This window comes from Streptomyces coacervatus (assembly GCF_029223485.1).
Classification (GTDB): Bacteria; Actinomycetota; Actinomycetes; order Streptomycetales; family Streptomycetaceae; genus Streptomyces; species Streptomyces coacervatus.
Genome location: NZ_JARHTP010000018.1, coordinates 221,320 through 262,063 on the forward strand (window position 1 = coordinate 221,320; position 40,744 = coordinate 262,063).

General features: G+C 68.5%; 44 protein-coding genes and 1 pseudogene (1 of these 45 cut by a window edge). 26 read left to right on the forward strand and 19 right to left on the reverse strand.

The window, feature by feature from the left end:
* Window positions 1-356, reverse strand: the 5' portion of a protein-coding gene (locus tag P2Q00_RS37050) for a cutinase family protein (protein ID WP_275778465.1). It extends 433 nt beyond the left edge of the window; 356 of the gene's 789 nt are visible here — the first part of the coding sequence; its start codon is at window positions 354-356; its stop codon lies beyond the left edge, outside the window.
* A 142-nt stretch (window positions 357-498) separates the two neighbouring features.
* Window positions 499-1,302: a TrmB family transcriptional regulator gene (locus tag P2Q00_RS37055; RefSeq protein ID WP_275778466.1), complete on the reverse strand. Its 804-nt coding sequence runs from the start codon at window positions 1,300-1,302 to the stop codon at window positions 499-501.
* Between the two features lie 275 nt (window positions 1,303-1,577).
* On the opposite strand from P2Q00_RS37055, the gene P2Q00_RS37060 reads away from it, so the two are divergent.
* Complete coding sequence (locus P2Q00_RS37060; RefSeq protein ID WP_425579552.1) at window positions 1,578-2,831, forward strand: S53 family peptidase; 1,254 nt, start codon at window positions 1,578-1,580, stop codon at window positions 2,829-2,831.
* An 80-nt stretch (window positions 2,832-2,911) separates the two neighbouring features.
* Here P2Q00_RS37060 and P2Q00_RS37065 read toward each other — a convergent pair whose 3' ends face one another.
* Window positions 2,912-3,631: a DUF4232 domain-containing protein gene (locus tag P2Q00_RS37065; protein WP_275778470.1), complete on the reverse strand. Its 720-nt coding sequence runs from the start codon at window positions 3,629-3,631 to the stop codon at window positions 2,912-2,914.
* 187 nt (window positions 3,632-3,818) lie between these two features.
* Here P2Q00_RS37065 and P2Q00_RS37070 point away from each other — a divergent pair, with 187 nt between their 5' ends.
* Complete coding sequence (locus P2Q00_RS37070; RefSeq protein ID WP_275778472.1) at window positions 3,819-5,129, forward strand: transcriptional regulator; 1,311 nt, start codon at window positions 3,819-3,821, stop codon at window positions 5,127-5,129.
* A 172-nt stretch (window positions 5,130-5,301) separates the two neighbouring features.
* Entirely contained in the window at window positions 5,302-6,654 is a 1,353-nt protein-coding gene (locus tag P2Q00_RS37075) for a S53 family peptidase (protein WP_275778474.1), read from the forward strand.
* Between the two features lie 109 nt (window positions 6,655-6,763).
* Here the strand turns inward: P2Q00_RS37075 and P2Q00_RS37080 are convergent, their stop codons facing one another.
* Both P2Q00_RS37080 and P2Q00_RS37085 read right to left on the reverse strand, forming a co-directional pair.
* Window positions 6,764-7,048, reverse strand: coding sequence for a hypothetical protein (locus tag P2Q00_RS37080; protein WP_275778476.1), 285 nt, complete (start codon window positions 7,046-7,048; stop codon window positions 6,764-6,766).
* 192 nt (window positions 7,049-7,240) lie between these two features.
* A complete protein-coding gene (locus tag P2Q00_RS37085) occupies window positions 7,241-8,830 on the reverse strand; it encodes a helix-turn-helix domain-containing protein (RefSeq protein WP_275778478.1) in 1,590 nt (529 codons plus the stop codon).
* Between the two features lie 314 nt (window positions 8,831-9,144).
* On the opposite strand from P2Q00_RS37085, the gene P2Q00_RS37090 reads away from it, so the two are divergent.
* Window positions 9,145-9,702 carry a hypothetical protein gene (locus P2Q00_RS37090; RefSeq protein WP_275778480.1) on the forward strand — a complete coding sequence of 186 codons (558 nt, stop codon included), beginning with the start codon at window positions 9,145-9,147 and terminating at the stop codon, window positions 9,700-9,702.
* A gap of 101 nt (window positions 9,703-9,803) precedes the next feature.
* Here P2Q00_RS37090 and P2Q00_RS37095 read toward each other — a convergent pair whose 3' ends face one another.
* From P2Q00_RS37095 to P2Q00_RS37105, 3 genes are all read right to left on the reverse strand, one after another.
* Window positions 9,804-10,151, reverse strand: a complete 348-nt coding sequence (locus tag P2Q00_RS37095; protein WP_275778482.1) for a hypothetical protein — start codon at window positions 10,149-10,151, stop codon at window positions 9,804-9,806.
* Between the two features lie 74 nt (window positions 10,152-10,225).
* Complete coding sequence (locus P2Q00_RS37100) at window positions 10,226-10,870, reverse strand: response regulator transcription factor (protein WP_275778484.1); 645 nt, start codon at window positions 10,868-10,870, stop codon at window positions 10,226-10,228.
* Window positions 10,858-12,108, reverse strand: coding sequence for a sensor histidine kinase (locus P2Q00_RS37105; protein WP_275778486.1), 1,251 nt, complete (start codon window positions 12,106-12,108; stop codon window positions 10,858-10,860). Before P2Q00_RS37105 ends, P2Q00_RS37100 begins: the two co-directional genes overlap by 13 nt.
* 170 nt (window positions 12,109-12,278) lie before the next feature.
* On the opposite strand from P2Q00_RS37105, the gene P2Q00_RS37110 reads away from it, so the two are divergent.
* Window positions 12,279-12,740, forward strand: a complete 462-nt coding sequence (locus P2Q00_RS37110) for a hypothetical protein (RefSeq protein ID WP_338059379.1) — start codon at window positions 12,279-12,281, stop codon at window positions 12,738-12,740.
* A gap of 34 nt (window positions 12,741-12,774) precedes the next feature.
* On the opposite strand, the gene P2Q00_RS37115 is transcribed toward P2Q00_RS37110, so the two are convergent.
* Both P2Q00_RS37115 and P2Q00_RS37120 read right to left on the reverse strand, forming a co-directional pair.
* On the reverse strand, window positions 12,775-13,593 hold the full coding sequence (locus P2Q00_RS37115) for a COG4705 family protein (RefSeq protein WP_275778488.1): 819 nt from the start codon (window positions 13,591-13,593) through the stop codon (window positions 12,775-12,777).
* A 133-nt stretch (window positions 13,594-13,726) separates the two neighbouring features.
* A complete protein-coding gene (locus P2Q00_RS37120; RefSeq protein WP_275778489.1) occupies window positions 13,727-14,104 on the reverse strand; it encodes a DUF952 domain-containing protein in 378 nt (125 codons plus the stop codon).
* A 132-nt stretch (window positions 14,105-14,236) separates the two neighbouring features.
* On the opposite strand from P2Q00_RS37120, the gene P2Q00_RS37125 reads away from it, so the two are divergent.
* Complete coding sequence (locus P2Q00_RS37125; protein WP_030379203.1) at window positions 14,237-14,440, forward strand: cold-shock protein; 204 nt, start codon at window positions 14,237-14,239, stop codon at window positions 14,438-14,440.
* Window positions 14,441-14,653: 213 nt separating this feature from the next.
* Window positions 14,654-16,129: a DEAD/DEAH box helicase gene (locus P2Q00_RS37130; RefSeq protein ID WP_275778490.1), complete on the forward strand. Its 1,476-nt coding sequence runs from the start codon at window positions 14,654-14,656 to the stop codon at window positions 16,127-16,129.
* A 34-nt stretch (window positions 16,130-16,163) separates the two neighbouring features.
* Here the strand turns inward: P2Q00_RS37130 and P2Q00_RS37135 are convergent, their stop codons facing one another.
* Window positions 16,164-17,303 carry a sugar ABC transporter substrate-binding protein gene (locus P2Q00_RS37135; protein ID WP_275778491.1) on the reverse strand — a complete coding sequence of 380 codons (1,140 nt, stop codon included), beginning with the start codon at window positions 17,301-17,303 and terminating at the stop codon, window positions 16,164-16,166.
* Window positions 17,304-17,518: 215 nt separating this feature from the next.
* Here P2Q00_RS37135 and P2Q00_RS37140 point away from each other — a divergent pair, with 215 nt between their 5' ends.
* From P2Q00_RS37140 to P2Q00_RS37160, 5 genes are all read left to right on the forward strand, one after another.
* Window positions 17,519-17,797 (forward strand): ribbon-helix-helix domain-containing protein, encoded by a 279-nt coding sequence (locus tag P2Q00_RS37140; RefSeq protein ID WP_275778492.1) that lies wholly within the window; start codon window positions 17,519-17,521, stop codon window positions 17,795-17,797.
* Window positions 17,794-18,219 carry a PIN domain-containing protein gene (locus tag P2Q00_RS37145; protein WP_275778494.1) on the forward strand — a complete coding sequence of 142 codons (426 nt, stop codon included), beginning with the start codon at window positions 17,794-17,796 and terminating at the stop codon, window positions 18,217-18,219. The genes P2Q00_RS37140 and P2Q00_RS37145 overlap by 4 nt, the downstream gene beginning before the upstream one ends.
* Before the next feature lie 942 nt (window positions 18,220-19,161).
* Window positions 19,162-19,323, forward strand: a complete 162-nt coding sequence (locus P2Q00_RS37150) for a hypothetical protein (RefSeq protein WP_275778496.1) — start codon at window positions 19,162-19,164, stop codon at window positions 19,321-19,323.
* A 269-nt stretch (window positions 19,324-19,592) separates the two neighbouring features.
* Window positions 19,593-20,114: a hypothetical protein gene (locus P2Q00_RS37155; protein ID WP_275778498.1), complete on the forward strand. Its 522-nt coding sequence runs from the start codon at window positions 19,593-19,595 to the stop codon at window positions 20,112-20,114.
* Window positions 20,115-20,354: 240 nt separating this feature from the next.
* On the forward strand, window positions 20,355-20,756 hold the full coding sequence (locus P2Q00_RS37160) for a hypothetical protein (RefSeq protein WP_275778500.1): 402 nt from the start codon (window positions 20,355-20,357) through the stop codon (window positions 20,754-20,756).
* A 966-nt stretch (window positions 20,757-21,722) separates the two neighbouring features.
* On the opposite strand, the gene P2Q00_RS37165 is transcribed toward P2Q00_RS37160, so the two are convergent.
* The gene (locus P2Q00_RS37165) at window positions 21,723-22,166 is read right to left on the reverse strand and encodes an ATP-binding protein (protein ID WP_275778502.1); all 444 of its coding nucleotides are present in this window, start codon (window positions 22,164-22,166) and stop codon (window positions 21,723-21,725) included.
* 234 nt (window positions 22,167-22,400) lie between these two features.
* Here P2Q00_RS37165 and P2Q00_RS37170 point away from each other — a divergent pair, with 234 nt between their 5' ends.
* The 10 genes from P2Q00_RS37170 to P2Q00_RS37220 all read left to right on the forward strand — a co-directional run bounded on the left by P2Q00_RS37170 (window position 22,401) and on the right by P2Q00_RS37220 (window position 29,935).
* On the forward strand, window positions 22,401-23,252 hold the full coding sequence (locus P2Q00_RS37170; protein WP_275778503.1) for a helix-turn-helix domain-containing protein: 852 nt from the start codon (window positions 22,401-22,403) through the stop codon (window positions 23,250-23,252).
* Window positions 23,253-23,262: 10 nt separating this feature from the next.
* Window positions 23,263-23,445 carry a DUF397 domain-containing protein gene (locus tag P2Q00_RS37175; protein ID WP_275778504.1) on the forward strand — a complete coding sequence of 61 codons (183 nt, stop codon included), beginning with the start codon at window positions 23,263-23,265 and terminating at the stop codon, window positions 23,443-23,445.
* 172 nt (window positions 23,446-23,617) lie between these two features.
* A complete protein-coding gene (locus tag P2Q00_RS37180; protein ID WP_275778506.1) occupies window positions 23,618-23,824 on the forward strand; it encodes a hypothetical protein in 207 nt (68 codons plus the stop codon).
* Window positions 23,808-24,329 (forward strand): DUF6879 family protein, encoded by a 522-nt coding sequence (locus P2Q00_RS37185; protein WP_275778508.1) that lies wholly within the window; start codon window positions 23,808-23,810, stop codon window positions 24,327-24,329. Before P2Q00_RS37180 ends, P2Q00_RS37185 begins: the two co-directional genes overlap by 17 nt.
* Complete coding sequence (locus tag P2Q00_RS37190) at window positions 24,319-25,152, forward strand: helix-turn-helix domain-containing protein (protein WP_275778510.1); 834 nt, start codon at window positions 24,319-24,321, stop codon at window positions 25,150-25,152. The genes P2Q00_RS37185 and P2Q00_RS37190 overlap by 11 nt, the downstream gene beginning before the upstream one ends.
* Before the next feature lie 553 nt (window positions 25,153-25,705).
* On the forward strand, window positions 25,706-25,930 hold the full coding sequence (locus P2Q00_RS37195) for a DUF397 domain-containing protein (RefSeq protein ID WP_275778512.1): 225 nt from the start codon (window positions 25,706-25,708) through the stop codon (window positions 25,928-25,930).
* Window positions 25,931-26,021: 91 nt separating this feature from the next.
* Window positions 26,022-26,489 carry a hypothetical protein gene (locus P2Q00_RS37200; protein WP_275778513.1) on the forward strand — a complete coding sequence of 156 codons (468 nt, stop codon included), beginning with the start codon at window positions 26,022-26,024 and terminating at the stop codon, window positions 26,487-26,489.
* Between the two features lie 450 nt (window positions 26,490-26,939).
* On the forward strand, window positions 26,940-28,112 hold the full coding sequence (locus tag P2Q00_RS37210) for a serine hydrolase domain-containing protein (RefSeq protein WP_275778515.1): 1,173 nt from the start codon (window positions 26,940-26,942) through the stop codon (window positions 28,110-28,112).
* Between the two features lie 430 nt (window positions 28,113-28,542).
* Entirely contained in the window at window positions 28,543-29,085 is a 543-nt protein-coding gene (locus P2Q00_RS37215) for a hypothetical protein (protein ID WP_275778516.1), read from the forward strand.
* Between the two features lie 550 nt (window positions 29,086-29,635).
* Window positions 29,636-29,935 carry a zinc-ribbon domain-containing protein gene (locus P2Q00_RS37220; protein WP_275778560.1) on the forward strand — a complete coding sequence of 100 codons (300 nt, stop codon included), beginning with the start codon at window positions 29,636-29,638 and terminating at the stop codon, window positions 29,933-29,935.
* Between the two features lie 68 nt (window positions 29,936-30,003).
* On the opposite strand, the gene P2Q00_RS37225 is transcribed toward P2Q00_RS37220, so the two are convergent.
* Window positions 30,004-31,353, reverse strand: a complete 1,350-nt coding sequence (locus tag P2Q00_RS37225; protein WP_275778517.1) for a COG1361 family protein — start codon at window positions 31,351-31,353, stop codon at window positions 30,004-30,006.
* A gap of 125 nt (window positions 31,354-31,478) precedes the next feature.
* Window positions 31,479-33,134, reverse strand: coding sequence for an MFS transporter (locus P2Q00_RS37230; protein WP_275778519.1), 1,656 nt, complete (start codon window positions 33,132-33,134; stop codon window positions 31,479-31,481).
* Window positions 33,135-33,331: 197 nt separating this feature from the next.
* Here P2Q00_RS37230 and P2Q00_RS37235 point away from each other — a divergent pair, with 197 nt between their 5' ends.
* On the forward strand, window positions 33,332-34,405 hold the full coding sequence (locus P2Q00_RS37235) for a chitinase (RefSeq protein WP_275778521.1): 1,074 nt from the start codon (window positions 33,332-33,334) through the stop codon (window positions 34,403-34,405).
* A gap of 11 nt (window positions 34,406-34,416) precedes the next feature.
* On the opposite strand, the gene P2Q00_RS37240 is transcribed toward P2Q00_RS37235, so the two are convergent.
* Window positions 34,417-35,637, reverse strand: coding sequence for a sensor histidine kinase (locus P2Q00_RS37240; RefSeq protein WP_275778523.1), 1,221 nt, complete (start codon window positions 35,635-35,637; stop codon window positions 34,417-34,419).
* 87 nt (window positions 35,638-35,724) lie between these two features.
* On the opposite strand from P2Q00_RS37240, the gene P2Q00_RS37245 reads away from it, so the two are divergent.
* Together P2Q00_RS37245 and P2Q00_RS37250 are read left to right on the forward strand one after the other, a co-directional pair.
* Window positions 35,725-36,093, forward strand: coding sequence for a DUF4333 domain-containing protein (locus tag P2Q00_RS37245; RefSeq protein ID WP_275778524.1), 369 nt, complete (start codon window positions 35,725-35,727; stop codon window positions 36,091-36,093).
* A 154-nt stretch (window positions 36,094-36,247) separates the two neighbouring features.
* Entirely contained in the window at window positions 36,248-37,198 is a 951-nt protein-coding gene (locus tag P2Q00_RS37250; protein WP_275778525.1) for an SCO2400 family protein, read from the forward strand.
* A gap of 53 nt (window positions 37,199-37,251) precedes the next feature.
* Here the strand turns inward: P2Q00_RS37250 and P2Q00_RS37255 are convergent, their stop codons facing one another.
* Entirely contained in the window at window positions 37,252-37,962 is a 711-nt protein-coding gene (locus P2Q00_RS37255; RefSeq protein WP_275778526.1) for a DUF4328 domain-containing protein, read from the reverse strand.
* Between the two features lie 75 nt (window positions 37,963-38,037).
* Entirely contained in the window at window positions 38,038-38,742 is a 705-nt protein-coding gene (locus tag P2Q00_RS37260) for a TetR/AcrR family transcriptional regulator (protein ID WP_275778528.1), read from the reverse strand.
* Window positions 38,743-38,891: 149 nt separating this feature from the next.
* Here P2Q00_RS37260 and P2Q00_RS37265 point away from each other — a divergent pair, with 149 nt between their 5' ends.
* Window positions 38,892-39,737, forward strand: a complete 846-nt coding sequence (locus P2Q00_RS37265) for a patatin-like phospholipase family protein (protein WP_275778530.1) — start codon at window positions 38,892-38,894, stop codon at window positions 39,735-39,737.
* Window positions 39,738-39,852: 115 nt separating this feature from the next.
* Here P2Q00_RS37265 and P2Q00_RS37270 read toward each other — a convergent pair whose 3' ends face one another.
* Both P2Q00_RS37270 and P2Q00_RS37275 read right to left on the reverse strand, forming a co-directional pair.
* Window positions 39,853-40,524 carry a nucleotidyl transferase AbiEii/AbiGii toxin family protein gene (locus P2Q00_RS37270; RefSeq protein WP_275778532.1) on the reverse strand — a complete coding sequence of 224 codons (672 nt, stop codon included), beginning with the start codon at window positions 40,522-40,524 and terminating at the stop codon, window positions 39,853-39,855.
* 88 nt (window positions 40,525-40,612) lie between these two features.
* Window positions 40,613-40,744 (reverse strand): annotated as a pseudogene (locus P2Q00_RS37275) (IS481 family transposase); the annotation flags it as partial.

A 40,744-nucleotide genomic window follows, 5' to 3' on the forward strand; every position in this document is an offset into this window, starting at 1 on the left:
GCCGCCTGCAGTCCCTTCTCGTAGCCGATCTGCACACTGGCGTCGTACGTCGGCGCCGTGAGGGCGTCGAGGTGCGGCGTCGTGCCGTCGATGAGCGGGCCGTGGGTGCCGATGATCGGGCCCGCGGTGGCCGGGTAGCACACCTTGATTGCGGAGCCGGGAGGCAGAGCCCTGTTCGCGTCGTCGTAGGAGCTTGTGGTGGTGGGGCAGCCATCCTGGTCCGTCGTGGCGCCGGTACCGCCGATCTCGATGTAGTAGTGCTCCGCGTCGGCGGCGTGCGCGGCGGCGGGAAACGCCACGGCGGTGCCGGCGGTCAGCGCCGCCGTCATGGCCGCGGCCCGAACAACCCGTGCCATCCTGCTCGTTTGCGACATTGCCTGATCTCCCCCTGAGGTCGTGGACGTGCTCGGGAACGAACACTCCAGACGCTAGGAACGGGTGATCACATCGCGTTGACATGTCGATGACTGTGCAGGTGGCAGCCGTCCGGACAGGCGATCACGGCCCGGGCACGGCGTCCTTCCACACGGTGTGGAAGGCCAGCCGCAGACAGCCCGCCAGTGCCGGGTGCTCGATGAAGAGCGTGGTGGTGGTGCCGGCGCCGGCCACCGGGTCGGGCATGTCACACAGGACGAGCGAGGCGTCGGCGATGACGAGTTTCAGGGGCAGTTCGGGGGCGAAACGGGCCTCCTCGCCCGCGGCGGCGAAGCGCCGTACGTGCTCGACCGTCTCGGGGTCGTCCAGGGCGTCGTCGAGGTAGATCGCCCGGACGGTGCCGCCCGCCTCGCGGATCCGGTCGACCACCGCCAGGCCCTCCGTGTTCTCGGCGGGTGCGACGAACGGCGGTTTGCAGAAGGTGAGAAGTTCGTGCTGCGCCTGCCGCTGGATGTCGGCGAAGCGCTCGGCGATCGCCTTCGGGTCGCGCAGGATCTCGATGTAGTCCAGCGGATCGGTGTGCGCCCGTCCCTGGGACCACAGCGGCTGCAGGAGACCGGCCAGCCCCTGCGAGACCTGCTCCAGCCGGTCGAGGGACTCGCGTTGCAGCGCCATCAGCCGGGCCAGGGCCAACTCGGGTGTGACGGCGGAGTACGTGGCCACCCGCCCGGGGTGGGTGGTGGCCAGCTGCCGCCGGACCAGGGCGTCCAGTACGTCGTACACGCGTTGGCGCGGCACGTCCGCTTCGCGGGCCACCTCGGCGGCCGTGTAGGAACCACGCCTGACGAGCGTCAGGTAGACCCGTGCCTCATACCGGGCCAGGCCCAGTGACATCAGGTCGTTGATGGTTCCGGTTTCAAGCTCCATGGCTGCACAAGGTACCTGTCGACTCTGAGGAGTTGGGCGGCAAGGTTTTACCAACTCGCGCTGTTCTCTTCGGCAAACGGTCAATAACCTCGTCTACAGCCACCACTGACCGGGGTGGCAGCACCAACAGGATGCCCGAAAACCCGCTTCACCCGGCACCCCCAATGGAAACCGCTTGTCATGCACGTGACATCACTGCACGTGACATCACTGCGCGTGACATGCCTTCCAGCCGCCGACGTGGAGCAACCCATCCCCCCACGGAGGGCAGTTCATTGAGTTCCCATCGCAGAAGGAAACTGATACGCCGCGGTGCCCCGGCACTGCTGTCGGCAGCGGCTCTGATCACCGGCGGCCTGGCCGTCGCCGCGCAGTCCTCGGCCTTCGCGACGACGACCACCACCGCGTCTTCCCCGGACTCCACGGTGCACACGCACCGGCTCTGTTCGCAGCCGAGCAAGCCCGGCTACATGGCGTGTCAGGCGGAGGTCCGCACCGACCTCAAGTCGCAGAAGTCCCTCGGCCACAAGGACACCCCCAAGGGGTTCGGCCCGGCCGACCTGCAGGCCGCGTACAACCTGCCCAAGGACAGCGGCAAGGACGCCACCGTCGCCATCGTCGACGCCAACGACGACCCGAACGCCGAGAAGGACCTGGCGGCCTACCGGTCCCAGTACGGCCTGCCGGAGTGCTCCACCGCCAACGGCTGCTTCAAGAAGATCGACCAGGACGGCGGCACCAACTACCCGGCGCCCGACGCCGGTTGGGCCGGGGAGATCTCCCTCGACGTCGACATGGTCAGCGCGGCCTGCCCGCAGTGCAAGATCCTGCTCGTCGAGGCCAAGTCCGCCAACATGGACGACCTCGGCGCGGCCGTGAACCAGGCCGTCAAGCAGGGCGCCAAGTACGTCTCCAACAGCTACGGCGGCGGCGAGGAAGCCGCCGACACGACCTCGGACGACAAGTACTTCAAGCACCCCGGCGTCGCCATCACCGTCAGCTCCGGCGACAGCGGTTACGGCGTCGAGTACCCGGCCTCCTCGCAGTACGTCACCGCCGTCGGCGGCACCTCGCTCAAGAAGGACAGCAGCACCCGCGGCTACTCCGAGTCCGTCTGGGGCACTTCCGCGGGCGGCGACGGAGCCGGCTCGGGCTGCTCGGCGTACGACGCCAAGCCGTCCTGGCAGAAGGACAGCGGCTGCGCCAAGCGCGCCGTCGCCGATGTCGCGGCCGTCGCCGACCCGGCCACCGGTCTCGCCGTCTACGACACCTACCAGGCGAGCGGGTGGAACGTGTACGGCGGCACCAGCGCCTCCGCGCCGTTCATCGCCGGCGTGTACGCCCTCGCGGGCACCCCGGGCTCGGGTGACGTTCCGGCCTCGTACCCCTACGCCCACGCGGACAAGCTGAACGACGTCACCGACGGTGCCAACGGGTCCTGCAGCGACTACCTGTGCAAGGCGGGCAAGGGTTACGACGGCCCGACGGGCCTGGGTACCCCGAACGGTGTCGCGGCCTTCACCAAGTAGAACCAAGTAGGCCGGACAGCACGGCACACACAGCACTTCGCCCCGTCGGTGATCCGGCGGGGCGAAGTGCTGTGCGGGCGTCACCAGTTGACGGCGTCGTCCATCGACTGCTGCCAGTACGTGACCTTGAGCGAGTCGTCGACGTAGACGCCCTTCGCGGGCAGCGACGGGTGAGCACCCTTGCCGACGCTCCCGCTCATGGAGCGGCCGTAGAAGTAGACGGTCAGGGACTTCGAGGTGTAGCCGTTCTTGCCGCTGCCGTCGGTGGCGGACAGGTTCACGGAGGCGTAGCCGGACTGGCCCGGCTCCAGCGTGACGACTGCCTGCGGCTGCGAGTCCTCGATGACCGGAGGCACGGACTGGGCCTCGCCGAACTGGACGGCCGGGTAGCCGTAGAGGAAGCAGGTCCTGGAACCGGTGTTGGTCACCGTGAGCAGCATGTGGTTCACGGGGCGGGTCAGCGGCGCCGCGACCGTCCTGGTGTTGGAACCCTCGCAGGTGACCGGCTTGGTGGAGGAAGTGGTCCCGCCGGGCGCCTTCGACGCGGAGATGTGCGTGGCCGGAGTGGCCTTCGAGACGGATGAGCCCGAGCCCCCGGCGGACGTAGAAGAGGCGGACGTGGAAGAGGCGGACGGCGAAGGGGCGGACGAAGAGGAGTTCGCGGTCGGCGTGGTGGCCGCGGAGGCACCCTCGTTCTTCACTCCCGTGCCGTTGTTGCACGCGGTCAGGGAGAGCGCGGCGAGAACGACGGTCGCGGCGGCGCCGGCGAGACGGGTGCGGGAAGTGCGGAGGTTGGACATGTTGCTGTGCCCCTTCGATGTTCGGGTGGCGGTGGTGATTGGATGACCGAAGCTTGTGAGGTGATCCGTCCCAACCGCCACGCCCGGCGGGGTGTTGGGGACGCTGGAACACCGAAACGCGTTCTGACCAGGGGGAACGAAGTGGTCCTGGAACGCGGGACTGGAACACGAGGGGATGGGGAAACGGGTGCCAGGGGCAACAGGGGCCGACGGGACGGAGGCGTTCGCGCAGCTGCTGCGGGAGCTCAAGGACCGCTCCGGACTGAGCTACGGGACGCTCGCCAAGCGACTGCACATGAGCACGTCGACGCTGCACCGCTACTGCAACGGCACGGCGGTGCCCGTCGAGTACGCACCGGTGGAGCGCCTGGCAAGGGTCTGCCGGGCGGCGCCGGAGGAGCTGGTGGAGCTGCACCGGCGCTGGATCCTGGCGGACGCGGCACGCGGGAGCCGGGCGGAACAGGTCGCGGTGGATCCGGGGCTGCCGTCATCGCCCGCACCGGACGCGGGCGATGACGAAGACGACAAGGGCACCGAACAGCCCGAGGGAACCGATGAGCCCGTCGTCACCGACGTGCCGCGCGAGCCCGCGTCGCCGTCCCGTCGTCGCCGTACCGTCCTGATCGCCGCCGTCGCGGTGGCCGCCGTGCTGGGGGCCGTCGCGCTCAGCATGCCGTTCAGCGGCGGGCACGACACGGGGGGCGACCGGGCCGCCGGTGACAGCGCCCTCATCACCGGTACACCGGACGCCGGGAACCCGTCCCTCTCCCCGTCCCCGAGCGCGACGGGACACAAGCCGTCCGCATCGGCCTCCAGGGGCGCCACCGAGTCGCCGGCCCCTTCGCAGAGCGGCGGCAGGCAGGGCGGGGGCCGGCAGGCCGACGGCGGCGCCTCCACCGCCGTCCCGCTCACCGTCGGCACCCGTCCCTACGTCTACGACCAGCCGTGCAGCCAGCACTTCCTCGTCGACAGCGGACCCGACCAGGTCGGCCCGCCGGCGAGCGAGCCGGACGCCCCGCGCTGGGCCGCCGCCTACGGGGCGGTGTCCGCGGGGGAGCAGGAGGTCGCCCTCACCGTCCAGGGCACCGGCGCGGAGACCGTCGTCCTGGAGGCGTTGCACGTGCGCGTCCTCAGCGCGAGCGCGCCACCCGCCTGGAACAAGTACGCAATGGGCGACGGCTGCGGCGGCGGAGTCGAGACCAAGGCATTCGACGTCGACCTCGACAACGGCAGCAGTCCCGCGGTCACCGTCAAGGGGGGCCAGCGCGACTTCCCGTACAAGGTGAGCGAGTCCGACCCGGAGGTCTTCTACGTCGTGGCCCACACCAAGGCCCACGACATCCGCTGGGACCTCACCCTGGACTGGTCCAGCGGCAGCCGCCGGGGCACGGTCCACATCGACAACGCCGGCACCCCGTTCCGCACCGCCTCCGACGTGGGCCGCCCGTCCTACGTCTACCCGCTGGGCGGCAGCGAGTGGATCAAAGAGGAAAGCTGACCTCAATCGGGAGGTAAAGGGTTCGACATCGTCCCTTCAACGGTCTTGAACTGTGCATGACTCTCCGATGGGATGCGCGAAGACCACCTCGAGATCACTTCGTGAGACCGAGACCACTTCGCGAACCGAGTTCGCGACTCCACTTCGTGAGACTCCGAACCCAGGGGGATCCATGCACATAGCCCGTATCGGGCTGGGCGTTGCGGCTGCCACGTCCGTCGCCGCCCTCGCGGTCACCGCACTGGCGACCGCCGCGCCCGCCGCCGTACCGCACACCCTGGCGGTACCGGCCGTCGCCGGGCACAACCTGGTCCACGGTGTGAGCAGCCCGCTGACCAGCGAGCAGTGCCAGGCCAAGTGGCACATCAACTGCTACACCCCGCTGCAGTACCGCAAGGCGTACGACCTCAACCCGCTGTACAAGAAGGGCATTACGGGCAAGGGGCGCACGATCGTCATCGTCGACTCCTACGGCTCCCCGACGGTCCAGCACGACCTCGACGTCTACAGCCACCAGTTCGGTCTGCCCAGCACCAAGGTGAAGGTCGTCAAGTGGGGGCACGTCCCCGCCTTCGACCCGAAGAACTCCGACATGACCGGCTGGGCCGGCGAGACCACCCTCGACGTCGAGATGGCGCACGCGGTCGCCCCCGCCGCCAAGATCGTCGTAGTGGAGACGGCGGTCTCCGAGACCGAGGGCACCACCGGTCTGCCGGAGATGATGGACGCCGAGAAGCACCTGATCGACCAGGGCGTCGGCGATGTCATCAGCCAGAGCTTCGGCGCCACGGAGAACACCTTCCCCGGTTTCGCCGGCGGCGACTTCTCCAGCATCAAGAAGCTGCGGTACGCCTTCCAGGACGCGAACCGCAAGCATGTGACCGTGCTGGCGGCCTCCGGTGACGGCGGTGCGACCGACCTCAAGCTGGACGGCAAGACGTACTACAAGAAGCGCGTCAACTCCTGGCCGTCCTCGGACCCGCTGGTCACCTCGATCGGCGGCACCCAGCTGCACCTGGACGACAAGGGCGACCGCGTCAAGCCGGACAGCGTCTACAACGACTACGGCTCCGGTGGCGGCGGCCAGTCCCACGTCTTCACCCGCCCGTCCTTCCAGGACGGCGTGAAGAGCAAGGTCGGCACCCGTCGCGGCACCCCGGACATCTCGATGACCGCGGCCGTCAACGGCGGCGCCTGGGTGTACTCCAGCTACGACCCGACCGCCGTCGGCTGGGACGTCAGCGGCGGCACCAGCGAGGCCACCCCGCTCTTCTCGGGCATCGTCGCGCTCGCCGACCAGGCGGCCGGCCACCGGGTGGGCAACATCCAGCAGGCCCTGTACGGCCTCTACGCCCACCACGCGGCGACCAACGGCATCGTCGACGTCAACGACGGCACCGACAACAGCTACCAGGGCGTGACCGGCTACAAGGCGGTCAACGGCTATGACCTCGCCACCGGCGTGGGCACCGTGGACGCCCTGAAGTTCGTCCCGGCCCTCGCAAAGGCGAGCCACCGCGGCTGACGGCTCCGACACCAGCACACGGACGGCCCGGGTTGCTTACCCGGGCCGTCTGCGTGGGTTGACCTCGGTCCGCAAGGGCCGGCCGAGCGCCTCGCCGAGTTCCTGCACATCAGCGGCATGATCGGCGATGCTGCTGCGGCTCTTCGACCGTCACGCCACGATGACCGACCCATGACCCGGCCGCCGCAACCATGGCCTTGAGCCATACCGCATCGGGCCTGCGGTCGGCGAACACGCGGTACATACGCAGCGTGGCGGCGGCGAAGGCATCGACGGCCTTCGGGGCCGCCATCACCCATGCCGTACTCCGGGATGCCCACGCCTCGGCGGCTTCGGGACTGTGTCCCGCCGCCAGGAGCTGGACGACGAGCAGCGCCGGGTCGATGAACCCCACGGCGGCCTCCGGGCCGGTTGCGAACCGCCTTCACGAAGAACGAGCCCTTTTCGCAGTCCACCAGGGCTGTCAGATCCGAGCTGAACCCGCGCGCGGTTCGCTGTAGGCCGGCCAACTCCCCTGTGTGCGGGCGGATCAGCGTCCGGACACCTCGGAGGGTACGGGCCACCTGACGGTGGCGCGCGTCCCGCCTCAACCCACCACCTGCCCTGCGGGGCCTGTACCGACTGGGGGCGATGCCGAGGTGGCGACAGACGGCGAGGCGGGTGGCGCCGAACTCGTCGGCGGTCTGAGCCCGGTCTGAGCCGGCGCCGGTTTCCGCGCCATGAGGTCCAGGACCCGTTGCGCGAACCACAGGTCGTGGACGGCGCTCGGGGGCCGCAGCACAGAACGTTGGAGCAGTGCTTCGCTGCGGGTCAGGCGTTTGCGGACGGCGGAGGCCGAGAGGGACAGTGCCGCCGCGGTCGGGGCGATGCGTGCGTCGAGGCGCAGCCAGATGGTGAGTGTGTCGGGGACGGAGGCCGGGATTCCGGGCGCGTGCAGGGGCCGGAACTGGCCTTCCGCCCACGCGGCGACATGCGGTAGCCGGAGGAGTTCGTCCAGGGAAGGGGCCCGTGCGGCGTCCTGTTGTGGACTGGCGGGCCGTCCTGGCGCGAGCGCGCGGAGAGCGAGGGCCAGGGCCGCTTGATCGGCGAGTCGGTCCAGGTCCACGTCCAGAAGTCTCTGGATGCAGGTGAGGCGTGCGGTCAGTGTGTTGCGGTGGATCCTCAGGTGGGCGGTCGCGCGCGAGGAGAAGTTGAGCCATGACGCCGCCGTGGCCAGTAATTCCTTGCCGTCGGGGTCATGATGCCGTCTGGCGCGGTGGGCGTGGATCGGGGCGAGGAAGCCCTCGGCCCAGGTGGCTGCGTCCGGCCCGATGGTGAGTGCCAGGTCGGGGTTGCCGGCGAACGAGGCCTGCCGTTCTGTGCGGTGGCGTGCGGCGGCGAGGGCGTGGAAGGCCTGGGCGTAGCCGGTGGCGGTGTCGCGCAGCGGCACCTCGTCGCTCACGCCGATCCAGCACTTGGCTGTCAGCGAAGGGGACCTGGTCCAACTCGGCGCAGGACCAGAAGGACCGGAAGGGCCGGAAGGACCAGAGGGCGCGTCGGAGCCTGCGGGCACGAGGACGAACATGTGGTCGGCGTAGACGGGACAGGGAACGACCCATGCGCGCTCGTCCTCCTCGGTCAGCTCGTCCGCCACCTGGTTCCGTATGCCGGGCGGCCCTTCGATGACGTACACCCGGACCATCGCGGGCAGCGCGGGGTGCAGTACCCCCGCGATCTGGCGCGCGGCGGTGGCCCGACCGTTCATCAGGAGGTGCAGTACTGCTTCCCGGATTCGGGCGTCGGCGAGCTGTAATCGGCGCTGCTGCTGCCAGGTGTGCTCCGTCATCCAGCTCAGGCTCAGGGCGGAGGTGGCATCCGCGAGCAGGAGCGGCACGTCAGGTGTCGTCGGCTTGGAGAACACGGCGGCGAGAAGCGGCATACAGACGCCCCGCGGGCCGTCGAGGGGAAGGATGATGCAGTTGAGGCCGTCCTGGTCGATGGTCACGGACCTCAGCCCCCGGTCGGTGAGCTCTCGCACCGCGCGCCGAACGAGATCCCCTTCCGCATCGCCGAGAGGCGTTCGCAGCGGCGAGGTCACGGCACCCGAGGAGTCCACGAGAAGCACGTCGGCTTCGGCGCGGGTGCCAAGCCAGCCGAGCAGCGGCGAGACTCCGCCTCTGCGAGCGACGCGCTGCATGTTCAGCACGTCATCGGCCCGTCGAATCCGGCCGGCCGTCACCGTGTCCGCAAGCGCATCCCCCCGGTGCACGCCTCTCCCCCTGACAGACAGCCGGAATCCGTTCGCCCCGGGAGATTATCCAGACCTTGGCAGGTGCACAACAGATTCACTGTGCGTTTCTGCACCGGAACGACCGATTCACAGTGCATCGAGGTCCTTCTTACCTTCTGCCCGCGAAGTACGTTCTGCAACGCACACACGGCAAGCCACCCCCCTACCTGCGCGGATGTCCGCCGTTGAGCGGATGTCCGCCATGAGGAGACCCGCCACACATGCTCAAGCTCAAAAACGCCCGACGTGCCGTCGCCATGACGGCCGCCACCCTCACCGCCGTCGGGGGCGCCACCATAGGCGCCGCCGGCAGTGCCGGCGCCACCCCGGCGCATGCCGCTGACTGCGCATGGCGCCAGGTCGGCGCCAACAACACCAACATCACCATCAATGGTGAGAGGGTGGGTTACCTGTACCAGGAGTACGACGGCTGCTACCACGTGCGGGCCCACTGGGTGTGGGACTCGTACTACCGCACCCATGCCCACAACCACACCACTGGTGCCTGGGTCCAGGTCGCCATCTTCGACGGCTTCGCAGGGCAGGAGTACGACAGCCCGATCTCGGGTTCCACCGGTCCGTCAGAGGTCGCCATCAATGGTGGCAACGGCATCTACTACCACGGTGCCGGCCGTTGGACCGCGGGAGTCACCATCCACACCACGTGGAGCACCAGCCCCGCTGACGGGTGGACCTACGCAGCGACCGCGACCCACAACTACCACACGGGCGACAACGACGGCTCCCCCTATGAGAACGGGACCACCAGCCACAGCTGATCCCGCGCACCTCAGCCGCCCCGGGGCGCAATCCGTCCCGGGGCGGGCGTCGGTGGAGGCGGCTTGCCGCCCGGTCGCGGGGGCGTCCTGCTGCGTCGAGGTCAGTCGCGCGTCGCGTCCAGGACGTCGACCGTGATCCGGAAGAGCAGGGTCACCAGCACCAGGAGCACTCCGGCGACCGCCACCACGCGCAGCGGCAGGCTGTCGGGGACGCCTCCGGCCAGCATCAGGACGCACAGCCCCAGGTCGCCCAGTACGACGACCGCGACGGACAGCAGATAGACGCGCACCCGGCCCTTGGTCCAGAACCGTACGCCGTTCGCCGGATCGTCACGGCGTAACCGGCGCGGCCGGCTGCGCAGCCGCTCCAGATGCCGGGATTCGAAGACCAGCGCCAGCAGCAGGACCGGCAGTACCTGGGCCACTGTTGCATATAAGTCGCGTGGCATGTACGCGACCTTATCCACGGTGGCGCCCGCGCACCGGGGCCTCCTCACAAGCTCCACATGCGCCCCGCAAGGGCTCACGCCACCCCGAGAAAGTGCAGCACCGCAAGGACCCGGCGGTGGTCCGCGTCCGCCTTCGGCAGGTCGAGCTTGGCGAAGATGCTGTTGATGTGCTTGGCCACCGCGCTCTCGCTGACGACGAGCTTCTCGGCTATGCCGGCGTTGGAGCGGCCGCCCGCCATCAGTTCCAGGACCTCGCGTTCCCGGGGGGTGAGGCGGTCCAGCGGGTCGCTGTGGCGGCGTACCAGAAGCTGGGAGACGACCTCGGGGTCCAGGGCGGTGCCGCCCTCGGCCACCCGGCGCAGGGTGGCCGCGAACTCCTCGACGTCCGCGACCCGTTGCTTGAGCAGATAGCCGATGCCCGAGGTGTTGGCCGACAGCAGGTCGGTCGCGTAGCGCTCCTCCACGTACTGGGACAGGAGCAGTACGGCGGTCTTCGGCCACTGGTTCTTGACGACCAGCGCGGCCCGTACGCCCTCGTCCGTGAAGCCGGGCGGCATACGGACGTCCACCACCGCGATGTCCGGCCGGTGCTCCTCCACTGCCGTCAACAGGGCCTCCGCGTCGCCCACTTCGGCGACCACCTCGAACCCGGCCATCTCCAGGACCCTGACCACGCCGATACGCAGCAGTACGGAATCCTCGGCGATCACGGCACGCACGGCAGCTCCACGGTGATGACGGTAGGCCCCCCGGCGGGGCTGTCGACCGACAGCGTGCCATCGACCGAGGCGACCCGCTTGGCCAGCCCCGAAAGGCCGCTGCCGGCGCCGGGCCGGGCACCGCCCACACCGTCGTCCCGGATGACGACGAGCAGAATCGTCCCGGCGCGCTCCACCGTGACCTCGGCTTCGGACGCCTCCGCGTGCTTCACCACGTTCGTGAGCGCTTCGGAGACGACGAAGTAGGCCACGGACTCGACGGTGGGCGACAGCCGCCCCGTCAGGTGCACCGACACCCGGACCGGGATCGGCGTCCGGGCGGCGAGGCCGGAGAGTGCGGCGTCGAGGCCGCGGTCCTCCAGGACGGCCGGATGCAACCCCCGTACGAGACTGCTCAGTTCCTCGATCGCCTCCTTCGCCTCCCGGTGCGCCTCGTCGATCACTCGGCGGGCGTCCTCGGGCAGGTCGCCGAGCGTGGCCTTGGCGATCCCCAGATTGACGGCCAGGGAGACCAGTCGCTGCTGGGCGCCGTCGTGCAAGTCCCGCTCGATGCGCCGCCGTTCGGCGTCCACGACGTCCACGAGTCCGGCCCGGCTCTCGGTCAGCACCTCGACCCGGCGCTCCAACTGCTCGGCACGGCTTGGTCCGAGCAGGACGGCCGCGATACGGGTGTCCAGCCGGGTGAGGGCGCCGGACAGCCACGCCGCCAGGTAGAGCAGGGCGATTCCGGCAGCCGTGAGGTACGCCGCCCAGGTCGAGTACTCGGGGTGATCGGCGCGGTAGTCCAGCGATACGAGCCAGATCCACACGTAGGCGAGTGCGGCGGCGGCCGCGGCGGCCCAGGTCAGCAGCACCAAGATCGCCGCAAGGGACACGAGCGGCCCGTCCAGGAGGTGGTACAGGAGCTGCCGCCGCCCGACCGGGGACCGCAACCACGCGCGCAACCGGGGCGGCCGTCCCTCATAGGGCGATGGGATGTCCACGCCCAGCCGGGTGCGGAAGCGGGCGTGCTGCGCCTCGGTCAGCAGCGGCCCGGCGAGCACGACGGCGGTGAGCGGCACGACCAGCGCGATCAGGACGGCCCCCGCCGATTCCGGGACGAAGAAGATCCACGGCAGGGCGATGACGAGCAGGACGCCGAACTGGATCAGCAGGCCCGTGGCGAGGAAGGCGACCTGTCGTCCGCTTCCTCGGAACTGCCGCAGGACCAGGGCCCGCAGGCGGGTGGCGGTGTGCATTGCTCAAACGCTACGTGCCCAGGTCAGGGGCGGTCCATGGTGCGAATGCCCGGCTGGGGGTGCAACTAGTACCACCCCCGGAACGGACAGCTGCGTTACTGACTGTGACCGCCGTTTCGCGAAGGCTTGAGGCCGTGGAGGAGAGCCGGAAACGCGAGGAGTGCGAACCGATGAGCATGCTGATCGTCCGTCAGGAACAGTCCGTCCGTGAGGTGCAGCGGGCCACTCCCCGCGCAGCCGTACGACGGCTCCGCCGCCGGTACCACACGGAACACGTCCTCGTAGGCTGCGGCCTGGCCCTGCTGCCCTGGCTGGTCGTGCTGGCGAACGGCCTGCCCGGTACCGCCGAGGCCGCGCACTGGAACACCGCCTGGGTCGGCCTGGACACCCTGGAGGCGCTGGGCCTGATCGCCACCGGCCTGCTGGCCGCCCGAGGCCACCGCCTGCACGCGCTCACGGCCTCCGCCACCGCGACGCTGCTGCTGGTCGACGCCTGGTTCGACACGATGACGGCGGCCACGAGCGGGGACCGGATCTCCGCGGTGGCGATGGCGCTCGGCGCGGAGCTGCCGCTGGCGACGGTGTGCGCGGCGCTGGCGGTACGGGGGCTTGCCCGCCATGCGGCGGCCTGACCGGTCGTCGGCAGAGCGGCTCGGGGCGTGGCCGTCAGCCGTCGCTGCGGACGTCCACGTCCGCACGCGAGACCGCCAGATAGCCGACGAAACCGAGGATGGCCACCGTCCAGGACAGCGTGACCGGACCCAGACCCAGGTTCAGGCCGCCCCGCTGGTGGCTCATGGCCATCCAGTCGGCGACGGAGGCGCCGAGCGGGCGGGTGATGACGTACGCCGACCAGAAGGCGGCGACCGCGTTCAGGCTGCCCCAGCGGTGCGCGACGGCCGGGACGGCGATGGCGGCGGCGTACACGACGGCCGAACCGAGGTAGCCGAGGCCGATCGTGGCGGTGAGGTCGCCGGCCGCGGTGCCGAGGGCGAAGGTGGCGAGGACGGCCGCCCAGTAGAAGGCCTCGCGGCGGCGGGTGTGGATGCTGTGGATGGAGAGCGTGCCCTCGCTGCGGTACCAGAGGAAGAAGACGGCGGCGAGCGCGACCATGAAGAACGGGGTCGAGATCAGGTACGGCACGCCGAGGCCGACATGCAGCACGTCGGCGGCCATCGTGCCGAACACGCTCACCACCACGATCGCCGTCCAGTAGATCCAGGCGACGTACCGGCGCACGGCGAACTGCACCGCCAGGGCGGCCACGAAGCCGACGCCGCCGATCCCGACCGCGGGGATCGGGCCGAGCAGATGGGCCAGCCAGTCGGAGGCCGTCTCGCCCATGCCGGTGGTCAGCACCTTGATGATCCAGAAGTAGACGGTCACCTCCGGCACCTTGCTCGCCGCGTGCCGCACACGGCGCGCGTGCTGCGCGGACTGTGCGGGCTCCGTGGGCCGGTTGGGGGTGAGGTGATCTGTCGTCATGGCAGGCACGATGACACGGTGGACGGCCGTCGCCACAGGCCCCTTTGCCAGAGTTTTGGCGCCCCTGGGGGTTGAGTTGCCCGAGCCCCGTCCGGGCCTGAACGCAACCTGAACAGGACGGCAGATGCGCTGTTCAGGGGCGCACGGCAGGTGGTAGGTCCGCCAGCCCCGTCGCCCGACCGTCCTCGTCCCACCGGACCACGAGGACGCGCTCCACGGCCTCCCGGTCGAGGGGCCCGAACACATGCGGGAACAGGACGTCGTCGGAGACTCCCGGCGGCGGCGCGGGATCCGCCGCCTCCCATACGCACTCCGCGGTCAGCCGCGCCTCGTCGAGCACCAGCACGAACAGCGGCCGGGTGGCGCTGCCGTAGAACGCATTGACGATCTTGAGCGTGGTCGCCTCGTCGGGGGAGCAGTGGACGAAGCCGTCCTCGGCGAGGGAGGCGGGGGCGTACGGCCGGTCGGGACTTGCGTTCCACTCGGCGCTCGGCACGACGTGATAGATCATGGGCCGGTTATACACCGGCGCCGCACCACCACCTGTGCTACGGTGCCAAATGGCAGTTTTGGTACCAGAGGCTTTTGAGTGCTCTTCGGCCTTCCGTCGACGAGCACTCTTTTTTGTTGAGGGAGATCAGGTATGGCATCCGGCACCGTGAAGTGGTTCAACTCGGAAAAGGGCTTCGGCTTCATCGAGCAGGATGGTGGCGGCGCCGACGTGTTCGCCCACTACTCGAACATCGCCACGTCCGGCTTCCGTGAGCTTCAGGAGGGCCAGAAGGTGACCTTCGACGTCACGCAGGGCCAGAAGGGCCCGCAGGCCGAGAACATCGTTCCCGCCTGAAGCTGACGCCGACGCGTTCGCACCACGTGGCTGGGGCCCGCACTCTTTGGGTGCGGGCCCCGGCTCGTTGCGTTTTCCCGCATTCCACCTGATTCCCCCCTTCCCTTTCTTCTTCCGTTCCTTCAGTTTCTTCGGCTCCTTCTTGCGAATCCTCATACGGCCCGTCCGGTGGGAGGCATTCCTCGATACGTGCCGCATCGAGGAGGGTTCCGCATGAACCGCACGCCCCGCACGAACGCGCGTACGAACACGCGTACGAGCAACACGCCCAAGAGATCCCCCCGTTCCCGTACGGGCGGCCGGGGCCGCCCCGCCGCGTCCGGCGGCGAGTTCGCACTGCCGGTCACCGTCACCCCCGCGCTGCCGCCCGTCGAGGCGTTCGCCGAGCTCGGCATGCCCGCGCGCCTGCTGGCCACGCTCGGCGCGGAGGGCGTGACCGCACCGTTCCCGATCCAGGGCGCGACGCTGCCGAACTCCCTGGCCGGCCGGGACGTCCTGGGCCGCGGGCGCACCGGCTCGGGCAAGACGCTGGCCTTCGGCCTCGCCCTGCTGGCCCGTACCGAGGGGCAGCGGGCCGAGCCCCGGCAGCCGCTCGCCCTCGTCCTCGTCCCCACCAGGGAACTGGCCCAGCAGGTCACCGATGCGCTCACGCCGTACGCCCGCGCGCTGCGGCTGCGGCTCGCCACCGTGGTCGGCGGGCTGTCGATCGGCCGCCAGGCGAGCGCCCTGCGAGGGGGCGCCGAGGTGGTCGTGGCGACACCCGGCCGCCTCAAGGACCTCATAGACCGGGGCGACTGCCGCCTGGACCAGGTCTCGATCACGGTCCTGGACGAGGCCGACCAGATGGCCGACATGGGCTTCATGCCGCAGGTGACCGCCCTGCTCGACCAGGTGCGCCCCGACGGTCAACGGCTGCTGTTCTCGGCGACGTTGGACCGCAACGTGGACCGGCTCGTCCGCACCTATCTGCACGACCCCGTCGTCCACTCCGTGGACCCGTCCGCGGGCGCCGTCACCACGATGGACCACCACGTGCTGCACGTGGAGGACGAGGACAAGCACGCCACCACGACCGAGATCGCCGCCCGCGACGGACGGGTGATCATGTTCCTGGACACCAAGCACGCGGCGGACCGGCTGGCCAAGAAGCTGCTGGCCGTCGGAGTGCGCGCGGCGGCCCTGCACGGCGGCAAGTCGCAGAACCAGCGCACCCGGACCCTGGCCCAGTTCAAGGACGGCCACGTCAGCGTGCTGGTGGCCACGAACGTGGCGGCCCGCGGCATCCACGTCGACAACCTGGACCTCGTGGTCAACGTCGACCCGCCGGGCGACCACAAGGACTACCTGCACCGGGGCGGCCGTACGGCCCGCGCCGGGGAGTCCGGCACCGTCGTCACCCTGGTCCTGCCCCACCAGCGCCGCGAGGTGTCCCGCCTTATGGCCGACGCCGGCATCACCCCGCGGACCACCCGAGTCCGCTCGGGCGAGGCCGAACTGAGCCGTATCACCGGCGCCCAGACCCCGTCGGGCGTGCCCGTCGTCCTGACCCCGCCGGCCACCGAGAACCGCCCGGCAGCCGGTGGCCGTCCGGCCCGTACGGGGTCCGCCCCACGCTCCCGGCGCGGCCGCCCCGCCCAGCAGGGCCGCCGCCGCTCCCCTGCGAAGGGTGCCAAGGGGAACGGCCACTGAGACCGGATGAATAGGGGCGATGGGGGGATGAGGGCTACTTCAGCCCGATCGCCGCACAGTCCGCCGCGTACTTGGCGGTGCAGATGTCCTTGACGGTGTAGACGCCGTCCTTGATCACGGTGGACTTGATGTTGCCCCTGGTGAGGGCGACCACCGGGACGAGCATCGCCGGGATCGCCTTCTGCGTCGGGCTGTCGACGGAGTCCTGAGTCAGCGCGTCGAACTCAAGGCTCTTGCCCTTCACCTTGTCCACCGCCATCTCCGCGGCGTTGGTCGCCTCCAGCAGGAACGACTTGTACACGGTCATCGTCTGCTCGCCGGCGACGATCCGCTGCACCGCGTCCAGGTTGGCGTCCTGGCCGGTGACCAGCGGCATCTTGGTGACGCCCGCAGCCTTCAGGGCGTCGATGATGGCACCCGCCATGCCGTCGTTGGCCGAGTAGACGGCGGATATGTTGCTCAGCCCGACAGACTGAATCGCCTTCTTCATGTTCGCCTTGGCGGCCGAGGGCAGCCACTTGTTGGTGTCGTACGACTTGGCGATGACGACCCGGCCCTTGAGCTCGCTGAGCGCGCCCTCCTTGAAGCGGGCGGTGTTCGGGTCGCCGGGATCGCCGTTCATCATGACGATCTTGCTGGTGGTGGCCTTGTCGCCCAGCCCGTCGGTGATGGCACGGCCCTGCACCTCGCCCACGAGCTCGTTGTCGTGCGAGACGTACGCGTCGATCGGCCCCTGGGCGAGCCGGTCGTACGCGATGACGGGTATCCCCGCGTCCTTGGCCTTCTTCACATCCGGCGCGATGGCCTTGGAGTCCACAGCGTCCACCAGAATGACGTCGACCTTGGCGTCGATCATCTCCGCGAACTGCGTGCTCTGCTTGGCCACGCTCGCCCCGGCGTTGGCGTAGCGGACCTTGCCCTTGCCGTGGGTGAGGGAGGCGACCTGCGCCTTGAATATGGGGTAGTCGAACTTCTCGAACCGCGCGGTGTCCTTGTCGGGCAGCAGCAGCCCCACCGTCATGTCGTCGCCCTTCTTCGGACTCGCGGAACTACTGCTCCCGCTGACGCTGTCGATGACACCGCACGAGGAGAGGAGGAGCACCGAGGCGCAGGCGAGAACGGGGACGACGGCGAAACGACGCGCGCCGGTTCTGCGGGGGGTGTGAACGATCACTTGCAGGTGCCTTCCGGGCAATGGAGGAGCGGGCCACCGGATGAAGGAGAAGCCAACGGGCTCGTGGAGACGACGTCAAGACATCCGGTTGTCATCCTTTCAACTTCATACGGAATCTCCTCATGAGGGTGGCGATCCGGCCAGCGCGACCCTTCCAACCCTTTGATAGGGACTTTGGCAGTAGGGGCTTTGACACCAGGAGTATGGTCTCTTGTATGGCGACGAAGAAAGTGACAGTGACGATCCCCGAGGACCTCCTGGACGAGATCCGCGCCGAGGCGGCCGAACGGGGCCTTTCGGCATATGTGGCCGAAGCACTGCGCTTCAAGCGCGACCGAGACCGGCTGCTGGAGCTGGTCGACTGGCTGCAGGAGGAACACGGCCCGGTCACCGAGGACGAGCGCGCGTCCGCACTCGCGGAACTGGAAGATCTCGACGCCGAGCACGAGCACCGCCGCACCACCGGAGGACACAACCCCGGAGAGGCCGCGTGAAGAAGCGCGCCGGCGAGCACAACCGAAGGCCACTGCGCGTCTTCGTACTCGACTGCGAGGCCTTGTCCCTAGCCGTGCGCGGCGACCGCAGGATGATCGCCTGGCTCGACCTCGCGGCCAGGGGTGAGGCCGAGGTGGTGACGTCTCCCATGACCCTGGTCGAGGCATACGACGCCAGAACCACCGAGCAGCGCTGGGACTGGGTCCTCTCCCGACTCAAGGTCACCGACATCGGAAAGGACGAGGCCCGCCAGGCCCGCCGCCTCCTGGCCGACGCCAAACTGCACGGCCACAAGTACGCCATCGATGCCGTGCTCGCCGTCATCGCACGCCGGCAGAAGGGGCAGGTGACCGTCTTCACCTCGGACGTGGACGACCTGGAGAAGCTCCTCCCGGACACCGTCGTCGTCAAGAAGGTGTGACAGAAGGTATGACAGGTAGTGCGCGGCCGGTGCTGGCAGGTTGTCTCGTGGCCATCGACGAAGCCCGACCGTCGGTTAGTAACTGCGTGACAACGCCCACGAACAACGGCGGACAAGCGCGAACGTCTACGGACCATCAGCGCAGGTGAAGAGGATTGCAACCCGAGGCAGCACCCCAGCCCCAGTTGCTTCGGGACAAAGAGGTCGTGGGTTCAATCCCGCCACCCCGACAGTGAAACACCACTTCAGGGGCCTGATCCACCATCGTGGGTCGGGCCCCTGAGTGGTTCCTGAAGATCGCTTGGGAGAAATCCGGTAGAAGATCTTGGTCGGCTTCCGTTCCTGGACAGGGGCGAGCTGTCGCCCGGCGCGCGCCGTCCGCCCGGCGAATAGCAAGCCGCCCCGCTCACGCCAAGTCCCCGACTGCGCCGCCGCAGACGGGGACTTGGCCCTGTGCGTTAGTTCCTCCGGCGACGCCCCTGCGCATAGGGGCCGTGGCGATCATGTTCCCGCCATTCCTCGTCATGGGGGTCGCGGTCTTCGCCACCCGCGTTGTCTCCAGGAGTCGAGATGTGTTCCCCATCGTTGACCTTGGCCAGCAGCGAGGCGAGGGGATCAGGGGGATCGTCGCTGAAACGATGGGAGCCGCGCTCGGGCAGTGGCCCCGGCTCTGTCCTGTCGTGACGCGATGATGTACCGCTCATGAGCAGCCCCCTCCGACTCACTGAGATGCACTCGAAATCCTTCCCTGGAAGGTCGCGGGCAACCCGACTTCGACCTTGCCAGTGCTGTGCAATCTTGCCGCAAGCCCACTGCCATCGGACACACGTCAGAACCCAACATGCGTCCGAACCTTGCGCGTTGGCTTCGCTGACGAGGCTAGGAATGCGCGCCGTCAACACCGTAGGACCTCGCGGCTCCGATTGATCGCACAGACGCAGCATGAACGACAGCAGGGGGTCGTTGTCGATCACCTGGGGGGTGCGCCGTTTGCCTTCCTCGATCAACCCGTACCACCTGGACGACGCGGACGGCGGGTACAACAACACCGCCCGCCATCTGCCCGCCAGCGGTCACTGGAGCTTCTTCGCACGAGCTCTATGAGCTGCGACCACCTACGAGTAGTCCGTGGCTCACGGCAGACGCAGATATCGGACGGCCGCGCCCGTGCCAGAAACGTGCCAGAACGTGCGGGGAACCACGGGGAATGGCGGGGACCGGGCCGCCGGCCAGTCGGGCCCCGCGCCCGCTCGGCTGCAGTTCAGCCAAGCAGCCTCCCACCGGGAACACGAGCTTCCCAAGCTGATGTCGCCTCTGTGTCCGGGCCCTCGAAGGGGGGAAGCATCTGAGCTATGGATCCAGGGTGGGCGGCCATGCTTGGGGCTCTGGTGGGGGCCGTTGCCACTGGCTGCGCGGGCGTCTTGACCTGGTGGTCCCTGCGATGGCAACAGAGTGCTTACGTTCAAGCCGAGCGCGACAAGTGGTTGCGCGAGAAGCAGCGTGCCACTTACGCCGACTTCCTTGATGCCATTCAAGGGGCCGTGGATGGACTGGAGTCGGCAGGCCGAGGCTTGAGTGCCCCAACGCCGGACGTCTCCTCTCTCTACAGCTGGCTGGGCGAAGAGGTGGTTACCCATGTGGTCTCCGCTCGTCGCAGGCTCGCCTCCGTCCAGATCGATGGGCCGGCATCGGCCGAGGTCGCTGCTGACGAGCTTTACAGATCGGTCAACACGTGCATGGTCGTTGCCATGCAGTGGCGTCAAGGTCTCGCTGACGACGCAGACGGTGAGCGACTCGCAGAATTGGAAGTCGGGTTCGATGAAACGTTGCAGATCGTCCACGGCCGCCTCCGGAACTTCACTCAGGTAGCCCGGGATGTGGTCCAAGGGGCATGACCTGTGGTGCAGGCTCCGTCTCAGTTTCCGTCTCATTCGGCCCGGTTCACGGCCGTTCAAGGGAGACCACCCGCCGGGCACGATGTACACGCCGACTGCCCATGAACGCAGGTGAACGCCCCTGCACACGCCCCAACACCCCACCACCACAGTTGGAAAGCGTGCGTCTGGTACCGATCCCACACGCACCACGGCAGGGAGTACAGCCCGCTGTCAGACCTGCGCTGTACGGTCCGCTCCATGGATGAGAGACCTACAACAAGTTGGCGCAGAGGCGTTGCCGAGGAAGCCGAAAAGCTTGCCGCCGGCACTCTGGAACCCGGCTGTGTATGCATGGCCGCGCTCTTTCCCGATGAGCTGCTGGTGGCCACCGATACCGTCCTTGACACCTTCGAGGCCGAGTTGCTCGCGCTGACCAAGGCCGACGACGCCCAGATCTTTGCCGTGGTGGAACGCGTCGTCCTTGCCCTGAACGCCGTGAACGACGCCCGCAACGGATGCGCCTTCGAAACCGGCGAGCGCGAAGAGTTGTGCGCCTACATCGACGAGGCACTCACCGAACGCGGCTTCGACGTGGTAGCGATGACCGCCCGACACGGACTCGGCCGGTACGAGCTCACCGACAAGTGGCGGACGTGGTGAGCAACTCGCCGACGTGACCCGCCACCCCAGGACGGGCCGTCTCAGTATCCGTCTGATTCGTCTGCGTTCAAGGGCGTTCAGTCGCGTTCCACGGCAGCCACGACTTGGGCGGTCGGCCGCCCATGAACCCAGGTGAACGCCCCCGCACACACCCCACCAACACAGTTGGAAAGCATGCACTCAGAAGGGCGCTCCCGACGTACTGACCCGCGTGCGCCCGCATCGCCTAACTCCGCTGACTGTGCGCCCTGCTCCCCGTCGGCTACGTGACACACGCTGGATGCCCAGACGGTAAGCGAACCAACGGGAGGGGGACACACCGTGGGTGAGTGGAAGCAGGGGAAGTGCGGTTGGCCGACGGCAGCCGGAGGTCGCTGTCAGAACAAGACGCTGAAGGGCACGTCACGTTGCTACCTCCATCAGGGTGACTGGACGAAGCGTGGTCAGGCCGAACTGAAGAAGCGTGCGAGCAGGCGTCGCAAGAAGTGATCCACGCGCGGTCCGGGACCTGGGCAGCTTTTGGGAGGGGGGTGTCGAAGCTTCACGAGCTCCCGTACCGACGGGGCTCGGGGATCTCTTCTGAGCCACCCCCGTTGGTCGCGCGCTCTCCCTATCGAGACAGCAGATCGACCCAACGCTTCGCAGCGTACGGGCAGCCGCTGACAACGCCCGTGCACCACAGGCGCACCAGATAGGGCGAGGAACAGCGAGGAATCACGGGGAAAGCGGCCCAGCCACAGAAGGTGGCAGCTCCACAGTTCGCCCAGGTCAACGCCCCAACTGCGCCCAAAATGCCTCAGCTTCCCAAGCTGAGAGCACGAGTTCGAGGTTCTCTACCCGCTCTGCAACCGAGGCAAGGGGGTCCGGCTACGACACCCTGTCCTCCTCGCCGAGGCATGTACGTTCCTAGCTTCCTAATTGCGACGGCGAAGGGTTCGAGGACTGAGCCCTGGATCCAGGGGGCGCTCAGCCACCCACCTCGAACCACAACAGCTTCCCGGCGTGACGGTCGAATGGGCCGTTGCCGAGGGACACGCCGCCCCAGCAGTCGGCGTATTCCTGTACGAGTTGCAGGCCGCGCCCCCCGTCGGCATCAAGCGGGGCGAGTGGGACATGGTCGTGGGGCGGTTGTCCGAAGGGTGCGGGAATGCGGGGGTGGCTGTCCCATACCCCGACGCGCAGGCGCCCGTCGGCGAGCGCGGTCAGGCGGAGGGACGCGGGGCCCTTGGTGTGACGATAGGCGTTCGTCACCATCTCGGAGATCAACAGCTCGACGGCGTCGAGGACTTCGGGCCTGCCATGGCTGTCCAGCACGGACCGTACGGTCATGCGTGCGACGCGTGCCGCGCGGGGGTCGTGGGGCAGGCGGAGGGCGTACGCCCAGGTGTCGCACGGGGATACGGTGACCATGAACGGCTCCTACGGTGGAGGGATTTGGCTCGCTCGGTGTCCCGGTCGGGCGGTGGCAGTGCCGCGCGGGGAGAGCGGCGCGCGGTGCGCTTCCGGCTTGTCGGCCGGGGGTTGAGCGGCTTGGGTTTCACCGTAGACTCGATTACTGAAGGTTTTGCTGAGTTCTGCAAAACCTTCAGTAATCCCCTTCGTGTGGGTGACCACTACGCCAGGTATACGAAACGGAGTGAGGGCATGGCACCGAGGCCCAACCCCACGGCCCGCCGACTCCGCATCGGAGTGGAACTGCGCCGGCTACGGGAACGCGCCGGCATGACCGCCGCCGAGGCCGCCAGGTCCTTGGGTACGACGCAGGCGCAGATGAGCAACATCGAGGCGAACCGCTTCGGCATCAGCGCGGATCGCGTGCACACGCTCGCCCAGATCTACGGCTGCACGGACCAGCGCCTGGTCGATGCCCTGGCCGCCATGGCTGCGGACCGTACGCGTGGCTGGTGGGAGGAGTACCGCGACACCCTGCCACCCCGCCTCCTCGACCTGGCCGAGATGGAACACAACGCGACGGCGCTGCGCGTAACCCAGGTCATCAACATCCCCGGCCTGCTCCAAACACCGGAACATGCCCGCGCGTTGTTCCGCGAAGCGGTTCCGACCCTGCGTCCACACGAGATCGAGTACCGCATCTCCCACCGCATCAAGCGTCAGGCCATCCTTCACCGCGAGCAGCCACCGCCGTACACGGCGATCGTCCACGAGGCTGCCCTGCGCATGCAGTTCGGTGGTCGCGAAGTGGCCAGGGCCCAACTGTGCCACCTCACCGAGGCCAGCGAGCACCCCGCCGTCAGCCTCCGCGTGATCCCCTTCGACGGCACCTCGTTCCCCACGACCGGCCATGCCATCGACTACTTCCATGGCCCGGTGCCCACCCTGGACACCGTCGAGGTGGACACCGCACACGGCAGCGAACTCGTCGACGCGGCAGGACGATTGGAGATGTACCGACTCGTCCTCGACCGCATGGAGGCCGTCGCTCTGACGCCCGCCCCCTCACGCGACCTCATCCACCGCATCACCCAAGACACCTGAGAGGCGAACCATGACCGAACCGACCTGGCAGAAGTCGACCTACAGCGAACAAGGTTCCGCCTGTGTCGAGATAGCCACGACCCCCACCGCCGTCCACATCCGAGACTCCAAGAACATCAGCGGTCCTCACCTAACCCTCGAACCCACAGCCTGGGCGGACTTCCTCTCGCACGCGGCGGACGCGAGGCACTGAGCACTAGGCCGAGCAATCCCGCAGGCAAGTCCTCGCAAGTACGCCCGCAAGCGCGACCAAGATCCTTACCCGACAACGCGAATATTGGCGTCGCCGCATCGACGGCCATGAGCAACCCCCGTAGCGTCGTGTCCCAGAGCCCCAACCGGGGCGGACAAGAGGGGGTTTCGGCATGGCGCGTGAGGAACTGACCCGGCTCACCGGTAACGGGAACGGGGAGTGCAATCAGAACGACTGCCCCAACGTCTATCGCACCGCAAGCGGCTCCATCGTCGTCCAGGGTGACGTGTCCGACGCCTTCGAGCCGCCGCAGGGTGAGGCCCTCGTCGAGATCCCGGAATCGGTTCTCAGGGAGGCCGTTCGTGTTCTTGGATGGTGAGGCTTGGCAGGCGAAGTTCCGGGACTTCCAAAGCGAAGCCTGGCGACTTGAGACGCTGCCCGTCTACAACGTCCCCCAGGAAGAGGTAGAGATCCGGGCCTACCTGGCAGGTGAGCGTATCGACCCTCACACCCACTCAAACGCGTACACCGAGGACCTGAAGAGGGTGCGCCGTGAAGGAAAGAGCAAGGGTCGCGTTCACATCGTCACTCGCCCTCTCTCCACCTACCTCCAGTATGAGTTCATGTATTACCGGCCGCACGCATTGGCCGGCGAAGACATCAGAATCATGGACGTGACTGGCAGGGAAAACCCCCTGATGGGCACTCAGGATTTCTGGATGTTCGACAAGAAAGAAGTCGTCCTGATGCACTACGAGGCGGACGGCACTCAGATCGGCCGGGAAGTGTACGAGGGCGACGTCACACCGTTCATCGAGTCCCAGCGCATTGCGCTCGCCGAGTCGGTGCCCTTTGAGGAGTACGTGAAGGGCCTTGACCTTTGAGCCGGAGGAGCTGGGCCAGTCCAGAGCGGACCTAGCCGAAACACTCAAGACGCTCCGCAAGCGGGCCGGGTTCACGCAGACCCGGCTCGCTCAGCGCTGCAATATGTCCCAAACAAAGATCAGCAACATTGAAGGCGCAAAGCTGACGCCGACTCTTGTTGATGTTGAATTGATTCTGAGAGCTTTGGATGCTCCCCCTGATCTTGTAGCGCATGTAGCGGTCCTTGCGCGTACCGCGAACACGGAATGGCAGGACGTCTGGTCACAGCGCCGCACGGGCCTGGAGAAGAAGCAGAATGAGCTGGCCGGCTTCGAGCGATCTTCTACGGAATTCCGGTACTTTCTGCTGTCCATGGTGACGGGGCTGCTCGCCACTCCGGAGTACGTTCGGGCCAGCCTCGCACACATCCCAGGCGACCATAGCAAGGCGATTGCACGGAAACTGGAACGGCAGTCCGTCCTCTACGAAACCTCGAAGCGATTCACGTTCATCCTGACGGAACAGGCTGTCAGGTGGCCGTTTCTCCCTGCGTCGGCGATGGCCATGCAAGTTGATCGGCTGGTGTCGATCAGCCTGCTTCCCAATGTCCGACTGGGCATCATACCCCTTGAAGGTCACATGCCCTCCGCCCCACTGAACACCTTCACGATCTATGACACACGCATAGCAACGGTAGAGACACAGACCGGGGCGATGGTTTTTCGAGACCATCGGGACGTGTCGGCTTATCTGGACGAGTTCGCCGTACATGAAAGCTATGCCTTGTTCGGAGGCGAAGGCAGGGAACGCCTGTCCGAATGGGCGGACCAATTCCGTTCGTGATCTTTACCCGACAACGCCAATAATGCTAGGCGTCTCCCCGCGCATGTCCGATCATGGATAGGTAATGAGCCGGGGAGGATTAATGGCGAGTACGCAGAAGCCCCAGGGATACGCACTGACGGAACTGCCCGCGGAACCGAAAGCAGTGCCAGGGTGCAGCGCATGTCTTGGTATTTGCGTTAGTCGGGAAAATGCCCGATCGAGAGGCAACTACAGCGCGGCATCAGACGCGAATGTGGAGCTGCGTCAGCACCAGGCAGAGGCACACAAATCGTGAGCGGGGAGACCCACACGCAGCTCTTTGCCGACCGGCCCTTGATGACGCTTCGGGTGTCGCGGGATTCCGGGCAGACCTGGGATTCCGAGCGGACCGTGTTCGCCACGGATGATCTCCCGCCTTTGATGACAAGTCAGTGGCCGCCGTGCCGGTGCCGGCACTGCACCGAGCCCGGCAAACGCCGCTGAAGCGTGTCGTCACTTCGATGAACTCCCGCCCGCGATGGGCGGCGGCGGTCGGTCATGACCGCGACCAGTTGAACAGGAAGGCGCAGCAATGCAGAACGGAACCGACCTGTACGCGCTCGACATCAACGGGGCCTCCCTCTTGAAGGCATGCGGCGGCCCCTGCACCGAGGGGTGCGTGACCCTCGCCCGGATCGGTGAGGACGCCTGGGCCCTCGGTGACAGCAAGCGGCCGGACGCACAGCCGCTCCGGTTCACCACGGCGGAGCTGGACGCGGCCGGGATCGACCCGGCGCGCTTCGGCGCGTCCGTCTGACGCCACCCCGCCAGTCGGACCCGCCCCTCCTTCGCCAACGGGCGGGGCCGACTGGCCGCCCTTCTCCCAACACCCCGAACGGGAACGACTGGTGCACCATCACGGCTATCTGTGGACCGGGGCGAAAGAACGCTTCGATCAGGAGGCCCTACGACGGCCCCCACATCCCGACCCACCCCCGGCCGGAAGCAGGCCGGAACTGATCCAGCGCTACCGGGAAGTGGCGGCGGAATTCCCGATCGTCGATCTGCCGCCACTGGAAACCGCGTACTGGCTGATCAAGCCGCGCTCGTTGGTTCGCAGCACATGGGACGAGGCCAAGGACGCGGCGGCCTGGATCAGGGAACAACTCGCCGAGCACGCACACCGGCTCGCCTGCACACACGACCGGAACGCCGCTCGACTCGACATGCTTGTCGAGTCAGCCGCTGAACGGCTCGATACGGGCGCCGATGTGTCGTACGGCCTCTACCTCGAACGCCCCTCGTACCTGCACTTGGCCGTGGTGACCTGTTCCCCGAACCACTCGAAGCCCACCCTGCCCTGTCCCCTCGTATGACGGGCGGAGGAGAACCCGGACTGGCTCAACTGGTTCGGCGAGGCGCAGCTGAAGTCGACCGAAGGCAAGGTCCTGTTGCGTTCCGGGCAGGTGGAGCGCGCGACGAGTTCCCTGGAGTCCTCCGTGGAGAGCACGGCTCCTCGGAACAAGGCCGTACAGTCCAGCCGCTTGCAGAGGCGCGGCTCACCGGCGGCGACCTGGAGGGGGCGCTGGACGCCGCGCACTACGGCGCAGGGCTCTTGGAGAGCGGTGTCAGTTCGTACTAGCGCTGGACCGCCTCAAAGAGTTCTACGCTCGGCTCGAACCGCACAAATTCGTCCCCGCCGTCCGCGAGTTCCGCGAGCGTCTTCAGGCGCTTCCCATCGCGGCCTGACAGTCGCCGTCTCGCGCTTCGAGCGCCAGCCCGCCCGCCCCGCCGGAGTAGTTGATCCAAATGCCAGGATGGAAGGCATGACGACGATCGACGGCGAGGTCGAGGCTGGATTCGAACCGGTGCGTGACGCGTTCGAGGCGAACTTCTCCCAGCACGGGGACATCGGCGCGGCGGTATGCGTGTACCGGGACGGCCGGCCGGTGGTGGACCTGTGGGGTGGCGTCGCCGATCCGGAAACCGGTCGTCCGTGGACACGGGACACGCTGCAACTGGTCTACTCGGCCACCAAGGGAGCGACCGCGACCGCAGCGCACATGCTCGTCCAGCGCGGCATGTTGGACCTGGACGCGCCGGTGGCGAAGTACTGGCCGGAGTTCGCCGCGAACGGCAAGGCGGACATCCCGGTGCGTTGGCTCCTGTCCCACCAGGCCGGGTTGATCGCGCTGGACCAACCGGTCCCGCTGAACGAGGCGTTGGCCTGGCACCCGATGGCGGCCGCACTGGCCGCTCAGCGTCCCCAGTGGACGCCGGGCACCGCACACGGCTATCACGGTCGCACCTGGGGCTGGCTCGTCGGCGAGGTGATCCGCCGAGTGTCTGGCCGGATGCCGGGCCGCTTCTTCGCCCACGAGATCGCCGCCCCCCTCGGGCTGGACTTCTTCATCGGACTGCCGACGGCTCAACGGCAACGTGTCAGCCGCATGGTGTACCAGCGGCCGGACGTCGACCTCACCACCGTGCCCGCCGAGTCGATTCCCGAGGAATTCCGCGAACTGGTCGCCGCCTGGCGCGACCCGAACTCATTGAGCAACAGGGCGTACGCCGTTACCGACCCTCCCGAGATCGACTTCGACTCGCCCGAGGTGCAGGCAGCGGAACTCCCGGCCTCCAACGGCATCAGCACCGCACACGGACTGGCGCGCATGTACGCCGCGCTCATCGGCAAGGTGGACGGCATACGCCTGCTCACCGCAACAACCCTGCAAGCGGCGACCAAGGAACAGGCCAGCGGCAAGGACCAGGTGATGCTGATCCCGAGCCGGTTCAGCTCCGGATACATGCTGCCCACAGAAGCCAACCCCATGACCAGCCCGAGCGCTATCGGCCACACGGGGCGAGGGGGCTCACTCGGCTTTGCCGACGTGGAGCACGGCATTGCCTTCGGTTACGTGATGAACAACATCATCGGAGGGGCCGGCGATGTGCGTGCGGCTTCGCTGGTTGCCGCGGTGCGAAGGTCGCTGGTGTAGACCGGAGCCGTCACAACTCCCAGCTTCGACCAGGAAGCCCTGCGGCGGCCCCCGCACTCCGAGCCCGCCCCCGGCCGGAAGCAGACCTGAACTGATCCAGCGCTGCCGCAGCGTCGACGGCCCCTTGAGCCGCTGTGCCGAAGCCGGAAATGTTCATCAGTGCATCCAATTCGCCCTATTCACCCAGGGGTACCTGAAGGCGTTGTAGGTAGAGGTCAGCTTGACGCCGGTGACCAAGAATGCGGCGTCACGCCTCGGCATTCCTCTCCCGAAGGGCAGCAATCTGAGGGGTTCTCAAATATCCTTCTGATAGAACGTCAAAAATGAGGCACCTCAAGTTCGCATCAAAACCGTTGATCGATTACCTATGAGCGCGTTACATTCCCGGTCGACCAAGATCACCATGCAAAACGCATGACCAGGGGGATTCATGCTCCGGGCCTCAATAGCCGCGCTCGCGACAATCGCATCAGCAAGTCTGGTTACCGCTCCCGCCGCCGAAGCAGCTGATGCGTCGACTGCCAGCCCGCAGAGCTGCCCCGAAGTGGGCGAGGTCTCCACCAGCTTCGGGGCCAAGCAGGGCTACTTCATCGGCGCACCTGTCCCTGTCTTCCGCTCCGGCCCGTACGGCCCCAAGGGCGGCTCGATGAGCGTCGCATTCCAAGCAGGCGCCACCGTCGGCGCGTCCGTGACCGGTACAGCGAAAAGCGAGATCAACGGGCTGATCGCCAAAGCCGAGGCAAGTCTGTCCGTCACGCTCCACGGCTCTATCACGGCTTCGACGACCTTGACCGGAACCTTCGCGGTCAGCCCGCACAAGATCGGGAACGCCAAGCCGGGATCGGACGGATACAAAATACCCTGGAAGAAGACCGAGATCGTCGCCCCTTGCAATGTCAAAACCATTGGTTCGGGTACCCTGACCGCGCCTTCCCTCTCCATCCGTATCAAGTACTGGGAGACCAGTTCATGAAGCGTGCGCCCGCCGCGTGGGCGGCTCTGGCTGCCGCTGCGGCTTTGGCGGGATGCAGTGGTCACCCGGCGGACCGAGTTACCACTGGTGCTCACCCTTCCAGGACGGCCAGCCCGGCTCATACGGCATCGGCTCTGCCTGTCACCGCCTCCGGGACAGGGTTGCGCCTTGTCGCTGGGACCCCCGTCCAGTTCGGTGCCGACAGCACGCCGGGAGTGGCAGGGAAGCTCGTTTTGACGTGCCGGGGTGAGGGGCCGGTCCGTGTTCAGCCCTCCAAGGGGCAGGCGACAGACGTACAGTGCGGCGGCTCTTACGAGTTGCAGACCGATGCCGGCGGCACCATGTTCACCGCCTCCACTACGAGCAAGTCAGCAATGACGCTGAGCTGGACTCTTGAGGAGATGGCGCGTTGATCGCCTGATGCTGGGGCCCGGTGGCGAAACAGGCCGGGTTCGGCGGTTTGCCGCCTGTTGGGACAATCTGAGGGAAGATCTCCGTCAGCCTCTCCCACCCACCGGCAGGCAATAACCCGAGAAGGGCCCACCCCGTGATCGTCTTCTTTGGCACCAAGGGATACCTGTACCAGCTCGCGATACTCACCCTCGTGTGCGGAGGCTGCGGCAACCCCGCCGCGCACACCCTCAGGAAGCGCGTCACGAAGTTCACGTTGTTCTTTGTGCCGCTGTTTCCCATCTCGACGAAGTACGCGACGCAGTGCACCTTCTGCGGGACCGAGCAGAAGGTGACCGCGGAGCAGGCCGAGCAGTTGCAGGCGCAGGCCGCGGGCGCTCCCGGCGGCGGTCAGGCGTACGGGCAGTCGCAGCAGCCGTACCAGCACCCTGGAGTCTGAGCGGTCGCCGACGCTACGGAAGACGGAAAAGGGACGAGCCGCAGGCCCGCCCCCTCCCCCCACAGCCGTCAGTCCGACGGGTTCACGACCACCTGCGCCGTGTTGTTCTTCGTGTTCGGGTCGAAGTTGGAGGACGCGTCCGAGTGCGGGTGCACGACGACCTGACCCGTCGCGTCCGGGACCACCCGGTCGATGTGCAGCTGGAACGGGAAGGCGACCTTCAGGTTCGGCTTGGCCCACAGCGGGAGGGTGCAGGCGTAGTGGCCGATGGCCGGGTCGTCGCCGGAGGTCCAGGCGCTGCGGCAGGTGTCGGGGACGGAGGTGGCCGTCGTGCCCTCCGGGAGGTAGTAGTCGATCGTGGCGACGGGGTCGCCGGAGCTGACGTTGCCGACCCAGGCCGGGCCGCGGTTGACGAAGCGGAAGCCGGCGGTGACGGTGTCGCCGGCCGCGCCGCTCACCTCGGTGCCGTGCACGGCGAAGTCGGCGGTGTTGGCGGCGGTGATGTGCCAGGAGCGGGCGTTGTCGGAGGTGTCGAGGTCGGTGGTGTCGCCGGTGGGTTCGACCTCGTAGTCGAAGCGTTCGTAGAGCGCGTGGTCCGTGACGGCGAGGTGTAGCGGTTCCGGCAACTCCACGGTGGCGCCGGGGGCTACCTCGGTGTCGAAGGAGCAGGTCACGTGCGTCATCGGCGTGTAGTCGCCGTTGGGGTCCGGCTCGGTGTATGTGCACTGCGGGTAGCGCGTGACGACGTCGAGGCCGTATGTCGCCCACATCTGCACGCTGAAACCGTGCGCGGTCTCGTTGCCGGTGTTGGTGACGGAGAACGGCACGGTGAGGTTCGTGCCGAGTGCTACGTCGGTGACGTCCTGTGGGGTTGTGATGCCGAGGTCCGGGCCGGAGCCGACCGTCACGGAGGTTTCCGCGGAGCCCTGCGGGGCGGTGAGCGTGCCGTCAGGTCCGCCGGTGGCCGTGGCGGAGTACTCGATCGCACCCTGCGCTCCCACGGCCGCGCCGGCCGCGGCCCGCACCTTCAGCTGCACCTGCGCGCTGTAGCGGGTCGGAACGTTGCCCGTGTCGCACACCGCGACCGTACCGGCGTCGTTCGGCGTGCAGTTGGCCGGCCAGGAGACGTCCGCGACCCCGGCGAGGCCCGAGACGTCGACCGTCAACCGCCCTGCCGTCACGGTGAAGTTGTCGTTGTCGTGGTACAGGCCGAGAGACAGCGACCGGTACTGCGCCGCGCCTCCGTCCGGAGCGACGGTGACCGTCTGCTCGTACGGTGCCTGGATCCACAACTGATCGCTCTGTGCCTCGTCGTCGGCGACGGCGACCCCGCTCCCGAGACCGGCGACCACCAGCGCTCCCACGGCTCCGGCACACGCCCCTCTGCGCAGCACACGCCCGACCGGGACAGAACTCATGACATCCCCCAGATGAGACAGATGGGACAGATGAGACCCCGGTGCAGTGATCAGTACCGGGCGCGAGTTGGACGGCCTGACGGGACGGAAGGTTGTACGGCCGTCCACGCACCGTCTGTCGCCGTTCACGGCCGCGGCTGGGTCCTCTTCGACCCGGGCTGGGTCGTCGGAATGCGCTGGGCGAAGAACAGGGCGACGAGGGCGGTCGCGGCGAGGACGGCGAGGGCTGCGCGCAGGCCGTCGAGGCGGGCTTCGGCGTTTGCGTCGAGGGCGGCCTGGGTCACTTCCGGGCTGGTGCCCGCCTGGTCGAGAGCGTCCTTGAGCTGTGCGTCGGACAGGAAGGGCACGCCGCTCTGGAGTTCGGTGGTCGCCTGGTTCTTGACCTCTGCCGGGATCGCCGGATTCTGTTCGACGGACGTCAGGAACGAGGTCGTCAGGGCGGCGATGAGGATCGAACCGGCGAGGGCGGTGCCGATCGACGCGCCGAGGTTGGTGACGGCGTTCTGGACGCCGCCGACCTCTGCGCTCTGCTCGTCCGGCACCGCGGACACGGTGACCGACCCGAGCTGCGAGGCCAGCGCGCCCATGCCGAGGCCGATGAGCAGAAGGGGGATGGTGACGATCTCGCCGCCCGCGTCCGCGTCGAGCGCGGCCATCAGGACGACCGCCCCGGCGAACAGCGCGAGGACGCCGAGCCGTACCACCAGCCGCGGCGAGACGTCGGGCAGGAAGCGCGGGATCAGGATGGCGGCTGCCAGCAGGGTCAGCGAGAGCGGCAGGATGTGCGCGCCGGTCGACAGGGCGGACAGGCCCAGGGCGACCGAGAGGTAGAGCGGTACGAGGAAGAACACGCCCATCTGCACGAGGTACTGGAAGAAGAACATCGTCAGGCCGCCGGTGAGCTGCCGGTTGTGCAGCATGTCCGGGTCGATCAGAGGGTCGCGCCGTTGCCGGACCTGGTACGCCTCCCAGCGCAGGAAGAGCCAGACGAGCAGCAGCCCTGCCAGCATCAGCCACACGGTGAGCGAGACGCCGAGCCAGGCCGGGGCGTCGGGCTTCGGCTTGAACCAGCCCCATTCGTCGGAGCGCAGGACGCCGTAGACGAAGATCCCGAGCCCGAGGGCGGAGAGTACGGCGCCGATGAGGTCGAGGCGCTGACGGGCCTCGGTCGGTGCGTCGGCGATACGGCGGGCGAGGAGCAGGATGGCCAGGACGATCGCGACCTCGCCGACGAACACCCAGCGCCAGGAGAAGTACGTCGTCGCGATGCCGCCGATGAGCGGCCCGAGCGCGATCGCCACGGCCCCGGCTGCCGCGACCAGACCGTAGGCGGCGGGCCGGCGTTCCGGGGGGAAGTTGCCCGCGACCAGCGCCACGATCGCGGGGAGGATGAGTGCGGCGCCGACCCCTTCGAGGAACGACCAGCCGAGCAGAAGCACCGTCAGGTTCGGGGCGAGGGCGGTGGTCAGGGAACCGCAGCCGTAGATGACGGAGCCGATCACGAAGGCACGTTTGCGGCCGATGAGCGCGCCGACCTTGCCGCCGGGGATCATGAACATCGCCATGACCAGCGTGTATGCGGTGATCGCGCCCTGGATCCCGGTCACCGTGGTGCCGACGTCCTCGGCCACGGTCGCGATCGACACGTTCATGACGGAGCTGTCCAGCGCCATCAGGAACTGCCCCGAGGCGAGCGTCAACAGGACGATGCGGCTTGAGGACGAGCCTTCGGGCGTTCCGTCGCCGTTTGTTACATCCCCTGTTCCATCCCCGTTGGCCATGCGCCCATCGTGCCTACGCCCCTGAGGGACGGGCCGTTGCCGCGCAGCGAGGTCAACCGGACGGCGCACGCCTCCTCCGTACGAAGGGTCAGATAACTGTAAAGAACCTTGACAGACAATTGGTCTAGTCCAAAGATGGTCGCTGTTCGCCCCCACCCCCCGTTCCCCCTTTCCCTTCCGGCCTCATGGGAGCGTCAATGAGACGACCTCGTTCTCTTCGTGCGTTGCTGTCCTGCATCACCGTGACCGGGCTGTCGGCCGGGCTGGTCGCGCTCGGGGGAGGTGGGGCCTTCGGAGCGGATGCTGCGGCCTCGCGGCCCGCGGCGCCCATGCCCGCCCATGTCGCCGCCCCGTACTTCGAGGCGTGGACCGGGGAGAGCCCGGCCGCACTCGCCGCCGCCTCCGGCAACAAGTACCTGACCATGGCCTTTCTGCAGACGGACGCGGCCGGTTCGTGCACCGCGTACTGGAACGGCGACACCAGCCAGCCCATCTCCAGGTCCGCCTCGTCCTCCTTCGGCAAGGACATCGCGGCCATCCAGGCCCGCGGCGGCAATGTCATCCCCTCCTTCGGCGGCTACGGCGCCGACACCACCGGTACCGAACTCGCCGACAGCTGCACCAGCGTCGACGCCATCGCCAAGGTCTACGAGAGCCTGGTGACCACGTACGGGGTCGAGCGGATCGATCTCGACGTCGAGGCCGACTCCATCAACAACACCGCCGGGATCGACCGCCGCAACAAGGCCATCGCCGAGGTGCAGCGATGGGCCGAACGCACCGGGCGGCGGGTGCAGTTCTCGTACACGCTGCCCACGACCGCCACCGGTCTCGCGCCGAACGGCGTGGCGCTACTGCAGAACGCCGTCGACAACCACGCGCGCGTGGACGTCGTCAACATCATGACCTTCGACTACTGGGACGGCGCCACCCACGACATGGCCGCCGACACCCAGACGGCCGCCGCCGGGCTCGTCGGTCAACTCGCCGCCCTGCACCCGCACAAGAGCCGTGCGCAGCTCTGGCACACGGTCGGTGTCACCGAGATGCCCGGCATCGACGACTTCGGGCCCCAGGAGACCTTCACCACCGACGACGCCGCGAAGGTCGAGAAGTGGGCCGAGGGCAAGGGCATCGACACCCTTTCCTTCTGGGCGCTCCAGCGCGACAACGGCGGCTGTGTGGGCACCGCCGGTGCCAACTCCTGCTCCGGGATCGCCCAGGACACCTGGTTCTTCAGCCACGCCTTCGAGCGGTTCACGCACCGCTGACAGCTGCGAACTCACTCTCTCCGTCCGTTCTTCTGGTCCTTTCCGTCGGGCGTCGGCAGCAGTGCCCGCACCTCCCAGCCGGGGCCCGTCGTCCTCGGCCCCGTCCGCAGTTCGCCGCCCAGCGCGGTGACGCGTTCCCTCAGGCCCACCAGGCCGAAGCCCCCGCCGTGCGCCGCGGCGGGGAGCTGGGCGCCGCCGCGGCCGTCGTCCGTCACCGTCACCGACAGCGCGGCGCCGTCGTATCCCAGAGCGACGGTGATCTCGGTGGCGTCGGCGGCGTGGCGGCGGACGTTCGTCAGGGACTCCTGGACGACTCGGAAGGCGGCCGCCTGCACCTCGTGCGGGAGGTCGTCGGAGGCGTCGGGGTCGCGATGCAGGGTGACGCGCCCGCCGGGGCTCGCAAAACCGTCCGTCAGTTCGGCAATGGAGGCGAGGTCGCCCACCGGGCGCCGGTCCGCCTGCTCCGTGGTGTCGCGCAGGACGCCGACCGTGCGGCGCATGGACGCCAGTGCCTCGGTGGCGGCGCGTTCGATGCCCGCGAGGACCGGATCGAGGCCGTCGCCCCGCTGCTCAGGCGGGGCGGCCGCCATCATGCGGGTCATCTGGGTCTGTACGAGGATGCCGGTGACATGGTGGGCGACGAAGTCGTGCAGGTCCGCGGCGATCGCCAGCCGCTCCTCGCGGCGGGTGTCGGCGACGGCGACCGTGCGGCGGTAGTCGACGGAGCGCAAGTAGGCCGCGAGGCCGCCGACCAGGCCCACCAGGACCAGCCCGACCAGGACGTACACCGGCGCCTCGTCGCCCGACCACAGCGTCCGGTAGTAGCGGACCGGCATGAGCAGCACGGCCCCCGCGGCCAGTACGCCGCTGATCACGGCCCAGCGCGGAGTGCAGTGCCGTACGGCGATGAACAGCAGACACAGCAGTACGGCGATCTCGCCGGGGCCGAAGGGCACGATCCGGTGCCGTATGAAGGAAGCCGCTGTGTAGAGGAGGGAGAGCAGCGCGGGTGCGGCGGTGCGCAGTTGCGGGGTGAGCCATGGGGGGCGGCACGTGGCCGGCCACAGTACGGCGGTCAGGCCGACTGCCAGGACGGCGGCCGGACGCCAGGCGGGGTAGCCCGCGTCGCCCGCGATCAGCAGGTCCCACGCCGAGAGCGCGAGCAGGGCGCCGACGGAGGCGCCTCGGGCGAAGCCCCGTAGCCAGGCGGCCCGGTCCGGAAGCTGCAGCATACGGATCACGGTATGCGGCCCGGCCTGCCACGGGATCGGCCGAACGGTCGAGGCGGAGGCGGTAACTACGACTGGTACTTTCCCGTCATGCCGGACAGCAAGTTCCTCGTCGGTGTCGTGGGCGGCGCGGCCGCCGTGCTTCTCGTCGGCGGTCTCGGCACACGGCTGATCTCCCGCACCGAGTCGACGACCGAGCTGAACCAGTACGACACCGTCACGGTGGACGGCCACCGGGCACTCGCGTCGAACATCGTCGCCGGGCGCACCGAGAGCCTGTACCACCCGCTCCCCTGGGTCGGTGTGAAGGTCCATGTGTCCTGCCCGAGCGGTCTGAAGGCGGTCGCCCACACCACCATCACCTGTACCGGCCGCAAGAACGACGGCACCACCGTCGACATCCCGGTGACTGTGATCAGGGCCACGGACTCCCACATCACCTGGAAGTTCCGCCGCTGACCTGCGAGTTCGACCGCCGGGTGCGAGGCGTGAAGAGAATCCGCGCAGGAGGTGCACACAGACCTCACACAGTCTTGCGAATCCACCGTTACCGTTGGCGCCCGTTCGGATCTCCCGTTCGGATCTCCCGTGCGAACCGTCAGGAAGACAGGCGATGGACTACTGCTCCTCGTGCCGCCGGCACCTCAACGGCGCCCTGGTGTGCCCCGGTTGCGGTGCCTACGCCCCGGACATCGCACCGGTGACCGCACACGGCCGCACCACCGCGGCCCCGGCCGCCATGGCGTCCTGGCCGGAGCCGGCCGCGGCATCTGCGGGGATATCGGCCGGGATACCCGACGCCGATGCGTACGACGACTTCGACGGCCTCGGCGGCCTCGACGACTTCCAGGCGGCCGAGGGTGGCGCCGAGAGGCCGGCAACGGCGTCCGTTTCCGCGTCCGTTTCCGCCTCGCAGGGGCCGGGCCGGGCGGCCCGGCGCCGGCAGCGGGCCCGCTGGAAGAAGAACCAGCGCAAGGCCGTGGTCGCGACCGCCGTCGCCCTCGTCGGCGGCGGACTGACCGTCGCCTCGATGGACCGCGGCTCGGGCCACGGCAACCAGGCGTCGGCGGCCACGGACCTGTCGAGCATGGGTTCCGGGGAGAAGTCGGTGGACACGTCGGCGGATCTCCCGTCGACCGCCCCGGGCACGGGCAAGCACCGCAAGCCGCGTGCCGACGAGGCGTCCACGGGCGGCAGCGCGCAGCGCTCCACCACTGCCACCGCGCCCCACACCGACTCGGCGAAGACCCAGCAGTACACGGCCCCCAAGCCGAGCTCGACGTCGGCGACGGCGGTACAGCAGGCGACCGGGGCCGTCGAGGACACCACCTCGACGGCCACCGACACCGTGTCGAAGACGACTCAGCCCTCGTCCTCGACATCCACTTCCGGCACGAGCACGAGCTCCGGATCGGGATCGGGATCGGGATCGTCGAGCACGTCGTCCGGCTCGTCCTCGAACACGTCCGGGTCCGGTTCTTCGGACACGTCCCAGTCGGGCTCCGGCACGGCGTCGACGTCCCCGTCGGGGCTCTGCGTGCTCAACCTGCTGTGCGTGAGCTGACCTCTTAGATCTCTTAGACCTCTTGGGTCAACTCGCCTCTCCTTCAGGCGAGTTCACGAAACCGGTGACCCGCCGTACTGCAGCGCATCCCCGTCCAGGTGGCGCTGCTGTACGGCGGTGACGGCGCGGACGACGAAGATGCCGGCCACGGCCGCGCCGACGACCGCCGCGTCGAACGCCAGGAGCTGCCACACATGCGTGTAGGCGCGGGCGATGACCTTGTCGGCGGAGTCGCCGCCCGTGATGCCGACTCCACCGAACGCGCCGATCAGCCACAGGCCCCACCACACGTTCAGGGAGCGGGGCAGCCGTTCGCCGGGAGCGCTGGACCGGTAGGCGTCCGCGACGATCCCGCGGGGGAACCACAGGTTGATGATGGGCACGATCCAGCCGAAGTACACCCACAGGGCGGAGTAGCGCGGCCTGGTCCCGGCCAGATCGCCCCCGTTGTCCCGGACGCGGCCCAGCCACACCACGAACGCGATCCCGCAGACCAGCGCGGCAAAGCCCGACGCTGTGCCGACGAGGTGGTACGAGTCCTCCAGCGAGGTCAGCGTCCGGTGGTTCCCCCCGCCCTGATCCGGCGGCCCGGAGGCGGGCTCCCCGGCCATCGCAAGCCGGATGTGCCAGACGGCCCGCGCCACCCATCCGGCACCGGCAAGGGCGAGGGTGACCATGGCGACGAGGCTTGCGGCACGGACCGGGCGCAGGGCGGGGGCGGGGGAAGCCGAGAAGGCTGTGGGGGGCTCTATGTGGTCGTTCACCGGGGCATCCTCGCCGACGACGGGCGACGCCCGCCACTCCGACATGCGCGGCAGCGGCCATCGGCCATCGGCCCTTCACTCATCTTTCACGGCCCGCGCGGGCGCACGGTGCGGGCCCAGTTCCCGTAGCACGTCGGCGAGCTGGGCGGCCGTGAGGGCGGGGTCCGGAAGGGACGCCGGTGCCGGGCGCAGGCCGTCGAGGAGCAGGGCGAGGGGGCGGCGCCAGGTGTCCGGTGTCTCCGGTGTGGTCGCGGCGGTCGCGGCGGTCAGGGCCGGGACGGCGCGGCCGAGGGCGGCCAGCGCGAACAGGACGTCCTCCGTGGTGACGTCCGCACGGATCGTGCCCTCCTTGCGCCCGCGCGCCAGCAGCAGTTCCAGCGTATCCCGGTTGTGTGCGTGCACATCGTCCAGCGCCTCGATGCCCTGGACATGGGTCGTCATGAGGTCGTTGGTGCCGCGGTCGGCCGCCAGGGTACGGAAGACGGCCTGGAGATAGGCGTCGAGGCCGGTCCAGGCGTCGGGGGCGGTCCGGGCCAGCTCACCCGCGGCGACCGTCGCACCGAGCTGGTCGCGGAAGACGGCGTCGATGAGGGCGGCGCGCGTGGGGAAGTGCCGGTAGAGCGTCGCGTTGCCGACGGCCGCCCGGCGGGCGATCACGTCCAGCGGCGCGTGCAGCCCCTGCTCGGTGAACACCTCGTGGGCCGCCTCCACCAGGAGTTTCCGGTTCCGCCGCGCGTCACGCCGCTGCGGGGCGGCTGCATCGCCTGCGCCGACGGTCATCGTCATCGCCCTCCGGGAAGAAGTGGGGAGTGCTCCCCGGTACTCATGCTATCGTCGGACGGCGAAATGGGGAGCACTCCCCATTTCAAGCAGCGGTCCCGCTTCGCGGGGGAGAGCGGGACCGCTCCGCACTTCCTGAGGGGGACGTTGTGAGCGCAAGCGGCACCGCACTGGTACTCGGCGGCGGAGGCCCCGTCGGCGGCGCGTGGATGACGGGAGTTCTCGCCGGCCTCACCGACGCGGGCATCGACCTCGACCGGGCCGACGTGGTGATCGGCACCTCGGCCGGCGCGATCTACGGCTCCCGGCTGGCCTGCGGTCAACCCCCGCGCGAGCTGTACGAGCGCCTGCTGGCCGGCGACGACCGCATCGACCTCGACGTCACTGCCGCCCAGACCCTCCGCTTCCTCTGGGCCGCCATGGGTTCCCGGGACCCCGAGCGCTCGATACGGCGCCTGGGCCGGGCCGCCCTCGCCGCCCGCACACCGCCCGCGGCTGAAATGTCCGCCGCCGTAAGGGAGTTGCTGCGGGGGGCGACGGACTGGCCCGCACGGCCATTGCGGATCGCCGCGGTCGACGCGGTGACCGGGGAGGTGGCGGCCTTCGACGCGGACGCGAAGGTGGGTCTCGTCGACGCGGTGGCGGCCAGCTGCGCCGTCCCGCTGGTCTGGCCGCCCGTCGCACTGGTCGGCCGCCACTGGATCGACGGCGGCACCCGCTCCACGGCCAACCTCCAACTGGCCCGCGGATACGGCCGGGTGCTGGCCGTCGTCCCGATCCCGAACGCGGTCGGACCGCACCCGAGCGCACCACGGCAAGCCGCCGAACTCGCCGACGACGGGGCCGCCGTATCCCTCCTGTGCCCGGACCGCACCGCGCGCCGGGCGATGGGGCGCGACATGACGGCGAACGCCCGCGTCCCCGCCGCGGCCCGCGCCGGATACGCCCAGGCCACGGCGTCGGCGGAGTCGGTGGCCGAGGTGTGGCAGGCATGACCTTCGCCACCGATCCGGCGCTCTTGCCCTGGCGGACCAGCGCACTGCTACGCGGACTGGCCGAACTGCCAGTCAAAGTGGCCTAGTTGAGGAGTAGCCGAGTGACGCCGGTGGCTCACTCGTCCTCCGGCGGCTCCCCTTCCACCAGCCGTTCCGCGATGTCGTCGGCCCATACTTGTGCCCACTGGCGGAGTTCGGTGATCGCGTCCGCGTCGAGCCCGTAGGCGGCGAACTCGGTGTCGTCGATCCACTCCGCGCCGACCAGACGTGCCTGAAGGTCGGCGAGATCGAAGGTGTCGAGGGCGTGGCGGCGGCCGAGTTCTTCGAGTTCGGGGTGGGTCCAGCGATTCGCGGCGGCTCGGACGTCGATGAGGTCGCGGGCGAGGCCGCGGTCGACCAAGGCCCGGACTCCGGTGCCGACGACGTCCTCGAGAGAGAGGGTCAGGCCGTACTCGGTCTGCACGGGCGGCCGCCACAGGACTTCCTTGAGCACGTCGACCTCGTAGTCGTCGCCACTGTCCGGGTCGGTGACGATCAGCTGTGCGCAGAGAGGATCCGTCTCCAACGCCCTTACCTGCCAGCCTCGTTCCGCCAGCCCCGCCCGCACGGCGGCAGCGATCTGCTCCATGCCCTCGGGATTCTCGGTGGCGACGTCGAGGTCCTGGCCGGGGCGGTCGACCAGGCCGTGCGCCTGCACGCCGTAATCGCCCGTGAGTGCGAGCGGGTAGGGAGCGCCGACGGCAAGTACGTCGGTCAGCAGGCGACGCTGCAGTTCGGTCGGATTCACGCCACGGCCAGAGTGGTCTTCGCGCGACGCAGGTCAGAGGGGGAGGGCGGTGCAGCCATGTCCGGATTATTACTCGGGGCACCGAGCGCTAGGTGTATTGCCCTGAGAGGTTAGGAACGCGGCTGGCGGGTGGCTGGCCCTTCAGCGCGGTGTGTCCGCGGTGGTGATTGTAGGTGTGCAGCCAGCCGGCGAATGCTGCGTGCCGTTCAGCCTGCGAGTG

Bases quoted from the DNA above. Each gene is read 5' to 3' on its own strand.
- P2Q00_RS37055 (WP_275778466.1), bottom strand. From the start codon at position 1,302: ATGGAGCTTGAAACCGGAACCATCAACGACCTGATGTCACTGGGCCTG.
- P2Q00_RS37065 (WP_275778470.1), bottom strand. From the start codon at position 3,631: ATGTCCAACCTCCGCACTTCCCGCACCCGTCTCGCCGGCGCCGCCGCG.
- P2Q00_RS37075 (WP_275778474.1), top strand. From the start codon at position 5,302: ATGCACATAGCCCGTATCGGGCTGGGCGTTGCGGCTGCCACGTCCGTC.
- P2Q00_RS37085 (WP_275778478.1), bottom strand. From the start codon at position 8,830: ATGCAGCGCGTCGCTCGCAGAGGCGGAGTCTCGCCGCTGCTCGGCTGG.
- P2Q00_RS37090 (WP_275778480.1), top strand. From the start codon at position 9,145: ATGCTCAAGCTCAAAAACGCCCGACGTGCCGTCGCCATGACGGCCGCC.
- P2Q00_RS37095 (WP_275778482.1), bottom strand. From the start codon at position 10,151: ATGCCACGCGACTTATATGCAACAGTGGCCCAGGTACTGCCGGTCCTG.
- P2Q00_RS37105 (WP_275778486.1), bottom strand. From the start codon at position 12,108: ATGCACACCGCCACCCGCCTGCGGGCCCTGGTCCTGCGGCAGTTCCGA.
- P2Q00_RS37110 (WP_338059379.1), top strand. From the start codon at position 12,279: ATGAGCATGCTGATCGTCCGTCAGGAACAGTCCGTCCGTGAGGTGCAG.
- P2Q00_RS37115 (WP_275778488.1), bottom strand. From the start codon at position 13,593: ATGACGACAGATCACCTCACCCCCAACCGGCCCACGGAGCCCGCACAG.
- P2Q00_RS37120 (WP_275778489.1), bottom strand. From the start codon at position 14,104: ATGATCTATCACGTCGTGCCGAGCGCCGAGTGGAACGCAAGTCCCGAC.
- P2Q00_RS37125 (WP_030379203.1), top strand. From the start codon at position 14,237: ATGGCATCCGGCACCGTGAAGTGGTTCAACTCGGAAAAGGGCTTCGGC.
- P2Q00_RS37130 (WP_275778490.1), top strand. From the start codon at position 14,654: ATGAACCGCACGCCCCGCACGAACGCGCGTACGAACACGCGTACGAGC.
- P2Q00_RS37140 (WP_275778492.1), top strand. From the start codon at position 17,519: ATGGCGACGAAGAAAGTGACAGTGACGATCCCCGAGGACCTCCTGGAC.
- P2Q00_RS37150 (WP_275778496.1), top strand. From the start codon at position 19,162: ATGAACGACAGCAGGGGGTCGTTGTCGATCACCTGGGGGGTGCGCCGT.
- P2Q00_RS37155 (WP_275778498.1), top strand. From the start codon at position 19,593: ATGCTTGGGGCTCTGGTGGGGGCCGTTGCCACTGGCTGCGCGGGCGTC.
- P2Q00_RS37160 (WP_275778500.1), top strand. From the start codon at position 20,355: ATGGATGAGAGACCTACAACAAGTTGGCGCAGAGGCGTTGCCGAGGAA.
- P2Q00_RS37165 (WP_275778502.1), bottom strand. From the start codon at position 22,166: ATGGTCACCGTATCCCCGTGCGACACCTGGGCGTACGCCCTCCGCCTG.
- P2Q00_RS37170 (WP_275778503.1), top strand. From the start codon at position 22,401: ATGGCACCGAGGCCCAACCCCACGGCCCGCCGACTCCGCATCGGAGTG.
- P2Q00_RS37175 (WP_275778504.1), top strand. From the start codon at position 23,263: ATGACCGAACCGACCTGGCAGAAGTCGACCTACAGCGAACAAGGTTCC.
- P2Q00_RS37180 (WP_275778506.1), top strand. From the start codon at position 23,618: ATGGCGCGTGAGGAACTGACCCGGCTCACCGGTAACGGGAACGGGGAG.
- P2Q00_RS37195 (WP_275778512.1), top strand. From the start codon at position 25,706: ATGCAGAACGGAACCGACCTGTACGCGCTCGACATCAACGGGGCCTCC.
- P2Q00_RS37210 (WP_275778515.1), top strand. From the start codon at position 26,940: ATGACGACGATCGACGGCGAGGTCGAGGCTGGATTCGAACCGGTGCGT.
- P2Q00_RS37215 (WP_275778516.1), top strand. From the start codon at position 28,543: ATGCTCCGGGCCTCAATAGCCGCGCTCGCGACAATCGCATCAGCAAGT.
- P2Q00_RS37225 (WP_275778517.1), bottom strand. From the start codon at position 31,353: ATGAGTTCTGTCCCGGTCGGGCGTGTGCTGCGCAGAGGGGCGTGTGCC.
- P2Q00_RS37230 (WP_275778519.1), bottom strand. From the start codon at position 33,134: ATGGCCAACGGGGATGGAACAGGGGATGTAACAAACGGCGACGGAACG.
- P2Q00_RS37235 (WP_275778521.1), top strand. From the start codon at position 33,332: ATGAGACGACCTCGTTCTCTTCGTGCGTTGCTGTCCTGCATCACCGTG.
- P2Q00_RS37240 (WP_275778523.1), bottom strand. From the start codon at position 35,637: ATGCTGCAGCTTCCGGACCGGGCCGCCTGGCTACGGGGCTTCGCCCGA.
- P2Q00_RS37245 (WP_275778524.1), top strand. From the start codon at position 35,725: ATGCCGGACAGCAAGTTCCTCGTCGGTGTCGTGGGCGGCGCGGCCGCC.
- P2Q00_RS37250 (WP_275778525.1), top strand. From the start codon at position 36,248: ATGGACTACTGCTCCTCGTGCCGCCGGCACCTCAACGGCGCCCTGGTG.
- P2Q00_RS37260 (WP_275778528.1), bottom strand. From the start codon at position 38,742: ATGACCGTCGGCGCAGGCGATGCAGCCGCCCCGCAGCGGCGTGACGCG.